Annotated in this window: 49 protein-coding genes, 2 tRNA genes and 4 pseudogenes; 14 read left to right on the plus strand and 41 right to left on the minus strand. The window is 39.0% G+C overall.

The features are described 5' to 3' along the window. Positions 1-36: 36 nt before the first annotated feature. From DXB39_RS13510 to DXB39_RS13585, 16 genes are all read right to left on the minus strand, one after another. Positions 37-327: a hypothetical protein gene (locus DXB39_RS13510; protein ID WP_012744351.1), complete on the minus strand. Its 291-nt coding sequence runs from the start codon at positions 325-327 to the stop codon at positions 37-39. 79 nt (positions 328-406) lie between these two features. Further along, the gene (locus DXB39_RS13515) at positions 407-1240 is read right to left on the minus strand and encodes a hypothetical protein (RefSeq protein ID WP_015517474.1); all 834 of its coding nucleotides are present in this window, start codon (positions 1238-1240) and stop codon (positions 407-409) included. A 168-nt stretch (positions 1241-1408) separates the two neighbouring features. Beyond that, positions 1409-1915 (minus strand): hypothetical protein, encoded by a 507-nt coding sequence (locus DXB39_RS13520; RefSeq protein WP_117485423.1) that lies wholly within the window; start codon positions 1913-1915, stop codon positions 1409-1411. Between the two features lie 63 nt (positions 1916-1978). Continuing rightward, complete coding sequence (locus DXB39_RS13525; protein WP_117465418.1) at positions 1979-2647, minus strand: DUF3879 family protein; 669 nt, start codon at positions 2645-2647, stop codon at positions 1979-1981. Between the two features lie 42 nt (positions 2648-2689). After that, a complete protein-coding gene (locus tag DXB39_RS13530; RefSeq protein ID WP_117465419.1) occupies positions 2690-3358 on the minus strand; it encodes a hypothetical protein in 669 nt (222 codons plus the stop codon). Positions 3359-3549: 191 nt separating this feature from the next. Then, on the minus strand, positions 3550-4284 hold the full coding sequence (locus tag DXB39_RS13535) for a sensor histidine kinase (protein ID WP_243006051.1): 735 nt from the start codon (positions 4282-4284) through the stop codon (positions 3550-3552). Positions 4285-4316: 32 nt separating this feature from the next. Continuing rightward, complete coding sequence (locus DXB39_RS13540; protein ID WP_242994368.1) at positions 4317-4937, minus strand: DUF6033 family protein; 621 nt, start codon at positions 4935-4937, stop codon at positions 4317-4319. Positions 4938-5019: 82 nt separating this feature from the next. After that, positions 5020-6057: a DUF4885 family protein gene (locus DXB39_RS13545; protein WP_117842308.1), complete on the minus strand. Its 1038-nt coding sequence runs from the start codon at positions 6055-6057 to the stop codon at positions 5020-5022. A 208-nt stretch (positions 6058-6265) separates the two neighbouring features. Continuing rightward, positions 6266-6811 carry a hypothetical protein gene (locus DXB39_RS13550; protein ID WP_117842307.1) on the minus strand — a complete coding sequence of 182 codons (546 nt, stop codon included), beginning with the start codon at positions 6809-6811 and terminating at the stop codon, positions 6266-6268. Positions 6812-7007: 196 nt separating this feature from the next. Beyond that, on the minus strand, positions 7008-7532 hold the full coding sequence (locus DXB39_RS13555; protein WP_117842306.1) for a hypothetical protein: 525 nt from the start codon (positions 7530-7532) through the stop codon (positions 7008-7010). A gap of 64 nt (positions 7533-7596) precedes the next feature. Then, entirely contained in the window at positions 7597-8370 is a 774-nt protein-coding gene (locus DXB39_RS13560; protein WP_117842305.1) for a DUF6033 family protein, read from the minus strand. A gap of 107 nt (positions 8371-8477) precedes the next feature. Then, positions 8478-9026, minus strand: a complete 549-nt coding sequence (locus tag DXB39_RS13565; RefSeq protein ID WP_117842304.1) for a hypothetical protein — start codon at positions 9024-9026, stop codon at positions 8478-8480. Between the two features lie 45 nt (positions 9027-9071). Next, positions 9072-9845: a hypothetical protein gene (locus tag DXB39_RS13570; RefSeq protein ID WP_117842303.1), complete on the minus strand. Its 774-nt coding sequence runs from the start codon at positions 9843-9845 to the stop codon at positions 9072-9074. A 95-nt stretch (positions 9846-9940) separates the two neighbouring features. Next, positions 9941-11197 (minus strand): sensor histidine kinase, encoded by a 1257-nt coding sequence (locus DXB39_RS13575; protein ID WP_117842302.1) that lies wholly within the window; start codon positions 11195-11197, stop codon positions 9941-9943. 1 nt (position 11198) lies between these two features. Next, positions 11199-11906, minus strand: coding sequence for a LytR/AlgR family response regulator transcription factor (locus tag DXB39_RS13580; protein ID WP_242994370.1), 708 nt, complete (start codon positions 11904-11906; stop codon positions 11199-11201). A gap of 394 nt (positions 11907-12300) precedes the next feature. Beyond that, positions 12301-12819: a nitroreductase family protein gene (locus tag DXB39_RS13585; RefSeq protein ID WP_069432379.1), complete on the minus strand. Its 519-nt coding sequence runs from the start codon at positions 12817-12819 to the stop codon at positions 12301-12303. A gap of 161 nt (positions 12820-12980) precedes the next feature. Between DXB39_RS13585 and DXB39_RS13590 the strand changes: the two are divergent. Then, a pseudogene (locus tag DXB39_RS13590) lies at positions 12981-13220 on the plus strand (winged helix-turn-helix transcriptional regulator); the annotation flags it as partial. 21 nt (positions 13221-13241) lie between these two features. Here the strand turns inward: DXB39_RS13590 and DXB39_RS15280 are convergent. From DXB39_RS15280 to DXB39_RS13675, 17 genes and pseudogenes are all read right to left on the minus strand, one after another. After that, on the minus strand, positions 13242-13484 hold the full coding sequence (locus tag DXB39_RS15280) for a transposon-encoded TnpW family protein (RefSeq protein WP_005928600.1): 243 nt from the start codon (positions 13482-13484) through the stop codon (positions 13242-13244). A gap of 80 nt (positions 13485-13564) precedes the next feature. Further along, positions 13565-15441, minus strand: a pseudogene (locus DXB39_RS13600) (AAA family ATPase). Positions 15442-15457: 16 nt separating this feature from the next. Beyond that, entirely contained in the window at positions 15458-16972 is a 1515-nt protein-coding gene (mobQ, locus tag DXB39_RS13605; RefSeq protein WP_117842312.1) for a MobQ family relaxase, read from the minus strand. A 231-nt stretch (positions 16973-17203) separates the two neighbouring features. Beyond that, a complete protein-coding gene (locus DXB39_RS13610; protein WP_117465423.1) occupies positions 17204-17500 on the minus strand; it encodes a DUF3847 domain-containing protein in 297 nt (98 codons plus the stop codon). An 82-nt stretch (positions 17501-17582) separates the two neighbouring features. Continuing rightward, complete coding sequence (locus DXB39_RS15120) at positions 17583-18413, minus strand: hypothetical protein (protein WP_227194785.1); 831 nt, start codon at positions 18411-18413, stop codon at positions 17583-17585. Positions 18414-18518: 105 nt separating this feature from the next. After that, on the minus strand, positions 18519-18815 hold the full coding sequence (locus tag DXB39_RS13620) for a hypothetical protein (RefSeq protein ID WP_117465424.1): 297 nt from the start codon (positions 18813-18815) through the stop codon (positions 18519-18521). A gap of 170 nt (positions 18816-18985) precedes the next feature. Continuing rightward, positions 18986-19312 carry a TnpV protein gene (locus tag DXB39_RS13625; RefSeq protein WP_117465425.1) on the minus strand — a complete coding sequence of 109 codons (327 nt, stop codon included), beginning with the start codon at positions 19310-19312 and terminating at the stop codon, positions 18986-18988. Next, the gene (locus tag DXB39_RS13630) at positions 19309-20025 is read right to left on the minus strand and encodes a DUF4368 domain-containing protein (protein WP_330414829.1); all 717 of its coding nucleotides are present in this window, start codon (positions 20023-20025) and stop codon (positions 19309-19311) included. Before DXB39_RS13630 ends, DXB39_RS13625 begins: the two co-directional genes overlap by 4 nt. Next, a pseudogene (locus DXB39_RS13635) lies at positions 20021-20335 on the minus strand (ParA family protein); the annotation flags it as partial. The pseudogene DXB39_RS13635 and the gene DXB39_RS13630, both read right to left, overlap by 5 nt. After that, positions 20335-20868 (minus strand): annotated as a pseudogene (locus tag DXB39_RS13640) (ParB/RepB/Spo0J family partition protein); the annotation flags it as partial. The pseudogenes DXB39_RS13635 and DXB39_RS13640, both read right to left, overlap by 1 nt. Positions 20869-21203: 335 nt before the next feature. Next, positions 21204-21275, minus strand: a tRNA-Arg gene (locus tag DXB39_RS13645). Positions 21276-21717: 442 nt separating this feature from the next. Beyond that, positions 21718-22590, minus strand: a complete 873-nt coding sequence (locus DXB39_RS13650; RefSeq protein ID WP_022242309.1) for a DUF3881 family protein — start codon at positions 22588-22590, stop codon at positions 21718-21720. Between the two features lie 114 nt (positions 22591-22704). Beyond that, positions 22705-23205 carry a DUF4446 family protein gene (locus DXB39_RS13655; protein ID WP_117699147.1) on the minus strand — a complete coding sequence of 167 codons (501 nt, stop codon included), beginning with the start codon at positions 23203-23205 and terminating at the stop codon, positions 22705-22707. A 39-nt stretch (positions 23206-23244) separates the two neighbouring features. Then, positions 23245-24132 carry a ParB/RepB/Spo0J family partition protein gene (locus DXB39_RS13660; protein ID WP_117699143.1) on the minus strand — a complete coding sequence of 296 codons (888 nt, stop codon included), beginning with the start codon at positions 24130-24132 and terminating at the stop codon, positions 23245-23247. Next, positions 24133-24900, minus strand: coding sequence for a ParA family protein (locus tag DXB39_RS13665; protein WP_117842299.1), 768 nt, complete (start codon positions 24898-24900; stop codon positions 24133-24135). Between the two features lie 492 nt (positions 24901-25392). Further along, positions 25393-26046, minus strand: a complete 654-nt coding sequence (locus DXB39_RS13670; RefSeq protein WP_117842298.1) for a response regulator — start codon at positions 26044-26046, stop codon at positions 25393-25395. Continuing rightward, the gene (locus DXB39_RS13675; protein WP_117842297.1) at positions 26039-27061 is read right to left on the minus strand and encodes a sensor histidine kinase; all 1023 of its coding nucleotides are present in this window, start codon (positions 27059-27061) and stop codon (positions 26039-26041) included. The genes DXB39_RS13670 and DXB39_RS13675 overlap by 8 nt, the downstream gene beginning before the upstream one ends. Before the next feature lie 152 nt (positions 27062-27213). On the opposite strand from DXB39_RS13675, the gene DXB39_RS13680 reads away from it, so the two are divergent. Continuing rightward, positions 27214-28158: an alpha/beta fold hydrolase gene (locus tag DXB39_RS13680; RefSeq protein ID WP_117842296.1), complete on the plus strand. Its 945-nt coding sequence runs from the start codon at positions 27214-27216 to the stop codon at positions 28156-28158. Positions 28159-28308: 150 nt separating this feature from the next. On the opposite strand, the gene rsmG is transcribed toward DXB39_RS13680, so the two are convergent. From rsmG to rpmH, 8 genes are all read right to left on the minus strand, one after another. Further along, positions 28309-29031 (minus strand): 16S rRNA (guanine(527)-N(7))-methyltransferase RsmG, encoded by a 723-nt coding sequence (gene rsmG, locus DXB39_RS13685; protein WP_117842295.1) that lies wholly within the window; start codon positions 29029-29031, stop codon positions 28309-28311. 30 nt (positions 29032-29061) lie between these two features. Further along, a complete protein-coding gene (gene mnmG / locus DXB39_RS13690) occupies positions 29062-30939 on the minus strand; it encodes a tRNA uridine-5-carboxymethylaminomethyl(34) synthesis enzyme MnmG (RefSeq protein ID WP_117842294.1) in 1878 nt (625 codons plus the stop codon). 30 nt (positions 30940-30969) lie between these two features. Further along, positions 30970-32355: a tRNA uridine-5-carboxymethylaminomethyl(34) synthesis GTPase MnmE gene (mnmE, locus tag DXB39_RS13695; RefSeq protein ID WP_117842293.1), complete on the minus strand. Its 1386-nt coding sequence runs from the start codon at positions 32353-32355 to the stop codon at positions 30970-30972. 119 nt (positions 32356-32474) lie between these two features. Next, positions 32475-33098: an RNA-binding cell elongation regulator Jag/EloR gene (jag, locus tag DXB39_RS13700; RefSeq protein ID WP_022242299.1), complete on the minus strand. Its 624-nt coding sequence runs from the start codon at positions 33096-33098 to the stop codon at positions 32475-32477. 15 nt (positions 33099-33113) lie between these two features. Next, positions 33114-34385, minus strand: a complete 1272-nt coding sequence (locus DXB39_RS13705; protein ID WP_199535143.1) for a YidC/Oxa1 family membrane protein insertase — start codon at positions 34383-34385, stop codon at positions 33114-33116. Between the two features lie 16 nt (positions 34386-34401). After that, entirely contained in the window at positions 34402-34617 is a 216-nt protein-coding gene (gene yidD / locus DXB39_RS13710) for a membrane protein insertion efficiency factor YidD (RefSeq protein WP_022242297.1), read from the minus strand. Between the two features lie 24 nt (positions 34618-34641). Beyond that, the gene (rnpA, locus tag DXB39_RS13715; protein ID WP_022242296.1) at positions 34642-34965 is read right to left on the minus strand and encodes a ribonuclease P protein component; all 324 of its coding nucleotides are present in this window, start codon (positions 34963-34965) and stop codon (positions 34642-34644) included. 57 nt (positions 34966-35022) lie between these two features. Then, the gene (gene rpmH, locus DXB39_RS13720; protein WP_022242295.1) at positions 35023-35166 is read right to left on the minus strand and encodes a 50S ribosomal protein L34; all 144 of its coding nucleotides are present in this window, start codon (positions 35164-35166) and stop codon (positions 35023-35025) included. A gap of 478 nt (positions 35167-35644) precedes the next feature. Between rpmH and dnaA the strand changes: the two genes are divergently transcribed. The 12 genes from dnaA to DXB39_RS13780 all read left to right on the plus strand — a co-directional run bounded on the left by dnaA (position 35645) and on the right by DXB39_RS13780 (position 47845). After that, positions 35645-36994: a chromosomal replication initiator protein DnaA gene (dnaA, locus tag DXB39_RS13725; protein WP_117842292.1), complete on the plus strand. Its 1350-nt coding sequence runs from the start codon at positions 35645-35647 to the stop codon at positions 36992-36994. A 272-nt stretch (positions 36995-37266) separates the two neighbouring features. Further along, positions 37267-38379, plus strand: coding sequence for a DNA polymerase III subunit beta (dnaN, locus tag DXB39_RS13730; RefSeq protein ID WP_117699187.1), 1113 nt, complete (start codon positions 37267-37269; stop codon positions 38377-38379). A gap of 29 nt (positions 38380-38408) precedes the next feature. Next, positions 38409-38618 carry an RNA-binding S4 domain-containing protein gene (locus DXB39_RS13735; protein ID WP_022242292.1) on the plus strand — a complete coding sequence of 70 codons (210 nt, stop codon included), beginning with the start codon at positions 38409-38411 and terminating at the stop codon, positions 38616-38618. After that, positions 38615-39706: a DNA replication/repair protein RecF gene (gene recF / locus DXB39_RS13740; RefSeq protein ID WP_117842291.1), complete on the plus strand. Its 1092-nt coding sequence runs from the start codon at positions 38615-38617 to the stop codon at positions 39704-39706. Before DXB39_RS13735 ends, recF begins: the two co-directional genes overlap by 4 nt. Before the next feature lie 27 nt (positions 39707-39733). Continuing rightward, positions 39734-41650 carry a DNA topoisomerase (ATP-hydrolyzing) subunit B gene (gene gyrB / locus DXB39_RS13745; protein ID WP_117842290.1) on the plus strand — a complete coding sequence of 639 codons (1917 nt, stop codon included), beginning with the start codon at positions 39734-39736 and terminating at the stop codon, positions 41648-41650. A gap of 12 nt (positions 41651-41662) precedes the next feature. Then, positions 41663-44257, plus strand: coding sequence for a DNA gyrase subunit A (gene gyrA, locus DXB39_RS13750; RefSeq protein ID WP_117842289.1), 2595 nt, complete (start codon positions 41663-41665; stop codon positions 44255-44257). Positions 44258-44331: 74 nt separating this feature from the next. After that, on the plus strand, positions 44332-45135 hold the full coding sequence (locus DXB39_RS13755) for a putative ABC transporter permease (protein WP_117842288.1): 804 nt from the start codon (positions 44332-44334) through the stop codon (positions 45133-45135). Positions 45136-45141: 6 nt separating this feature from the next. After that, entirely contained in the window at positions 45142-45642 is a 501-nt protein-coding gene (locus tag DXB39_RS13760) for a hypothetical protein (RefSeq protein ID WP_117842287.1), read from the plus strand. A gap of 11 nt (positions 45643-45653) precedes the next feature. Next, a complete protein-coding gene (locus DXB39_RS13765; protein ID WP_117842286.1) occupies positions 45654-46499 on the plus strand; it encodes a fumarate hydratase in 846 nt (281 codons plus the stop codon). A gap of 1 nt (position 46500) precedes the next feature. Beyond that, the gene (locus DXB39_RS13770) at positions 46501-47013 is read left to right on the plus strand and encodes a GNAT family N-acetyltransferase (RefSeq protein ID WP_117842285.1); all 513 of its coding nucleotides are present in this window, start codon (positions 46501-46503) and stop codon (positions 47011-47013) included. Between the two features lie 60 nt (positions 47014-47073). Further along, positions 47074-47631: a Fe-S-containing hydro-lyase gene (locus tag DXB39_RS13775; protein ID WP_117842284.1), complete on the plus strand. Its 558-nt coding sequence runs from the start codon at positions 47074-47076 to the stop codon at positions 47629-47631. A gap of 126 nt (positions 47632-47757) precedes the next feature. Next, positions 47758-47845, plus strand: a tRNA-Ser gene (locus DXB39_RS13780). The last annotated feature ends 160 nt before the right edge of the window (positions 47846-48005 follow it).

Below are 48005 nucleotides of genomic sequence, written 5' to 3' on the forward strand. Positions count from 1 at the left end.
GGTGGATTGGCTAAAAGCCTGTCAATATCATTTTCCTCAACACCAGCCATTTTTGCTATGCGCCGTAACCGTAAGCACATGACCTCCATTAACACGAATACTTTGTCCTTCTGCAATATTAACAGAATTATTCTGTCTGCTAATTGAAGCACCCTTCGCCAATTTTATTGGTGTTTTTAACGCTTGTGCCAGATCCTCTACCGGATTTAGTAAGTGCTGCAACATCGCCCCATTATATGCTTCCTTATCTTTAATAACTGTATTTTTATAATTAGATGTAAGTGCTCTTGTATTGGGATTAATATAACTTGATATTGATTGCATCATCTCAACCTCCAATTATTTTCATTCCTCTGTCATTCGGAATCTATTCACTCTCCATAACGGTCCAAGTGATCTATTACTTTTATGACCATCTATACCAAGTTCCGCTATTCAAAAGCTGTGACATACTTTCTTCATATCTTTTCACTGCTTTCTGCTGAATGGAACTAGGCACCACATAATCGTTACCAACTTCACTTATTTTCCCATTTACCAGTTCGCAATGTGTCCCGTTTATCACAAATTCTCTGCTTGTATCCACTCCCTGTGACGCAAGAAAATCTAAAATATAATCGGTGTATGTATCTGTCATACTTGAAAAATACTGCTGATCCGCAAAATGTATCAGGGAGTTCAGACCACCTATCATCATATTGCATCTTTCATCATCTGCCTTGCTTCCGTTTCCATAGCCCTCGCCCCAGACAAAATCTTCCTGTACCGTCATGCTGTATCCATTTCCAAGATTAAATCTGCTTCCAACCCCAATCGTGATACTGTTTGTACTGGGATCATATGGTTTGTACCCTCTGGTTTTAAATGGCTGCTGTACGGTTCCAAAGGTTTGAATCTCGGATGGGAGATATGACATACCCGTAATTGCCGTAAACGCTTTCTGCCCATTCACATAAAAGGAAGTATGGGTTGCACTGTCTATATCCGCTGTAATCTCGACTTTCTCATCATTGGCAAAAGGATTCTGTCCGGTCATTCCGGTTCCATATGCAAACAGCATTCTTGTAAACTGATATCTTGTATGCTCATCAAAATGATTCAGTGTCTCTGTATCTTCTCCCTTTACATCTCCATTGCAAAAATCAACAAATTCATTTTTACTGCCATCCTTTGTAGATAGCTTACCTGTTTTTGTGTTATAAACAAAATTATAAGAACTTCCTACGCCTGTTATACCCATTGCATTTCCTCCATTGCATTTTTTCGTTGATATTCCTCTGTCATTCGGAATTTGCAATCACTTTCCTTATATGGTCCAAGTGATTTATAAATATATAAGTAACCATATTATCTCCTACCTTATATAAGTCTCATAACAACTGCCAACATTCTCTTATAACATTATAACTCAGTATCTTTGCTCCTCTTGCTGCCACATAAGCTCTTGACTTCCCAATTTGTTTAAATCTTCTATGCTTTTTTTGAACATTGCGATAAAATCTCTTCTGTCGTTAAGTCCCATATTACCAGCTTCAAGCGGCAGAGACGTGAAACCTCCCTGCTTCTCCACTTTGTAATGTGCCTCCAATGCACGCATTTCGACTACTGTAGCATTTGATGGATTAACATCATTGATATAAATTCTTTGCTCAAACTCTTTCCCGTTTTCATCCACACCTTTCGCTAACACCACTGGATTTTCATCCGTCGAATCATCCGCATATTTAAGGCAATAAGAAAGACCTGTACCATTACCTCCTGTCCACAACATATTATCTGTTGTGAATATCTGGTATACCTTTGGTGTTTCAGCCGTATAAAATGTCTTTTCCGCAGATGCAGGTGCTTTCATATAATTACTTTTTTGTTGACCGTACAATGAAGATACGGTATTCAGACCAGAACTAATGTTCATATTTTTGTTCCTCCAATCAGCTCAAAATTTTCTCTTTTTAATTATTCAAATATACCTGATATGTTAAATTTTAGTATCAAGCGTTGCCTGTGCAGGAGATTTCCCCGACTCTGCCAATTCTCTTGTAACACTATCTAATGCACCATCTTTAATTGGCTTACCAATTTCCCAGTTAGGATCAGCCTTTTTTGCGGCATCATAAAATGCCTGTCTGTAAATTCTCTCATATTTTTCAAGGGTGTACCCGGCAGCCAATCTGTCCTTTTTCTGCATTTTGCGGTACAAATTGTTATATACCTCGGAACGTTTTGTTGTATCTCCATTGTGGACACCGTTTTCACGCAGGAACTCTTTTTTTGTCAGTTCATACATTTCTTCTTTGCTACTATCCGGAATTGATATGATCCTTTTTCTCGAACTTTCATTTTCATCTGTCACTAAAAGTCCTGCCAGTCCATTTACAGGGTTGATATAATCTCCATCCTTGTCATAATGACTCATCAGATTTTTTATTCCCTGAATATTGCCATACATTGCACCATTTCCAGCAGACATCATTTGTTTTACTGCGGCTTTATATTGTTTGCTGTTTGTGTTAATCCCGGCAGCTTTTAACTTGGACTGAACAGAACTGCTGTTCAACTGGGACAACTGAAAACTGCCTATTGCATTTACTCCTGATGTCCCAAATGATTTTTGAAACAAAAAAGCATAATCCGTTATTTTTGACATAAAACATCCTCCCATATTAAACCTGTTATCTTACCTATATCCTTACGCTTTCCTATCAAAAGACGTTTTCTCTTCCAAATAGTTCGGCAGTTCTTTCAATTCTGAGCTTTGGGCATTCTTTTGCGTATGGTATTCATTGAAGTAAATTCCGTAAAATTCTCTTTCCTTTTCCCGCTCAGCCGGAGTTCTTTCGCATCCCCATCCATAACTATCTCCCAGATAGGTCAACACTTTTGTTCCTTGATAAGAAATGTCGGCACCATATCCTTCGCCTGTCAGAATCGGACATTCCAGTGTGCCTCCTCCCGCCAGAGCAAACTTCTTTTGCGCAAGGTTGTTATTTTTCCCCTCTGCCCTCTCCAGAAAATCGAGCAATGATAATTCTCCGATTCCTTTGCATTTCGGATTACCATTTTGACTTTTTACCGCATTTTTAGCCTGCTGATATAATGCCTTTCTGTCAGGGGATACATCGGATATGTATTCTGCACATAACCTTGTTCTCTGCCTGTGAATAGATTCTAATTCCGTTTTACTCGTAGTGTTGGCAGCTCTCTGAGCCAGTTCCTTAATCTCAGAGACAAACTCTGCCTGTGACTTATTGCTTTTCCCTGCACTTGGAATCATAGACCAATCAGGTTCTCCACTTCTCAGCGATACACTATATTTTGTAATAGCAGAACTCGTTGCATTTGAAATCGATATTCCCATGAATTCACCTCATATTTTCTACCTTCTCTGCATATATTTTAACCTCTATATATACTTATCCATTTATCATATTCATTCTTTAAAATTCTCATAACATACTTATTTCCTCTATTTTTTTATCGGATAAAATAACCTGTTCTCCTAGTCCCATATCATCAAACGACCATATTACGCACACAAAGACCATCTCTTTACAAGATAACCACAGCCTTAAATTCATTTTCATCGCAGGAAAGCACCATATCACCGCCATATTTATCCACAACTGCTTTTACATTTAACAGCCCAATGCCGTGATGATCCCCTCTTTTGCTCTTTATCGTGTCATTTTCAATTTCCACCTTTTCTGTCACCGGATTTCTCACCGCAAATATCAGTTTATGATCTTCGCACTCTAATTTCAGATGAATGACCGCTTTTCCGGTATTTTTCAGTACCTTTTCACTCTCCCGGATTGCATTATCCAATAAATTAGAGAGCAGAATCACAATCTCTTCCTCCTCCAGACAGATCTCCTGCAAATCCCCTACTTTTAGGATCACTGCTATGTGTTTTTCCTGCATACTGCGGTATTTCTGGTTTAAAATAGCATTCACCACTGGATGATTTGTGTTGATTGCCGACATCTCGACAGCTATGCTCTCTGTCAGCTTCTGCGTAAAGGAAAGTGCCTCATCTGTGTGTCCATTCTTTATCAATGTCTGGATCGTGGAAAGCTGATTTTTATAATCGTGCATTTTTCTTCGCTGACGCTCATAGATTTCTTCCCGGTCCTGATAATCTGCAATACGATTTTTCTGATTTTGTTCCGTAAGTACCGCAATTTTTATTCTCTCTTCTTTTTCAATGGTATTCTGCATGAACTCCATAAGGATAAGGTTAATCGCAACCAGTCCCACTGAAAGAAATAAAAATACATTCTGCATGTCAATACATCCCGGCATACTCATATCAGTTTCTATGCCAGCACATCAAATGTCGAAACTCCATTTTCTGTCACTCCTGTAGAAGTTGAAGTACCTAGCAGTTCCACCAGTTTTCCTGTTAGGTCTGCCACATCTTTTCCATCAATTTTCAGATTATATTGCCGTTCTTCCTGCTCCTGTTTTTCGGCACGCTGTTTTTCCAGCCGTTCCTCTGTCTCTTTCTTTTCTGCTTTCCTTTTCTCGAGTCTTTCTTCAAGTTCTTTCCTTGCTTTTTCTGTTCCCGGATCAACCTCATCTGTTACCAGTACTTCTTCTGTTATGCTATCATATCCATTTATTGTATCCGTTACACTCAGTACCTTACAGCCACGAGCACTTTGAGCAGCTTTCAATTTTTCGATACTTTCCGGTATTAAAGATAGATTATACTCCAACCATTGTTTTGTCTTTTCATCTCCCATAGCCTTTGACAAAAGAGAACTGTTTATATTTACGGAATAATCCCTGCTTCGTAAACAATCGTATTTTTGTGTTAAATAGTTCTTATATTCATGAGCATTCTTATATGTCCTGCCCGTTTTGTTTCCAGCATTTTGTGTATTGCCATAACTATTCGTATATGACGCATATGTTCCTATTCCTGTAACTGCCATATTAACATATCTCCTTTCATTATTCGGAGTCCTTCCAACTATGCCACCTGTTGGATTTCTCTCAGAATCAATATAATATTGATCACACGCTAGCTTCAAATATACTTTGACTAATACCTTTCATCCACATATTCTGCGTTGCTCCATATCCTCTTTCCTGCCCTATATCATACAATCCACTGCTGTCAAATCCTATTTTTAATACCAAATCATTTTCTTTCTTCCAGCCATTTTTAGCATATTGCAGCCATCTCTTAGAATAAAGTTCATACCCTGCACCATTTTTAGATTTTTCCTTAAACAATGCCAGTAAATCTGTACCATCCTCTGCAATAAAAGTACCATTTTTATATGTCGCATTGCGTGCATCATATCCAGTTGTCTCATACACTTCATGCCATAAAGAATATTGGTTTGCCTTTGTCATATTTGCCTGCGAATTAACAATTTCATTATCTGCATCATGCATACAAATCCACGCATGCGTCCAAATATTTTTTGCATTATCTCCTTCATTCAGCAATTTTTCTATCTGCGATAATGTATCTCTATCTGCATTTCCCGACACCGTTAGTTGATATGTATATGGGTCAATAGAAAATACCAAATCTGCCTGTTTTGATATTGATATCCCATTCTTTGAAAGTAGATTTGAAATTTGCTGATTTACAACACTTCTGGCATGCTGTTTTTCCCTGTCAGTATTGCGTACATAACCAACACTTCTTGAACCACCTGTATATACATCCTTGTAATTCCTTAATGCATAATCATACCGGGCAAATCCAGCCGAATATTTTCCTCCTGTTTGTAACATTCTTTTCTCATTGCGGTAAGCTATGGAACGCTGATCTTCTGTCATATATGAGCAAAAATTAGGTGAGGTCACATCACAATATTTTGATTCGATATATGCCATTGGATCAGAATGAGACAAATTTTCTTTGTACACTTTATCATAATGCTCCTGCAAAACTTTTTGTACGAAACGATCCTCCTCTGTAAGTCCATCATATTGATATCCTACAGTTGTACCAGTGCTGGAAGTATTGGGCAGGTTGTTTAAATCCCTGCCCGCTGGAATGTTATTATAATAGTCAGAATTATTTACAGTAACCATATTATCCCCCTGCCTTATATAAGTCTTATAATCTGTATCATGTAAATCATACTGGAACCTTATCGATAAACTTTTTTCATTTTATTTTCCACATTTTTTCTTCATTATTCGGAGTTCTTCCGACTATGTCACCTATTAGATTTCTCTCAGCCTCAATATGATATGTAATCCAAGTTCTCTTTTTTTCCTATGTTCAAATGACTAAGCACTATTTATACTTACTATTTGCATTTGGCAAATTAAGATATGTATCCATACTTTTCGTCCAAAGCAACGATAAGTCAAACCTTCCCAATTTGTTTAAATCTTCTATGCTTTTTTTGAACATTGCGATAAAATCTCTTCTGTCGTTAAGTCCCATATTACCAGCTTCAAGCGGCAGAGACGTGAAACCTCCCTGCTTCTCCACTTTGTAATGTGCCTCCAATGCACGCATTTCGACTACTGTAGCATTTGATGGATTAACGTCATTTATATATATTCTTTGTTCAAACTCTTTTCCATTTTCATCCACACCTTTCGCTAACACCACTGGATTTTCATCCGTCGAATCATCCGCATATTTAAGGCAATAAGAAAGACCTGTACCATTACCTCCTGTCCACAACATATTATCTGTTGTAAATATCTGATATACCTTTGGTGTTTCTGCCGTATAAAATGTCTTTTCCCCAGATGCAGGAGTTTTCATTTGATTACCTTTTTGTTGACCGTACAATGAAGATACGGTATTCATACCAGAACCAATGTTCATATTTCTGTTCCTCCAATCAGCTCAAAATTTTCTCTATATGCCAGTCCAGTTTCTGCCTCAACTTTTTTGGATAAAAGTGTTTTCAACACCTAATCCCATATTAACTTTCCACGGTTCTTCTGTCAGTCGGAACCGCACCTGCTCTCTCCTATGGAGTCCAAGCTTACTTTTTCTACTATATTCAAATAACTAAGCCCTATTTATGCTTACTGCTTGCATTTAGATAAGTATTCATATTTCGCATATAAAACATCTGCAAATCATACCTTCCTAATTTATTCATATCCTGTATAACCTTTTCAAAGCTGGATATAAGGTCGCATCTGTCATTTAATCCCATACACCCAGTTTCTTGCGGAAAAGAACTGAGACTATTCCCCTTGTCGACGTTATAATATGCCTCCAAAGCACTCATTTCAACATAAGAAGCATTTCTCAAATTAATATCATTAATGTTAATCTTTTCTTCAAATTCTTTTCCATTTTCGTCAACGCCTTTGGCTATCACTACAGGATTATCCTCTGTTGACTCTTCTGCGTATTTAATATAAAACGAAAGACCTGTTCCATTTCCACCTGAAAACAACATATCATCCGTCTTTAAATACACCTTCACTGATGTCTGAGAAAATGCCTCATTTTCGGCAACATATGTTTTGCTATTATTTTTCTGCTTTCCAAATACTTCCGATGCACTTTGCACTCCCGAACCAATACGCATTTAATTACCTCCTAGTATAATATTATATATCGATTATTATAAGTTGATATAGTCAGTAAAGTCCTCAATTATCAATTGTACTTTTTATTATGTTTTCATTAAAAGTATTGGCAATATTTTCATAAGCAGCTATGGCAACCGCCCTATCTACTTCCGATAATACATTAACAGCCGATATATTATCATCAAAAGCCGCATCTTTTTTACTCTTTTGCATATTAATCTCTTCTATCTGTCTGCGCTTTTCTGCCGCCTCCTCACTGCGCTCTAAATATTGTCTACGCCGTTTAGCCTTCTCTTCATCTTCAGCTTTCATTTGCGCCTCTATCTTTGCTTTTTTTTCTGGTGAAACATCTCCACAAACATAATAGTGTGCAGTTCCATCCGGGTGAATAACCATACCATAAGATTGAATCTCAAACCCCCCGACTGCCATCTGCGCCTTCACAGTTGACTGCGAAGCAAAAAAATCCTGTATCATCTTTTCGTAATAAGCTGCTTTTTGGGGATCATTTGCCATTGTTTCCAAAACATTGGGTGCAATCACAATATTATTCATCCCATATGTCCCCGTCCCCAATGAATCCATACTCTTTTGATCACTTCCAACATTTTGGATCATTATATTCCCATATTTAGCCTTTAAATATTCAGTGTAGGTATCTACTTTTGAAACACTATTTTCATTTGGCTTCTGTACTTTCTCTGTATTATCACCCTCTTTAGCAGATAAAATCTTATTGAAATCTAAATGATTGGCTTGCCCTGTCGTCTTATTCTGTTGATACCTATAATTCTGATTATAAGCATTAACTGAATTTTCAACGCCTAATCCCATATTAACTCCTTTCCACGGTTCTTCTGTCAGTCAGAACCGTACCTGCTCTCTCCATCCGAAGACCAAGTAGTAACCTTTAATTGATTTATTGGATATAGAAATTGATACTATGCATATGTATCAAAACCTACCTTATTTTTAGTTGTCGCTTCTATAGCAATCATATTTTCTGTTTTTTTATCTTCTTTTTCTTTATCCTCTTTCATTCTCTCCAGCCATTTGTCAATTTCTGAATCCGTACCAGTCTCTCCAAAAATGCCACAGGTTGTCATTTCGGTTCCATTATTCGTAAACTTAAACTCCACTGATATCAGTTTACTACCATGACTTATTGCCGCCTTCTGTGCATTTCGTATAACATCTGGCATAATTGCTAAATTTTCCTCAAGCCATTTCGCAGTTTTTTCATCTCCACATGCCTTTCGCATTACACTTCTGTCAATCAATACAGAAGCATTTTTGCATGGAGTCAAACATTTATACTTGTTAGTCAAATACTTTGAATAGTCTGATACATTTTTAAACTTATTGGCTGAATTCATAGTGTATCCCGCATAATAATTCTTTTCACTATTCTTTGATGGCTTTACATTTTCATTTTTTACATTTCCGTATGTGTATGTATTGGCATACGATGATACTCCATTAATTCCCATACTGCATCTCTCCTTTCTATTTAGCCTTGATTTTTTATTTGCAGGCTATTGGGTTTTGTTCGATACGCTTACTGCCATTGTAAAATTTGCCTCATAAGAAGCTACTGCCTGACTTATTGTGACAGTCTTAGCAAACGAACTACTCTCAGCCACCAATCGAGTTCTGGCATCCTGAGCGGATAACCTTTTATTTTGCGCATATTCTTCATAAGCTGTTCTTTCCGCTTGTTTTTTCTGAATCCGCTTTTTTTCCTGTTGTTTCTTTACCTGATTTTCTATTCTCTTTTTATTTTCTATTCTGCGCTCCCAAAAACTATTTTTTGACTTATCATTAAAAATCTTCCCACCATTCCCATTGTTATAACCAGCACTCCACATCTCAGCATGACATTCTTCTTTTGATGCTCCATAATATATTGTAGAAAACGCTCCTCCGCATATACCGGACCATTTATCTGGTTGTGACCAACCCACTTGCAAATCATTTAATACCCATGCTTCATACTCTGGATCATTCTTCATTGCTTCAAAACCTGCCTCTGAAATTGTAACAGATATTGACTCGCCTGCTCTTGTGGGGTGCATTGGAATTTGAGATATTTTATTGTAAATGTACTGCTTGTATTCCACCATCGTCATATCTTTAGCAGACACAGAACCTATTTTTGAATTGCCCACTATACTTCCACTAGCTTCGCTCTTTTCTCTTACACTATCCGCAAACCTTGTATCTTCCTTCTCCTGATCTTTAGCCGCATTTTTCTGTTGGTACTGATTGTAAGCCCGTGTCATATAGTTCACATTAATTGTATTACTCATAGTAACCTCCTTTGCTTTCTTTATCGGATAAAATAACCTGTTCTCCTAGTCCCATATCATCAAACGACCATATTACGCATACAAAGACCATCTCTTTACAAGATGACCACTGCCTTAAATTCATTTTCATCGCAGGAAAGCACCATATCACCGCCATATTTATCCACAACTGCTTTTACATTTAACAATCCAATGCCGTGATGATCCCCTCTTTTGCTCTTTATTGTGTCATTTTCAATTTCCACCTTTTCTGTCACCGGATTTCTCACCGCAAATATCAGTTTATGATCTTCGCACTCTAATTTCAGATGAATGACCGCTTTTCCGGTATTTTTCAGTACCTTTTCACTCTCCCGGATTGCATTATCCAGTAAATTGGAGAGCAGGATCACGATCTCTTCCTCCTCCAGACAGATCTCCTGCAGATCCCCTACTTTTAGGATCACTGCTATGTGTTTCTCCTGCATGCTGCGGTACTTCTGGTTTAAAACAGCATTGACCACCGGATGGTTCGTGTTGATTGCCGACATCTCGACAGCTATGCTCTCTGTCAGCTTCTGCGTAAATGAAAGTGCCTCATCTGTGTGTCCATTCTTTATCAATGTCTGGATCGTGGAAAGCTGATTTTTATAATCGTGCATTTTTCTTCGCTGACGCTCATAGATTTCTTCCCGGTCCTGATAATCTGCAATACGATTTTTCTGATTTTGTTCCGTAAGTACCGCAATTTTTATTCTCTCTTCTTTTTCAATGGTATTCTGCATGAACTCCATAAGGATAAGGTTAATCGCAACCAGTCCCACCGAAAGAAATAAAAATACATTCTGCATATCATCGTTTTCTGAATAAAACATAAGAATGAAACCGACCACCGTAAATACAGGAACACAGAAAAACTGTAACCATTCTTTTCCTGTAATCAGACCGCAGCTTTTTCTTGTCTTGCTAAATCTTCTGATAAACAACATCAGAATGATAAAAACCGTCTTTGATATCAGTGCCTGTAAAAACCATTTTTCTTGGATTGAACCTCTTCTTCCCAGCAAAACAGTCACATAATCAATCAATACAAGCATTGTATAGTTGATGATTGAAAACAAAAAACTCTGCCGGAAGGAAACTTCATAATAAGCCAGATTCAGGAAAGACATAACCAGTATAATCGGGATACATTTTAACATTCCGATCCATGCCCCTGTGACTGCTACCAGATAAAGCACTCCGCAATAAACAAAAAATCTATATCTGTTCCTATATCCGCCATCTCTTTTTTCCATAAAAGTATCAAAAAAGTATAGCGTTCCTTTTACTTCCAGCATTTCCGCAATAAATGTCAATACCCAGAATGTCATGTTATTCTTCTCCCTTATACAGCATATATTCCCTCTTTACCTGTGCATATCGTGCCTTGGGAACCGGAATCTTTTTTCCCGTGGTAAGTGTCATCACATAACCGCTGATTTTTGTGATGTACCTCATATTTACAAGAAAACTTAGATGTGCCCGCACGAATCCCATATCCTTGAATTCATTTTCCAGTTCATCCAGTTTTTTATAAATCTGAAATGTCCCTTTTTCTGTATAAAATACATTTTTGTGAAGCTCTGTTTCTATATAAATGATGTCATCTGCATAAAGTTTTATCGTTCCTTCCACAAAACGAAATTCGAGAATCCTACGGTTTTTATTAATTTCTGCTATCAAATCATCCATACATTCTTCTATAGTATCTGCAAGGTTATCTTTCAGCAGAAAACGGCTTGCTTTCACCTTATATCCATCCAGTGCGTAATTCATGTATGCCGTCACCAGCACAACCGGAAGTTTTGGATATTTTTCTTTAATCCTCATAGCTGTTTTCAGCCCATCCATCCCCTGCATATTGATGTCCAGAAATAATAGCTGACACGCTTCCAAAGCCGATTGATCTTCGCATAACTGTTCTCCGGATTCATATTCTGTAATAGCAAACTCATAATTCTTTTTTTCACCATAGTCTGACAGCAAATCTGACAAATTTTTTCTGTCATCTATCCTGTCATCACAAATAATAATGTTCATATTTTTCATTCCTGTCTTTGATTGCTCTCATACCTGTAAACCATACAAGTCTCACCTAGCACTCTTTATTATATCAAACAAATCTTTCACTCGATCATTCTCTGCATCAAATGACTATTTTGCGCATAGAACGACTATCTCCTATAGAAACGCAGAAGCACTGTATCTCAAACTCTTTGAAATACAATGCTTCCCTGCATTTTCTATATCGTCATGTTGATATTATTATTTTACTATCCTGCACACTCTCTGGGAGTGACTATATCTATCAAAAAAGAAGCCAGCAGTTTATTCACGCACTACTGACTTCCTATATTATTCATTTTATTTACTTCGCTGCGTCTCAGACAAGTTTTCCATCTTTAAACACAATCTCTTTTATTTCTTAATATGCTTAAAAAGTTTCGTAACAAACAAGGCTTTCAAGCGCTTTTCTATCCTTTGAATGTCTGTCTGGTGATGCCTTTTCTGTGTCAGCATATCCCACCGCAATAATTGCTATTGGTTCAAGGTTACTTGGAATATTAAACTCATTTCTGATAATCTCAGGATCAAAATATGTAAGCCAACAAGAACTAAGTCCTAAATCCTCTGCTTCTAATACTATATGATCCGCAACTATTGTTGCATCAACACTTACCATATCCTTTTTATCAAACGGACGCACAAAAACATCTGAATGATCCCCACATACAATGATAGCCAACGGGGCGCCATGATAATTTACTCCTTTAGACAATTTTTCTTTTGCTTCTTGGCTACTAATTACTAACAGTCTCTGCGACTGAGCATTTGCTGCTGTTGGAGCAATTCTAGCAGCCTCCAGAATTTTGTCCAATTTTTCCTTTTCAATCTCATCAGTTTTATACTTTCTTACAGAACATCTCTGTTTTGCTAAAGATAAAAACTCCATAAAAATATTCCTCACTTTCATTTTTAATACATTTTTGTTGTGCCTGCTCAACAAGTACGCTATAATGCTATCACAGTATTTCTTTTTTACAAGTACGCACTTTTAAGTGCCATACTACCCAAAATGATACTATGGATTCAAATTTCAGGAGGTCGTATATAATGAAACCATGTCAATCTTTCCAATGTCCAGTAGAAGCAACCCTTCAGCTTATAGGTGGTAAATATAAGTCACTTATCCTATGGCATCTCATTGGAAAAACACTTAGATTTAATGAATTAGGAAAGCTCATTAAATCTGCAACTCCCAAAATGCTTACCCAGCAACTTAGAGAATTAGAAAATGACGGATTAATCAACAGGGTCGTTTATCCTGTAGTTCCTCCCAAAACCGAATACTCTGATACGTTTTGTCAAGGGTGTTTAAGAACTTTTTTCGCTGTCATTCAAAATCAGACGCTTGATTTTGTCGCTCATGGTTTCTTTGCTCGTTTCACTGAAATGGATTTTGACGCGGTAGGTGGTCTTTCCGATTTTCTTTATCATTACAGGTGGCGCGGCTTCCTTTACGGTCAGAGGGGAAGCGGTTGCGGGGGTGCTGCGGTTGCTGGTGTCGTTGTTCATAGGCTCTCCTTTCCATGAGAAAAGCCCCATGCGGTCATACATGGGGCGGTGGTTTTGAGGTTGAAGTGGCGAAGTGGCAAAGTGGCAAGGTATCTGGGTTTTGCCACTTGGATTTTGCCGTTTCACTTTTTAAGAGCGTGATACCATGCCGCGCCAATGCGCTTTGAGGTAATGCGCCCGTCAAGGTTTCTCTTTGCCGCCCGGACGGTACGGGCGGATATGCCCGCTTCTGTAGCGGCTTTCTCTATGTCCTCGCTGGCAAGCTCTTTCCCGTCTGCCAGTAAATCCAGTATCAGCCGTTCCGCCTGTTCGGTTTTGGTGGCGGTGTTGCCGCCCGCGCCGGACAGCAGCTCGTCGGCGGTGATGTCGTATTCGCCTATCCATGAAAAGCCCGTTTCCGGGTCAAGGCAAAAGGCAACGGGCTTGCCCTCCGGCGCAAGGGAAGATTTGTCATGGACGATAACGCGCACATTCGGTTCTCGCTTCACGCGCCCGATCAGCAGGACGCTCCTTGCTGCGGCGCGGAAGTCGATAGAACCTAAGCCCCGGTATGCGCTCTGCCCTCCGGCAGCTTTGTTGAGATGTCCGATAAGGATAACGGCGCACCCGGTACGCTCGGCAACATCGGCAAGGCGGCGGAACATGGGGCGCACTTCGTTTGCCCGGTTCATGTCGGTTTTTTCGCCCATGTACGCCTGTATGGGGTCAAGGATAATCAGCCGCGCCCCGTTCTGCGTGATTGCCTTTTCTATGCGCTCATCGGACAGGGTAAGCTCCCGCTTGGCTTCATCAATCACAAGCACCCGGTCAAGGTCTGCGGCGGCTTCTATCAAGCGTGGCTTGACGGTATCGCCCAGCCCGTCCTCGGCGGTCTGGTAAATTACTTGGAATGGCGGCAAGGGCTTCATTCCCGGCAGCGTTCCCCCGGTGGTGCAGGCGGCGGCAAGGCGTAGGGCAAAAGTGGTCTTGCCCTCGCCGGGATTGCCCTGCACAATGGTTACTTTCCCAAAGGGAATATACGGCTCCCATAGCCATTCAACGGTCTGTGTGTCAACCTCGCTCATGCGGATAATCTCAACGGTTTCTTCCTGCGGCGGCTCTTTCAAGCCGTAGATTGCTTCCCGCAAATACTTCCCGTCTGTGATTTCTGCCCGGTGCTGCAATACCTCGTTCCAGTCCTTGAAAAGAGGGATAAGCCGATGGACGGTCAAGCCCTCCGGCACAAGCTCCGCAAGGCGGCTGCAAGCGTCGCTTCCGGCTTGGTCGCTGTCAAGGCAGAGAAAAACGGTCTTGATGTTCGGACGGTCAGAGAGAAAGCGCAACAGGGCTTTTTCTCCCACGCCGCCCAACGCCAGATAGCTTTGCTTCTGCCAGTCCTTTTTGAACAGGCAGAGGAAAGATAAGAGGTCTATCGGGGCTTCAAAGACAAACAACCTTTCGCCCTCGCCACGGTAGCAGAAGTTAAAGGCTTTGTCGCTGCCTTTCACATCAAGCCGAAAACTCCCGGCTGTGCCGCGCTGATGGGCGTATCGCGGTATGCCGCTTTCATCTCTGCCGACGAATACGGCGTTATGGTGGGCGGCTTCCTCGTAAATATCCCCGGTGGAAAAGAAAAAGCCCGTCACATCTTCATCAATGCGGCGGGCTGCTGTGAGGTAGTTCCTCGCTATGCGGTTGTCGGTGCTGCGGGGTGGTAGCCGGAAGTCGGATAGGGGCGCGGGGCTTGGTCTGTCCAGCGGCGGGGCGGCTCCTTTTTCGCCTGTCAGCAGTTCAACGGCTTCGGTGAAGCTCTTGCCGAAAAACTCCATGACAAAATCAATGGGTGCACCGCCCTTGCTCTGGCTGTGCCTGTACCATTTGTTTCCCCGGACGGTCAGGCTGTCGTGCCGCTTCCAGCGGTATTCCTGTCCGGCGCGGGTAAGCTGCTGCCCTGTGATTGCAGGAAAGAAACAAGGTCGGCTTGGTTGGCGCGGTCTATCTGTTCTTGGGTGTAATACATAAAAGTTCAACTCCTTTCAGCGGTCTATATCATGCCGTTTGGTGCGGCTCTGCGTCTGCTCCGCTTGGTCGGCGCGGAGTGCAATATCCACGCATTTGCGGATTTTTTGAAGCTCTGAAACATTGGTGCGGGTATCTTTCAGTTTGGTATAATCGCTGTCCCTCTGTGTTTTGAGGTCAGCATATTCCTGTTCCCATTCCGCAATAGGCAAGGTCTTTGTTCCTTTCTGCAGATTTGCATGGAGATAGCGACTTGCTGCGTTCCATAGGGTCAGCTCGGCGCGGTGGGCTTCCTCGTACTTGTCGCGCTTGTTTGTCCAGCCGTTTTGCAGCTTTTTCAGTTCATCGTGAATGGGCTTGTACTCTGTGTAGTTCTTCCCGTATTCAATTAGCTTTTGTAGCTTCTTCATGCGTTCCTCGGCGGTTTTCATTCCTGCCCGGATTGAATAGGCTCTATCACTGACAGAGGAAAGGGAAGCGTCAAGCTCATCAAGATTAGAGATACCATGCTCGGAGAGATAGTTGACCGCTGCCGCTATGGTTTTCAGTTCATCGGCTGTGTGCTGTTGTTGCCAACGCTGCGAATACTTCCGGCTCTTTTCTCTCTGAACGCTCAAATACTTCATCAACAGATTTGCAAGGTTGGGAGATTGCGGCGGCGGCTTCGGGGCGGTTTCCCACACTTTGAACAGGTCGGCAATCCATTCTTTGAGCTTGCTAACCTGCGCCCGGATTTCCCGTATAAGGCGGTTTGCTTTTTGGATATTTCGGTTCAGTTCGCCTTTCTCGGTGGCTACACCTTTCTTCTCCATTTGACAGGCGGCTACGCCCATATGGACGGTCGGTATTTCGTCAATGCCGCGCTCGGCGTTGCTGCGGTGGTCGATACGCTCCGGGCTTCCGTTTCTCTCCAAAAAGTCGTTGGTATAGTCAGCCCATGCCTTGCGCCACAAGAGGGTGTTGTCCTTGTCGTTCCAGCCTGTAAGGTCAATTTTGTGCGTCTTGTATCTGCCACTTGGCAAGCGGATACGCTCGCCGTTTTCGTCAAGGTCATATTCCTTTTTGGATTTCGCCGCCCATGCTCCGCGCTCGTCAAGGGGGCGCATGGTAAGCATAATATGACAATGGGGGTTGCCGCTGTTGGTGTCGTGGATAACAAAATCCACACACATTCCTCTGGAAACAAATTGAGAGGAACAGTATTCCCGGACAAGCCGGATCTGTTCCTCTCTGGATAATTCTATGGGGAGTGCTGCGTCAATCTCACGCGCAAGCTGGGCGTTCCCGGCTTTCTCGTAAAGCTCCACGCTGTTCCACAAGGTTGAACGGTCAGAAAATGAGGGCGGTGCGTGGGGCGGCAACATGATTTCTGTATGGACAACGCCGCCTTTGCGAGTGTAGTCATGAGTCATTCCGTCCCATTCGTTTGTCAGCTTTTCGCCGCTTCGGTAGGCGGCTGCGGCAACGGCTGATTTGCCTTTTCCTCGGCTCACAATGCCGATGTTCCAATGGTAAATGGCTATGGGTATCACCTCCCGGATAGGATAATAAAACCCGCAAAAATGGTACAGACGCCAACGGCGGGTGTACTGTTTTTGTGGGTGTGCAGGGATAGCCGCGAAGCGGCGCAAGGGGTGCAGCCCCTTGTTGCGGCAAAGCCGCCATATCGGAGCGCGGGGAAATCTCCCTGTGCGAAGATAAGCCCTCGGCAGAGCGCACACGCCCGTAAGGGTGTATAAGTGCGCCCTTAGTTCCTAAGGGATTTATTCGGCGTTCCTGCTTTCGGCTCGTTTTTTCAGATATTCCCGCGCTGGTTCACTCGTCAAGGCAAGCCTAAGAAGTGCTGCGGCTTCCTCGTCGGTCATGTTCTTTGCTTCCGGCACAATGCTTTCAAAGACCGCGCCCCGGACAATAAGGCGGTGGCTGCGTGTTCTGCGTTCCTCTTTGGATAGCTTCTGACGCAGCATCTTTTCCCGATTTTCAAACTGCCGGATTTTCTTCTTCCCGTCCTCAATCTCGGCAGTCAATTCCTCGCGGGTTTTCTCTCTTGGCTTTGTCATGGGTGGTCGCTCCTTTCTGCCTGTCGGCATAGAAAAAGGACAGTCGATTTTCTCGGCTGCCCTTGTGGGTGGCTATTCAATTTTAGTCTGCTGTTTTCAAATATATAAAATAGCTTGCTGTTCCGCCATAGCCATTTTCAGTATTCCATTCAGCTGTTACTTCATAAATATATCCGCCCAGTTTAAGAGTGAGTACGTTTCCAACAATAGTTACATCTTCGCTGTTTGTAGCAGGCTCTCCCCAATGTTCGTCACTCCAGCACTGCACACTTAAAATTGTATCTGGGTCTTCTGTAAATCTTAATGTAGCTGTTGTTTCTGTTGTTTCAAATGGCGGGGACAACAGATCCTTGCACTCTAACGGGTGTGGGCTATCAGCTATTGTGCTTTCAGCAGTTCCGTCAATATTTGTTTTTTGCCACGAATAAGTTCCTAATACTGCACCGATAGCGGTTTCGTCACTCACAACGCTTAATGTGGGCGGTTCTTCCAAAATTATATTGGCAGTCCCAGAGTTTAGTAATTCATTTGCATAGCTGTTGAGTGCTTCACATGGCTCATATTTTGTCTTATAACCGATACCGTCAATGACAATAAATGGGTTATACGCCATAATATCTGTTTGTGTACCGTCTACCATAGTCAAGGTAAAAACAACGCCTTGTCCATCATACTCTGTGTAAGAATTATCCTCATTATAGACAACAACATCATTCAAATATTCAACTAATTCTTGGATATTTTCAATCTCAATCGTTTTGTCTGGCGGTGTTAATAACACTTTAGCGGAAACAATCTGCGCTGCGTCCAAATCCTTATACGGTTTTTTCCCCTGTTGTGAAAAAAATACGATTACCGCGATACCTACTAAAATGATACAAGCTATTGCAATCATCAATCTCTTTTTTCTCATGGAACAAGCCTCCTGTTCTTCTCTGTTACTTGTATAGACGAAAAAATTGAAAGGAAGTTTCACTATCTATAAATATCATAGCACATGGTTATGAATAAATCCACCTCATTTCAGCCTGTCAGTGGCCTTGTTTTCTCTGGCAGACCGCCGCGCAGCTTCCCGCCGTTCCTCGTTGTATGGGGCGGTCAGACGGAAAGAGAAGCGCCCCTTTGCAATCTCAAACTCCATGCAGCCCGTTTCGGGGTCTGCGTCGGTCTGGCGGCACTGGTCGGGGTACTGTCCGGAGTAGGCGGCAAGCCGCTTCTTTAAGTCGGTGTTGTGGGTGCGGATATGGATAATCGGGTTTTTCTCGTCAAACCAAATATCGGTGGTCTTTTCCTGCTTCGTAAGCCCTGTTCTCATAAACTCTCCTTTCTGCGCCCCTGTTACGCAATAGGGGCATTTTTCGGGTGTTTTTCCCGGCTCTTGACTTGGGGAAAATGAGGATTTTCAAATAGAAACCGCCCCGATGAACCATTCCTCGTCCGGGCAGCTCCTATCGCGTGATTTCCGTTTTTTCCGGCTCTTGACCGTCAAACATAGACTAGCTCAAACTTGGCAATTTCCTCCGCTTGCGCCCTGCAAGCGTTCATCAGTCCCACCCATTTCATGGGGTCGGTAGCTTTGAGTGCTTCGGTAGCTCCCGCGCTCCTTGCAAGCTGCGGCATGATAAGGTCAATCCGGCTCCGGGCGGCTTCGTCAATCTCGGCGCAATGCTCATGCAGCTTCTCATTTGCGACAAGGGCGGTGTAGAGGTCGGGGCGGTACTGTTCAAGGTAGGCTTTCCGCAACCGCCCGTAATGCCCGATATACGGGCGCGGGGCGGCGGGGGTGTTGCCATTGTCAATGAGTATTCTCATGCTATGCGTTCTCCTTTCTCGGTGGAAGCAGCAGGTAATTCAAGAGCTTCCTGCTGTTCTTTCTCCCGTTCCTGTTGCTCTTTCCATTGTCTGCGCTTCTTCTCCATATAGCGGCGGTTATACTCGGCTTTCTTCGCCCTGCGTCGTTCCTGTTCCGCTAATGCTGCCTTTTCTTCCTCTGTTAGTTCAATTTCTTTGCGCGGGATTTCTACCTTGCCGATAAAGTTAAAGAAAATCTCGACTTCCTGTGTACGGCTTGCGCCTTTGCCCTCGGCTTGATGAACAAGGATTTTTTCAACAAACTCATTTATCATTGCGGGGGTGAGTTCGGAAAAATCCGTATATTTTTTGACAAGGGCAAGAAACTTCTCGGCATTGACGGTTTCCCTGCTTATGCGGTCAAGCTCCTGCTGGTCTTGTGTGATACTATCGGTCAAGCCCTCTAACTCGGCTTCAAAATCATGCAACATTTGTTCAAAGAGCTTGTCTGAAAGCCGCCCATTTACATTGTCCTCGTAGAGCTTGCGAATTAAGCGGCTCAATTCGTCGGTGCGCTTTTCGCTGCGCTGTTTCCTCTGTCGGATAGCTTTAGCCGCTTTTGCCTGTCTGTCCTCGGAAGCGGAACAGACTTGCGCCATAAACTCGGCTTCGTTGTTCTGTGCATAGTCGCAAACTTCCTTTATCGCTTCAAGCAGTAATTCATTAACAATCATAAAATTCTCTCAGCCTGTCTACCATAGATCTCAGAATCAGTTCCCTGCTCATGGCATTTACCAAAGACACCTCTATCGCTGATAATTCAATGTTGGCTGGGATAAGGTCCACTCCTTCCTTATGGTGTAAGATAGTCTTTTCTATATTCAGTTTTTCATCATTCACAATGTTCATCATCAGTGTTGCCAGAGAATACTCCATTTCATCCGGCTCCTCATAACCTAAGCTGATTGTAAGACTTCCTTGTGGATCAGCGTCTATCATAAGCACTTTCTTTCCTTCCTGTGCCAATCCTATTCCTAGATTCACACCTTTTCAAGCATTTCTGGAATAAGTTCTGTTATTTTGATATATCTTTGAACCTGCTTGGGGCTGTCTCCACATTCTTCTCCAATGAGCTCAATGCTTTTCTTTCCCAAATTATGGTCTACCTGACCACATTTTCTTCTTCCTGCCTTCCTTTTGATTGCTTCATACTTCATTTTGTAAGCAAATGCTTTTTCGCTTGGACTAATCATTTCCCGTTGTAAATTTGAATCAACCATAGATACAACCGCTTCGTCATCTTTTAATACACGAATGATCACAGGTACCTTACGATAACCTATCTTTTCAGCTGCAAATTTTCTTCTGTGACCCGATATGATCTCATAAGTTCCATCCTGCCTCGGTCTGACTATCAGAGGATTTAATATTCCATACTTCTTAATACTCTCCTGCAATTCAATCATCTGACTGTCCGCCTGAACCTTGAATGGATGGTTTACAAATCCCCGAAGTCTTTCCAGCTCAATCTCTACAACTCTTTCATCCTGATTCTGCAATTCCTTCTTTTCTTCCATAGGCAATTTCCTTTCCCTGAACGCAAAAAAGCCCGTCCAGAATAGATTGTATTTCTCTAATCTGAACGGACTCTTCCGACAGGCCTGATATCACAGACAAGAATATCGTGTTTTGTTTCACTGCTTTTCCTAATTTTACACCCCAAAGTTCATCCTACACTGTAGTTAATCCGTCCGGGTGACAGACTAGAAAATGTGAATCAGTGACAAGCATCCATCCCCGCTGACAAAATCAGTATATTTAACCCTGTTTCGCTGACAAATTTGTCACTGAAATTGCAATTCTGCATGAAAAAAGCGGCAATGAAACTATCTTCATTACCGCTAAAAATGAGCGTCTCCTATAGGAATCGAACCTACAATAGAGTCTTAGGAGGACCCCGTTATATCCATTTAACTAAGGAGACAAATGCCGTATTTTCAAGCTTTTTCAGCCTTTTGGCTACGGTAGCCATATCTATGAATCCAATCACTAAGTGATGAATTTCTATTATAACTTACTTTGACATCCAGATCAATCCTTACTGGAATCGAACTCTGACTTACCACTTCTCAACTTCCGTAGGTGTCAACCATGATTGAACCTTAGGAGGACCCCGTTATATCCATTTAACTAAGGAGACAAATGCCGTATTTTCGGGCTTTTCAGCTCTTTTGGCTCCGGCTGCCATATCTATGAATTCAATCACCCTTGTGATGAATTTCCATTGTATCTTATTTTGACATTCAGGTCAATCCCTGTTGGAATCGAACTCTGACTTATCACTTCGCAACTTCCATAAGTCTCAACCATGATTGAACCTTAGGAGGCACTTGTTATATCCATTTAACTATGAGAACTAATATTACCTAATAATTTACTTTTCCCTGCATCCAGATGACTCCTTTAAATCTTCTGCCAATTGCAGGTTCCCCCAGAAGGTCTTTTTCATTGATGCAGACATCATATATCAAATCGTTACAGTCCAGTGTAAGCAAACAGATTTTATCACCTGTCATCTTATTATTCTCCATCCTGTAATCTACAATTTCACCTAAAATGGAATACTGGTCACTTTCGATTCCGTATGGCATAAAATAGGAATCTACAATACTTAAGATATCCTCGTTAGCTATCCGTCTTGACAACATGGAATAAGTATCAATATCTTCCAGTGTAAGATTTTCAATGGCATCCTCGTCTCCCTCTCTTGCAGCTGCAATGAGGTAATTACGGTCCTGACTGTTTTTCTTTGTATTCTGGATCTGCTTTTCATTTTTGCTGATTGGCATAATGATTTTTCCATTTAATGACAATGCACTTAATGTAGCGGACATTGGACGCATCTTCGGATTTCTGTGATGCTCGGATAAATATTCTGCAACATTCTGTAAATAGAAAATCAATGTAACGCCCAGCTTCATTTCGTCACAGACACCGGCATAAGATTCTTTTTCGGAATGCTTCTCTATCTCTATCTGCTCCTGGGTCGTGATTCCGTCACCCTCTACATACGGGTAATAGTATTCGGTATGAAAGGTTCCATCTTCTGCATATTCTCCGCAAACACGGATTCCAGCTCCCGGTGCAATCTCTTTCGTCATTTCTACAAATTCATTTCCCATGGAATCTTCTGAGACTTCAATTCTATCCGGGGATGAAACGATTTTATCCGTGAGTTTCTCTATATCAGATTTTTTCATATTGTTCTGAAATCCAATTGCTCTTAAATAGCTATGCACGAATCTGTTCTTCCTTCCTTGAAATACCATCTGAAAACCTAAAACAGGCATACCCTATTATATAGTATGCCTGTCATTTTTACAATCTGCTTTCTGCAAATTTATTCATTAAATTTATTCATCTTTTGATTTCATTGCCATTTCTAAAGCTTCTTTTTCTTCTTCGGAAAGTGCAATAATAGAATTTCCATCAATAATTTCCTTAATATACGTATAGCAGCCTTCTCTGCTATGCATTGCATTGATGATATATCCGTCATTGCGCTCATTCAACATTGCAAGGGAAAAGCTCAGCTTTCCACCCATCTCATTAAAGGCATCATATTTTACAAGTCCAAGTTTCTGGAATGTAAAACGTAAAGTAGCAAATATATCTTCGATATTTTTCTTATTTGCCTTGTTAGATGCAACCAGATCATCTATTTCATCTAAACGCTCTTTCAATACATCTTCCAGCGTCCTGGCATCTTTTCCGGACATGAACTTTTTATATTTCTTTTTTAACTTACTCATCTGGACGATATTTACAATGGTAACTATAAAAAGTATCAATACCAGTGCTGCCAGTCCTACTATTACATAATCGGAATCAATTCCTAAATATTCTGAAAAAATCATGTTGTTATCCTCTTCTCTTAATTACAAACAAATGTTCTATTTTTTAATACTTTCGATTAATTCATATATTCTTGTTAATTCATCCGGGGAATAATATTCGATTTCAATTTTTCCCTTCATAGAATCCTTCTGATTAATGATAACCTTTGTTCCAAGTATTGTTTTCATTTTTTCTTCTGCTTCCTGGTAAACAGCATCCAGTTTTTTCTTTTCCGGATTCACCTCTTTTGCAGGTGCATTCTTCTGTTTCTGCATTTTCTTTACCAGCTTTTCAGTATCTCTTACACTGATTTTCTCATCGAAGATTTTCTGTGCAAGTGTATACTGTTTTTCTTCATCAGTGATTCCAAGTAAAGCTCTCGCATGCCCGGTAGAAATCATATCGTCAATTACCATCTGCTGCACTTTATCACAAAGTTTTAAAAGCCGCATGGAATTAGTAACTGCAGTTCTGCTCTTTGATACTCTCTCCGCAACTTCATCCTGTTTCAGATTGAATTCATTTAAAAGGCGTTTATATGCAATTGCCTCTTCAATTGGATTTAAGTTTTCCCGCTGGATATTCTCAATCAGGGAAATCTCTACGATTTCCTGTTCAGTTAAATCTTTGATGATTACAGGAACTTTCTTTAATCCTGCCATCTTTGCTGCTCTCCATCTTCGCTCACCGGCAATGATTTCGTAATAGTCTTTCCGGTCTACTACCAGAAGCGGCTGCAAGACACCAAACTGTTTGATAGACTCTGATAATTCTAATAATGCATCTTCATCAAAATTCTTTCTCGGCTGTTCTTTATTTGGTTCTACTTTATTGATATTTACCATGACTTCATTTTTTGCATCTGTCTTCTCATTGGATGTTCCAACTTTATCTGCAATCAATGAATCCAAACCTTTTCCCAATCCACCTTTTCTTGTTGCCATTTAGATATCCTCCCTGTCAATTACTTCTTTTGCAAGAAGTCTGTAGCTTTCTGCTCCCGCTGACTTGCTGTCGTATAGATTAATTGGAAGACCGTGACTTGGTGCTTCTGCTAATCTTACATTTCTTGGAATGATTGTTTTATAAATTGTTGTATGTAAATTATTTTTTACATTATCTACTACTTCATTAGAAAGATTTGTCCTGGAATCATACATAGTAAATACAACTCCTTCCATCTTCAAATCTGGATTCAGTCTTTCCTGTACCAGGTCAATGGTATGAATCAACTGGCTGATTCCTTCCAATGCATAATACTCACACTGAATTGGAACCAATACGGTATCTGCTGTTGTCATAGCATTTACTGTCAGCATATTCAAAGATGGCGGACAATCAATAATAATAAAATCATAATCGTCCCGGATATAATCTACTGCATTTTTTAAAATATACTCTTTATCATTGATTCCCAAAAGTTCAATCTCTGCTCCGGACAAGTTTACATTAGATGGAATCAAAGTCAGATTTTCAATTTCTGTTTTATGAATACTTTCACGAATTGTACATTCATCCAGCATTAATTCGTAAACAGTATTTTCTAAATCATCTTTATCAACTCCCAATCCACTGGTAGTATTTCCCTGCGGATCCAAATCTATTGCCAATATTTTTTTTCCGGCTTCTGCCAGACATGATGACAAATTAATAGACGTTGTGGTTTTACCAACTCCGCCTTTCTGATTTGCTATTGCTATTATTCTTCCCATATTATTTTCCTTTCTGTCTCTTTCATCATTGAAACATAAATTTCAGTTTTCTATTATTTTATCTGTACCGAACTTGTTTTATTATAACACTATAACACTTTCATTTCCAGTAAATCCACGTAGAAATGAAAGTAATTTTTTCTATTATTTTCTCTGTTTTTACTTTTGTTTTTTACATAAATTTGAACAAAGAATGTACCTTGGCACATTCTCGTGCCTGCGTTGGTCGCTTGCAATATCTGCCTTATACACCGCAGTATTCATTCTCGCAGAGAGTTTTTTTGCTTTATAGGAAAGCAATTTTCTGTAAAGCAAAAAAATGTTTCACGTGAAACATGAAACATTTTCTTTCATAATATAGTAGACTAATTTTTTTATTCATACTAAATATTGTATCTATTTTATGTTTCACGGACGTTCTTTTACTAATGTTTCACGTGAAACATTTTATCAAAATACCTCTATTATGTTGTATATCAATTACTATTTATTCTAACTTATCTTATTTCGAATAGCGAATACTGCAGCCTGTGTTCTATCTTCCACATCTATTTTTCTAAATATATGGGAAATATGATTTTTTACTGTTCGTTCACTGATTGTCAACTCATCAGATATTTTCTTATTGCTACATCCTTCTGAAATCAATCGAAGTACATCTAGTTCTCTCTTAGTCAGACATTCTATTTTTTCTTTATCTAAAGCATAATCTTCCATACTTTCATTTAGTGCAGGAAGAAGACTTGGCTGAATATAAGTATTTCCAGAAATAACCACATCAATTGCTTCTTTTAATTCATCATAACTGGAATCCTTTAATAAATATCCATCAATGCCGATATCAACAGCTTTCAATAAATATTCGACTTCATTATGTACTGTTAATATCAATACCTTTACTGGAATTTTATTCTGTTTTATATATTCTAATACTTCAATGCCATTTTTCTTAGGCATATTTATATCTAATAAAAGTATATCTGGATGAATCTTCTTATTTAATAAATTCAGACATTCTTCACCATCATTTGCCTCTGCAATTACTTTCATCGTACCATCCAGTTCCAGTAATTGTTTCAAGCCTTCCCGAATCATCATATGATCATCTGCTATGATTATTTCTATTTTATCTTTCACTTTACTCATTTTCTTCCTCCTCAACAAAGTTTGGTACACGAATACTTATTGTAGTACCCTTTCCTTCTTCACTTTTTATCTGAATCTCACCTGATAAAAGATGAACTCTTTCTTTCATAATAGATAAACCAAAACCGGAATTTTTTGTTTTTGCAACTTTCTTTTTTGTATTAAATCCAATACCATCATCTTCAATTACAAGTGAAATATCATTTTCAGTATATTCTAATACAACACATATTTCTTTTGCATCAGCGTATTTCAATGCATTCGTGCATGCCTCCTGCATAATTCTTAATAAAGACAATGCAACAACAGGTTTCACGTGAAACGGTTTTCCTATTATAATATATTCTATCTTCCGGTTCCACTCCTGCTCTATTTTTGCAATAGCATGTTTCAGTGTTACATCTATTCCTATATCATCTACTGACATTGGTCTGAGGTTATATATCATTTTTCTTGTATTGCTTATCACATTGCGAATATTATCAAGTACATTTGATAATTCCATTTTACAACGCTGCGAATCCATATCCATTACACGCATAGAAAGTTCTATCTTATGAAGCATACTGGTAAGATCCTGTACTGTAGAATCATGTAAATCTCTTGCAATGCGCTGTCGCTCCATTTCCTGTGCTTCTAATAACTGAATCTTATATTCTGCATTATCTTCTTCCTGATATTGTTGGGCAATTGTCTCCTTTTCCCTCTCACATTGAATAATAGATTGACACTCTTCCAAACGACGTTGTACATCATATAACTTGTTCTGTAAGTCAGACTTTTCTTTGATAATATTTTTCTGCTGTACTTTCAGCTCATTAATTTTTTCCTTATTACGGGCATTCACTGTTCTTGGAGTAAACGCTTCATAATTTGGATCATTTATTTCATCCAGAAGTTCAATAAATTTTATATTTTCTTTTTCTGTATTTTCTAAAGAAATAATTTTCTTTTCTGTCTCTCTCTTTTGATCTATCAGTTCCTTCTGAATTTTCTCCAGATATTCTCTAATCATAGCCCCTCCTAGAACATATGTTCTTATGTGGTATACATAATAATTGTAAACTATTTTTTTCTATCTGAAAAGTCTTATTCTATGATTTTAATTGTAAAGCAGCATATTTTTGTTTATAATAAAAGTATCATAAACTTTAGGGAGGAATTACGATGAACAGGAATCTGAAAAAAGTAATCGGTATCACTACTACTGCTGTTGCCGGCATGTATATTATAAATAGAATTGTAGATTATACTGCAGGAAAAAAAAATCTTTTAACTACCGAAGAAGGAAATATGTATCACTGGAAAAATGGTGACGTCTTCTATACTGTTTCCGGTAAAGGAACTCCGGTTGTTCTGATTCATGAACTGAATCCTGCTTCTTCTGCCAAAGAATGGAGTAAGATTGTACACCGCCTGGAAAAGAAACATACCGTCTACACTATCGACCTGCTTGGCTGCGGCCGTTCTGAAAAACCGGGTATTACCTATACCAACTTCCTATATGTACAGCTAATTAATAATTTTATCCACGACATTGTAAAAGAAGCGGCAAATATAGTCGTAACTGGTATTTCTTCTTCTTTCGTCATTATGGCACAGGCAATGGAGTCGGATAACTTTAAAAAAATTATTCTGGTTAATCCATCTGACATCAATATCATCAAGAAAATGCCTACGAAAGAGACAAAGGCTGCCAAAACTATTTTAGAGATTCCAATTCTTGGTACCTTTATCTATAACCTGATTATGCATCACAAGAGAATCCGCAATTACATTGAAAGTAAGTATATCTTCAAGAAAACATTCCTTTCATCCAAATTAGAAGATACTTACTTTGAATCTGCACACAAAGGAAACAGTGCCGGAAAATATCTGCTTGCCAGCACCAAAGGAAATTATGTCAATATTGATATCACCAATGCTGTGAAAAAAGCAGACAATCTCTACATCATTTCCAGTAGAGAAAGAAATAATGCCGTAGCTATTACAGAAAAATATCTTCACTTAAATAAGAATATTGAAGCAACCTACATTTCCAATTCCAGATATCTTCCCCAGCTTGAAACGCCGGATAAATTTAAAGATATTGTTTTAATGTTCTTACAATAATAAAACCAGTCATTGAAAACAACGTATAAATCTTTAAAGGATAACAAACGAAAATTTGTTATCCTTTTTATTTACTCAACTATCGAGAAAAATTATAATAGAAAAGAAGGAACCAAACATGTTTCCCGTAGTTTAATCTAATTTTAATTTTTACTTTAAAGGGCTTTTTGATGGAGTTCCAGCCTTACGTGGATATGCTTTTGGTGTCGCATGAACCTTATTAATTACCACAAAAGAACGTTTAATGTCACTATCCGGCAGTGTAAAGTGAATTACATCCTCTATCTCGCCGCCCAGCACGAAAACTGCCTTCTTTGCATCCTTCAGCTCATCTTCCACCTCTCCAGACTTATAAGAGATAAATTTGCCGCTTATGTGGATAAATGGTAGGCAATATTCACTTAATGTGGATAAATTAGCAACTGCTCTGGAAACACATAAATCAAAGGATTCCCGATAATCTTTTCTTTTAGAAAGCTCCTCTGCTCTTCCATGAACCGTTTCAATATCCTTCAGATTAAGTGCTTCCATAACTTCATTTAAGAATAATAACCTTTTATTCAAGGAATCCGCCAGAGTAATCTTAAGCTCCGGAAACATAATCTTAAGTGGGATTCCAGGAAAACCGGCTCCGGTTCCCAAATCCAATAAAGTAAGCGGCTTCTTTAAGTCCATCACCTGGCAAAGAGAAATACTGTCTAAAAAATGTTTCTCCACAACATCCTCAAATTCTGTGATTGCAGTAAGATTCATTACTTTATTCTTTTCTACCACCATTTCATAAAAAGTCAGGAACTGCTGCTCTTTCTCTGCAGTAAGTTCTAAATTCCACTCCGATAGAATATTTCTCATTTTTGTAAAATCATATGCCATAAAATATCCTCATTCTTCTCATTATTCTTCCTATTTTTTTATCTGTTCCATATAGACTAACAACATCGTAATATCTGCAGGTGATACACCGGAAATTCTTGAAGCCTGTCCAATGGAAACCGGACGATAAAGCTTTAACTTCTGTCTTGCTTCGATACGAAGGCTGTCTACTGCATCATAATCGAAATCATCCGGAATTTTCTTATTCTCTAATTTTTTAAAATGCTCCACCTGTTTAATCTGACGTTTGATATATCCATCATACTTAATATTAATATTAACCTGTTCCTGTACTTCTTCCGGAAGTTTTGGTCTGTCTTCATCAATTGGAGCAAGTTTTTCATAATCCAGTTCCGGTCTGCGAATCAGTTCGGTAAGACGGGTTCCGGTATTCAAAGGAGTACTTCCATATTCCTCTAAAAGTTTCTGCACATTCTCTTTAGCACCGATTGTTACTGACTCTACCCGGTTTATTTCATCCTGAATTAATTTTTCTTTTTTTACTACCCAGTCATATCTTTCCTGAGAAATGAGTCCGACCTGATAACCATATTTACTAAGACGAAGGTCTGCATTATCCTGACGCAGTAACAGACGATACTCGGCACGGGATGTCATCATCCGATATGGTTCATGATTCTCCTTTGTAACCAGATCATCGATTAACACTCCGATATAGGACTCGGAACGATGCAATACAAGCTGCTCCTTCTCTTTTACATATAAAGCTGCATTGATTCCGGCAACAATACCCTGGGCTGCAGCTTCTTCATAGCCGGAACTTCCGTTAAACTGGCCGCCGCTGAACAATCCCTTGATATTCTTAAACTCCAGAGTAGGTAACAACTGGTTTGGATTGATACAGTCGTACTCAATAGCATATGCATTTCTTACAATCTTCGCATGCTCCAGTCCCGGAACCGTATGATACATTTCATATTGAACATCCTCTGGCAGGGAACTGCTCATTCCACCGACATACATTTCATTGGTATTTAAGCCTTCCGGCTCCAAAAATACCTGATGTCTTTCCTTATCGGCGAATTTTACCACTTTATCCTCAATGGAGGGGCAATATCTAGGACCCGTTCCTTCAATAACACCAGCATAGATTGGTGAACGGTCGAGATTTGCACGGATAATCTCATGAGTTTTCGGATTTGTATAGGTAAGCCAGCAGGATGCCTGCTCTATCTGAACACTTTCCGGGTCTGTAGTAAAGGAAAATGGTACTACTCTCTCATCGCCGGTCTGCTCGGTCATTTTACTGAAATCAATACTATTTTTATCCATTCTTGCCGGAGTTCCTGTCTTAAAGCGGAACATTTCTACTCCATGGGCTTTTAAGGAATCTGTAAGATGATTAGCAGGTTGCAAACCATTCGGTCCCGTGTAATTAATCACATCTCCGTAGAGACATCTTGCCCGAAGATAAGTTCCGGTACACAATACAACAGCCTTACTGTGATAAATTGCTCCGGAAAATGTCTTAACACCGGCAATCTTATTATCTTCTGTGATAATTTCAGATACTTCCGCTTGTCTTATGGTAAGATGTTCAGTAGACTGCAGCGTTTTCCGCATTTCCATGCTATAAGCTGCCTTATCTGCCTGAGCACGAAGAGAATGTACTGCAGGACCTTTTGATTTATTTAACATCTTTGACTGAATAAATGTTTTATCAATATTAATTCCCATTTGTCCACCCAGAGCATCAATTTCACGAACCAGATGTCCCTTGGAGCTTCCACCAATGTTAGGATTACAAGGCATCATCGCAATACTGTCTACACTTACTGTAAATATAATGGTTTCAAGCCCCATTCTGGCACAGGCAAGTGCTGCTTCACAACCTGCATGACCTGCTCCAACCACACACACATCATATGTCTCTTCGATTACCGACATTTCATTATCCTTCTTTCTATCTAAATATAATTATTTACCCATACAGAATTTACTGAAAATCTCATTAACCAGATCATCTTCTACTGCTTCTCCGATAATAGTACCCAGTTCTTCATAAGCATTCATAAGGTCAATAGAATAAAAATCTTCCGGCATTCCATTTTTTACACTCTGTTTTACTAACTTTAAGCTCTCTACTGCCTGAATCAATGCGTTTTTATGTCTAATGTTAGTAATATATACTTCATCGTTAAATGAAATCGTTCCATGGAAAAACATTTCCGTAATGGTTTCTTCTAATACATCAATTCCAAGATTTTCTTTTGCAGAAATAGCTATCATCTTATGATCTGCACCGGATAATTTTTCTTTGATTTCATCTTCTCCGGTTACCTGGATTAAATCAGATTTGTTCAATAAAATGATGGCTTTCTTCTCCCGGATGGCATCTATAATCTTTTCGTCATTTTCATCCAATGCAGTAGAAGTATCCACTACATAGATAATAAAATCAGCTTTATCCACAAGGGATAGTGCTTTATCCACACCAATCTTCTCTACCACATCCTCAGTACTTCTGATTCCAGCGGTATCCATGATATTAAGCGTAATGCCATTTAAATTAATCTGCTCTTCCAATACATCACGGGTAGTTCCGGCAATATCCGTAACAATTGCCCGCTCTCTTCCCACCAGCGCATTTAATAAAGAAGATTTTCCGGCATTCGGCTTTCCGACGATTACTGTATTAATACCTTCCTTTAAAAGGCTGCCATTTTCCGAAGATGCAATCATCTGATTCATCTTCTGCATCAGTTCATCTATTATAATAAGAAGATTCTCTCCATACCCATCAATACTGATATGCTCCGGATCATCTAAAGCAGACTCAATAAATGCAATCTCATGTATGATTTTACCACGAATTTCTTTGATTTTTCCTGTAAGAGCTCCGTTTAACTGCTGCATGGAACTTTTCAATGCAAAATCATTTTTTGAAGAAATGACATCCATGACAGATTCTGCCTGGCTTAAATCAATACGCCCATTCAAAAATGCACGCTTGGTAAACTCTCCCGGTTCTGCCGGTCTTGCTCCATTCTTCAGCACAACTTCTAAAATACGGCGCATAACAAGTGTTCCACCATGGCAGTCAATTTCTACCGTATCTTCTCTGGTATAACTGTTCGGTGCCCTCATCAGAAGAACCATTACTTCATCTATTATTTCATCTTCATCATAAATATGGCCATAATGAATCGTATGACTCTTGCACTGTGATAAAAGCTTGTTTCCTTTTTTTGGCCGGTATATCTTATCAATTACATCAAAAGCATCTTCTCCACTAATACGGATGATTCCAATTCCTGAATTCGTCATGGCGGAAGCAATTGCTGCAATAGTCTCTGTTTTCATAGAAATCTCCTTAATAAAAGAATTCTTATATTATCTGTGTAATATATAAGAGTTATAAAACGGTATAATTATATCATTTTATAACTCTTATGAAATCATTTTCTTATAAAATTTTTAAATTATTTTTTTAATGTAACAACTACATGACGGAAAGGTTCTTCTCCCTCGCTGTGAGTTTCTACATATCTGTCTCCCTGCAATGCAGAATGAATCACTCTTCTTTCAAATGGATTCATTGGCTCTAAAGATACCGGACGTTTTGTTCTCTTAACCTTATATGCAATATTCTTTGCAAGATTTTCCAAAGTATCTTTTCTTCTCTGGCGGTAATCTTCGGTATCAAGCTTAACTTTGATATATCCATCCGAATGTTTATTAACAGCAAGATTTGTAAGATACTGAAGAGAATCTAAAGTCTGACCTCTCTTGCCAATCAGCAGTCCCATTTCTTTACCGCTTAATTCTACTTCATAGACCTTATCATCTTCTGCTTTCTTAATGTCAATGGTAACTTCCATATTCATAGCAGAAAATACATTTTCCAAAAACTCACGGATATTATCTACCGTATCATTCTTCTTCCGTGCCTTGATGATTGCAGGTTTACTCTTGATACCAAGAAATCCGGTAGAGCCCTTCTCAATAACTTCTACCTCAATCTTATCACTGGTAGTTCCAAGCTTAATCGAAGCCTCTGTAATTGCATCATCCACTGTTTTTGCTGAAACTTCAATAAATTCCATTGTATATTACCCCCTCTATTTATTGTTTCTTTCATTGAATTCACGTACTCTGTTAGCTTTTGAGGCAAGGCTTCCTGCTTTTGCATTGCTTCTTACCTCTGCTGCATGCTCTAAAGCTTCTTCCTTTTGTTCTTTTGTCATAGTACCTGATTCAATAACATTTGCTTTTGTACTCATCTTAGCAGCATTAGCAATCTGATTTTCAATCAGACCCATTTTCTTTTCACGCTTTGCTTTTGCTTTTTCCTGATTAGCTTTCATAACAGCATCCCAGTCCATCTTATCAAGACGTTTGTTAATACCCCACTGCTGGATACTACGAACCAAAGCACTGGCAATCCAGTAAATACCAAGACCAACCGGTACAGTGAAACACATTACAAATGAGAATAATGGCATCATAAGATTCATGGTTTTCATCTGCTGTGCCATTGCATCATTTTCACCGGTAGAAGCGGTAGGCATTAATTTAATATTTAATCTCTGTGTCAGAAAAGAAATAACCGGAATCAGTAATGCACCGATTGCAAGTAAATAAGCTCCTGACTTAAAGCCTGTTGTCATAATATTCCATGGGCTGTTTGAAATGTTAAGACCAAGGAAATAGTTTAACTTCTCTAAGGATTTCTCAGTTGCATCCAGATTAGTAAGATTACCAAATACGTTTTTTAACTCACTCCATCCGGAAGTATTCATCTTATATAAAACATCAACAATATAATTATGAAGAACATTTGTATCCGTTGCAGTAAAATCAACAGATAATCCTGCAATTTTAATTTTATCAACAAAGCTTGTCATCTTATCTGCAAAGCCGTCGATAGACATAATCTCTGTAACAAGAACAGAAAACTTCTCTTTTACAGCCGGTACATATGCCGGTACATTTAAGAATACACGATATAAAGCAAACAGAATCGGCATCTGGATTAACATCTGGATACAGCTTCCGGTCGGTGAAACACCATATTTCTGGTAAACCATCTGTGTCTCTTCCTGCATCTTTTGCATAGATACCTGATCTCTCTTGTTTTTATATTTTTTCTGGATAGCTTGAAGTTCTGGATTCATTTTCTGTGAAAGCTTTGAAAACTTCTGCTGTTTATAGGTTAATGGAAAAAGACATGCATAAATAATCAAAGTTAAGATAATGATGCAAAGTCCGATATTTTCTATTCCAAACAAACTGTTCAGCACATAATAGATTCCATTCATAATCCATCCTAAGACCTTCGCAATCGGTCCGAGAATCTTACCATTGTACTGAGTTAAAATGATTTCTGACACTTAACGTACCTCCTAATCATGGAACCGGGTCATATCCGCCTTTTGAAAAAGGATTACATCTTAATATCCTCCAGAGAGCCAGTGCTCCCCCCTTTACTGCACCATACTTTTCCACGGCAATCAAACCATAAGTAGAACAGGTCGGGCAATAAGGGCACTTTGTTGTTTTCATTGGTGAAAGATATTTTCTATAAAATTTAATGATTGCAATTAAAATTTTTTTCAAAATCATTCCATCTTCTTTTCGATATTATCTTTAAATAATTCCATGAAGATTCGAAAGATGCAGCAATGAACTCTTTAACTTGTGATAACCTTCATTTTTTGCTGACACCCTTACGATGACTACAATGTCCCAACCACTATGAAACATCTCTTCGTGCAGTCTGTAACTTTCCCTTAATAATCTCGTCAGATGATGTCTTACTACACTATTTCCTACTTTTTTACTGACGGAGATTCCAATTCGATTCGATTCCAAACCATTTTCCAGAACATACATCACCAGATACTTGTCCGCATAAGACTTACCATTGCGATATACATTCTGGAAATCTTTGTTTTTCTTCAATGAGTCCATTTTTCAATCCTTAAAAAAGTCTTGTAATAAGAAGAAAAAGACCACAAAAGTTGTGGCCTATGCTGATAATTTCTTTCTTCCTTTTAATCTTCTTGCAGCCAATACTTTTCTTCCGCCTGCTGTACTCATTCTTTTACGAAAACCATGAACTTTATTTCTCTGTCTGTTTTTTGGCTGAAATGTCATCTTACCTTTATGCATAATAATCCACCTCCTCTATGCTAGAAAACATCAGTACAATTATAACAAAAAAACCTGTCAAGTCAAGTAAAACCTGCATTTTTCGGTAATTAATTTTTACACTACTATATATATAAGGAAGAAACTATTTTTAATCTATATCTAGTATCCATTTTCTTCCTTCCATACCATAAAATTTATATATCAAAATTTTATGCACAGGTTATCCACAATTGTTCATAACCTGTGCATAACCTGTAGATAATTTAAGGATAACTTGTTGTTAAAATGACCTTGCCTTAATTTTGAATAGCTTTTTCCGCTAAAATAAAGGCTTTTTTATCCACTTTATTCACATTAGGCTTATCACCTATACCTTTAAAAGTTCTCATTGATAATTTGCCCCATTTAGTTTATTATTAAAAGAGTAGGATTCTATATAATGCTATAAATATGAGAAGCTTTAAAAAGCTTAAATAATAGAAACATGGAGATTTTTATGGAACAGATCATTGAAAAATGGGAAGAAATTTTAAGAACTGTCAAGGAAGAGCATGAACTTACTGACATTTCTTTTAAAACCTGGTTAGAACCACTTAAGGTATTTGATGTCAAAGACAATACTTTATACATACTGGTACCGGACGAACAGATGGGGCTTAACTACATTACCAAGAAATACACTCTTCCTATTAAAGTAGCAGTCGCTGAAATTATTGGAAAGGATTACGAAATCGAATTTGTACTGCCGGAGCAGGCAAAATCCATGCGCACACCGAAACCGATGGCTTTCGTAAATACAGAAAGTATTGACAAATCCAGTTTGAATCCAAACTATACCTTCGATACTTTTGTTGTTGGAAATAATAACAAACTGGCTCATGCAGCTTCACTGGCTGTTGCAGAATCTCCGGGAGAAGTCTATAACCCACTCTTTTTATATGGAGGCGTAGGACTTGGTAAAACGCATTTGATGCATTCCATCGCACATTTTATCCAGTTCAATAATCCAGATGTGAAGATTTTATACGTTTCTTCGGAAACTTTTACCAATGAACTGATTGAAGCCATCCGAAATGGCAATAATACAGCTATGACAAAATTCCGTGAGAAATATCGTAATATCGATGTACTTTTAATCGACGATATCCAGTTTATTATAGGAAAAGAAAGTACACAGGAAGAATTTTTCCATACCTTTAATGAGCTTTATCTTGCTAAGAAGCAGATTGTTATTTCTTCTGATAAGCCTCCAAAGGATATGGAAACATTAGAAGAACGTATCCGCTCCCGTTTTGAATGCGGTCTGACTGCTGACATCGGTTCTCCGGATTATGAAACCAGAATGGCAATTCTGCGAAGAAAAGAAGAAATGGATAATTTCCATTTAGATGATGAAATTTTAAAATACATTGCTACTAATATTAAGTCTAACATCAGGGAACTGGAAGGTGCTTTAAATAAACTGCTTGCCTACTCCAATCTTGAACAGACTGAGATTACCATGGAAGTAGCCATGAAAGAGCTTCAGAATATTATTTCTCCGGACAAGCCGAGGGAGATTACTCCACAGCTTATTATTGATGTGGTATGCGAACATTTCCATATTACAAAAGAGCAGATGATTTCTAAAAGCCGCAGCAACGATATTGCAAAGCCGAGACAGATTGCCATGTATCTTTGCAAAAATATGACTGGGATTTCCTTAGAAAATATTGGAGAACTCTTAGGAGGAAGAGATCATTCTACCGTAATTCATGGTATTAATAAGGTAGAAGCTGAATTACAGACTAATGAAGCAACCGTAAATCTCTTAAATACCATTAAGAAAAAAATTAACCCAAATTAATTTATGCACAGGGTTCTGTTTATAATTTGTGAACTAGCTGTGGAATGGCTTTGGATAACTAATTATGTTAACTTTACATAAAAATTTATTCACTTTTTATTAAGACACAATCCGCAGTCATTTAAACAGGTTATACAGTAACAAAATTTTTTTAAATGCTTATGAATTAAGGGTTGCAGAGGTTATTCACTTATTAACATCCCCTAAGAATAAGACGTTTAATTTCTTTTTAAATATTATATTTATATATGTCGAAAGGAGTTATGAACAACATGAAAATCATCTGTTCAAAATCAAATTTACTTTATGGTGTAAACATTGTTTCCAAAGCCGTACCAACCAGAACGACCATGGCTATCTTAGAATGTATCTTAATAGATGCTTCTGCCGGTGAGATTAAATTAACTGCCAATGATATGGAACTTGGAATCGAAACAAAAATAGAAGGAGAGATTGAAGAAAGAGGAATTATCGCATTAGATGCAAAAGTTTTTTCTGATATCGTAAGAAAGCTTCCTGACAATGAAGTTGTAATCGAAACAGACTCTTCCTTTAAGACAACCATTACCTGTGAAAAAGCAAAATTCAATATCATTGGAAAATCCGGTGAAGATTTTTCTTATATTCCATATATTGAAAGAAATGAAGAAATCAGCATTTCACAGTTTACTTTAAAAGAAGTAATCCGCCAGACAATCTTTTCTATTGCAGATAATGATAATAATAAGCTGATGACAGGAGAATTATTTGAAATCAATGAGAACAGCTTAAAGGTTGTATCACTGGATGGCCACCGTATTTCAATCCGTAATATAGAACTGAAAAATAATTATGAGCATAAGAAAGTGGTTGTTCCTGGAAAGACTTTACAGGAAATCAGCAAGATTCTCCCGGGAAATGCTGACGAAGATGTCAGCATGTATTTATCAGACAATCATATTGTATTTGAATTTGGCAATACCACCGTTGTTTCCCGTCTGATTGAAGGCGAGTATTTTAAGATTGAACAGATGCTTTCTTCTGATTATGAGACAAAGGTTAAGATTAACAAACGTGAATTATTAGACTGTATCGACCGTGCTACCCTTTTAGTAAAAGAGGGAGATAAGAAGCCGATTATCATGAATATAACAGATGATAAGATGGAATTAAAAATCAATTCTTTCATTGGTTCCATGAATGAAGAAATTGATATTACCAAAGATGGAAAAGATATTTTAATTGGATTTAATCCGAAATTTTTTATCGATGCCCTTCGTGTCATTGATGAAGAAGAAGTAACCCTTTATATGGTAAATCCAAAGGCACCATGTTTTATCCGGGATGAAAATGAGACCTTTATCTATCTGATTCTTCCGGTAAACTTTAATGCAGCTGCAAACTAGAATTTGCAGAGGCAGGAAGAGAGGCAATCATGCAGGAAATTAAGCTGCGGGATGAATATATTAAGCTGGGACAGGCGTTAAAAGCCGCCGGAGTCGTAGACTCCGGAGTCACTGCCAAGCTCGTAATATTAGATGAAAAAGTTAAGGTAAATGGCGAAGTTGAAGTACAGCGTGGCAAGAAATTATATGATGGAGATGTAGTGGAAGCTTTGGGCGAAACCATAAAGATTGTAAAATGATAATAAAGTCCATTGAACTTAAGAATTTCCGTAATTATGAAGAGTTAAATCTGAATCTTGACGGTGGAACCAATATTTTATATGGGGACAATGCCCAGGGAAAGACCAATATATTAGAATCCATTTATGTCAGCGGAACAACGAAATCCCATAAGGGAAGCCGCGACAAAGAAATGATTCGTTTTGGTGAAGATGAGGCACATATCCGTACTATGGTAGAAAAAAATCAGATGAGTTATCAGATTGATATGCATCTGAAGAAGAACCGTTCCAAGGGAATTGCCATTAATGGTGTGCCAATCCGCAAGGCAAGTGAGCTTTTCGGTGTGCTGAATATGGTATTTTTCTCACCGGAGGATTTAAATATTATCAAAAATGGTCCTTCCGAGCGCAGAAGATTTTTAGATTCGGAAATCTGCCAGCTGGATAAAATTTATCTTTCTGATTTAACCAAGTATAATAAAGTTTTAAATCAGCGCAATAAGCTGTTAAAAGATATGGTATTTCATCCGGATTTGGAAAATACGTTATCCGTGTGGGATATGCAGCTCATTTCTTACGGCAGGCGGATTATCAGCCGGCGCCGGAGATTTGTAGAAGAATTAAATGAAATTGTCCGGGGCATCCATGAAAGCATTTCCGGTGGCAGGGAGCAGCTGACGCTGACGTATGAACCGGATATCGAAGAAGCTTTTTTTGAAGATGAATTAAACCGGGCAAAGGAAAAGGACAGAAAATACTGCAGTACCTCCGTGGGACCCCACAGAGATGATATTTCCTTTTTTATCGGAGATATAGATATCCGTAAATTCGGTTCCCAGGGACAGCAGAGAACTTCTGCTTTATCACTGAAATTATCAGAGATAGAGCTGGTGAAAAGATGTATCCATGATACACCGGTACTTCTTTTAGATGATGTGCTTTCCGAACTGGACAGTAACAGGCAGAATTATCTGCTTAACAGTATACATGATATTCAGACGGTCATTACCTGTACCGGTCTGGATGAATTTGTAAGAAACCGCTTCCAGATTGATAAAATATTTGAAGTCATAAGCGGAAAAGTAAGTGAAAAAAATGAAATGTAAAATAATCCGTGAATAGGAGGAATACAGATGAGTACGGAATACGGAGCAGACCAAATTCAGATTTTGGAAGGTTTGGAAGCAGTAAGAAAGAGACCTGGAATGTATATTGGAAGTACCTCTGTGAGAGGACTTCACCATCTGGTATATGAAATTGTGGATAACTCTGTCGACGAAGCACTGGCAGGTTATTGTACCCATATTATCGTTACGATTAATAAAGACAATTCCATTACTGTAGAAGATGATGGACGTGGAATTCCGGTAGGAATTAACCACAAAGCAGGTATTCCTGCGGTAGAAGTAGTATTTACTGTATTGCATGCCGGCGGAAAATTCGGCGGTGGAGGATATAAGGTATCCGGTGGGTTACATGGTGTAGGAGCATCCGTTGTAAATGCACTTTCTAACTGGCTGGAAGTACAAATTTTCCACGATGGAAAGATTTATAAACAACGTTATGAACGTGGACATACCATGTATCCACTGAAGGAAGTCGGAAAATGTGATATAAATAAAACCGGTACTACTGTAACCTTTTCTCCGGACGGAAGCATTTTCGAAGAAACCGTATATGATTTTGATACATTAAAGCAGCGTTTAAGAGAGACTGCATTCCTGACAAAGAATCTTAGGATTACACTTCGTGATGACAGGGAAGAGCCTGTAAAAGAACGGGTATTCCATTATGAAGGCGGTATTAAGGAATTTGTAACTTACTTAAATAAGAGCAAGGAAGCATTGTATCCGGAGGTTATTTATTGTGAAGGTGAGAAAAACGGGGTTCTTGTTGAAGTTGCTATGCAGCATAACGATGCATATAACGAAGCTACGTACAGCTTTGTCAATAACATCATCACGCCGGAGGGTGGAACACATCTGGCAGGTTTCCGTAATGCACTTACCAAAACTTTTAATGAATATGCGCGGGCGAATAAGATTTTAAAGGATTCTGAGCTGGCACTTTCCGGTGATGATATCCGTGAAGGTTTAACCGCTATTGTAAGTATTAAGATTGAAGAGCCTCAGTTTGAGGGACAGACCAAGCAGAAGCTTGGTAACAGTGAAGCAAGAGGAGCCGTAGACAGCGTAGTAAGTGAGCAGCTTACATACTTTTTAGAGCAGAATCCTCAGGTTGCAAAGACCATTTGTGAAAAATCACTTCTGGCACAGCGTGCAAGAGAGGCAGCGAGAAAAGCAAGAGATTTAACCAGAAGAAAGACTGCATTAGAAGGAACTTCACTTCCTGGAAAATTAGCAGACTGTTCTGATAAAGACCCGAAAAACTGCGAAATTTTCATCGTCGAGGGAGATTCCGCCGGTGGTTCCGCAAAGACTGCAAGAAGCCGTGCAACCCAGGCAATTCTTCCACTTCGTGGAAAGATTCTGAATGTAGAGAAAGCAAGACTTGATAAAATTTACGGAAATGCTGAGATTAAAGCTATGATTACAGCATTTGGTACCGGTATTCATGAGGATTTTGATATCAGCAAATTAAGATATCATAAGATTATCATCATGACCGATGCCGATGTGGATGGTGCCCATATCAGTACCCTGATGCTTACTTTCATTTATCGTTTCATGCCGGAATTAATCAAACAGGGCTATGTATATCTGGCACAGCCGCCACTTTATAAGATTGAGAAAAATAAAAATGTCTGGTATGCCTACAGCGATGAACAGCTCAACAATATCTTAAAAGAGATTGGACGAGACGGTAATAATAAGATTCAGCGATACAAAGGATTAGGAGAAATGGATGCCGAGCAGCTTTGGGAGACAACCATGGATCCTGAGAAGAGAATCTTACGCCGTGTTGTAATGGATGAAGAAGAAGCATCTGAAATTGATGTAACATTCAACACCTTAATGGGTGATAAAGTAGAACCAAGACGTGATTTTATTGAAGCAAATGCGAAGTATGTCCAGAACCTGGATATCTAGGAGGAAGAATAGATGGATGACAAGATATTTGACCAGATACATGACGTAGACTTAAAGAAAACGATGGAAACATCCTATATAGACTATGCCATGAGTGTAATTGCAGCCAGGGCTTTGCCGGATGTAAGGGATGGTCTGAAACCGGTACAGAGACGTGTACTGTTTTCCATGATAGAGTTGAACAACGGTCCGGATAAGCCACATAGAAAATGCGCCCGTATTGTCGGAGATACCATGGGTAAATATCACCCACACGGAGACAGCTCAATCTATGGAGCATTGGTAAATATGGCACAGGACTGGTCTACCAGATATCCATTGGTAGATGGTCATGGTAACTTCGGTTCCGTAGACGGTGACGGAGCTGCAGCAATGCGATATACGGAAGCAAGACTTTCTAAGATTTCCATGGAAATGCTTGCTGATATTAATAAAGATACCGTTGATTTCATGCCAAACTTTGATGAGACCGAGAAAGAGCCTGTTGTACTGCCATCAAGATTTCCAAATCTTTTAGTAAATGGTACAACTGGTATTGCGGTAGGTATGGCAACCAATATTCCGCCACATAACTTAAGAGAAGTTATCAATGCAGTAGTAAAAATCATTGATAATGAAGTAGAGCAGGATCGTGGAACCGATATTGAAGAGTTATTAGATATTGTAAAAGGACCTGATTTTCCAACCGGTGGAATGATTCTTGGTACAACCGGAATCAACGAAGCATACCGTACCGGCCGTGGAAAGATTCGTGTCCGTGCAGTTACCAATATTGAGCCGATGAACAATGGAAAGAACCGTATTATTGTGACGGAGCTTCCATATATGGTAAATAAAGCCAGACTCATCGAAAAGATTGCAGAGCTGGTAAGAGATAAGAAAATTGACGGAATCACAGATTTACGTGATGAATCAGACCGTCAGGGTATGAGAATCTGTATTGAGCTGCGTCGTGATGTAAATCCAAACGTAGTATTAAATCTGTTATATAAACATACCCAGTTACAGGACACCTTTGGTGTTATTATGCTGGCACTGGTAAATAATCAGCCGAAAGTCTTAAATCTTCTTGATATGTTAAACTACTATCTGATGCATCAGAAGGAAGTTGTAACAAGAAGAACGAAATATGATTTAAACAAGGCAGAAGAAAGAGCTCATCTGTTAGAGGGTTTACTGATTGCCTTAGACCATATTGATGAAGTAATTTCCATTATCCGTGGAAGTAAGACAACACCGGAAGCAAAAGAAAAATTAATGAACCGCTTCGGACTCAGCGATGCACAGGCACAGGCTATTGTAGATATGCGTCTGCGTGCACTGACAGGTCTGGAACGCGAGAAAATTGAAAATGAATATAAGGAATTAGTAGCAAGAATCGCAGAATTAAAAGCAATCCTTGCAGATGAGAAGAAGCTTCTTGGTGTTATCAGAGAAGAAATTCTTCTGATTGCAGATAAGTATGGAGACGAAAGAAGAACATCTATCGGATTTGACGAATATGACATTTCCATGGAAGATCTGATTCCGGTAACCAATACGGTAATCACCATGACAAAATTAGGATATATCAAGCGCATGAGCGTAGATAATTTCCGCAGCCAGCATCGTGGTGGTAAAGGAATTAAGGGAATGGAGACCATTGAGAACGATTATATCGAAGAACTTCTCATGACAACTTCCCATCATTATCTGATGTTCTTTACCAACAGTGGAAAAGTATATCGTATGAAAGCATACGAAATTCCGGAGGCAGGAAGAACAGCCAGAGGAACCGCAATTATCAATCTGCTTCAGCTTCAGCCGGGTGAGAAAATTACCGCAGTTATTCCGATTAAGGAATACAAAGAAGGTGAATACCTCTTTATGGCAACTAAGAATGGTATTGTGAAGAAGACACCAATCTGCGAATATGCAAATGTCCGTAAGACAGGTCTTGCAGCAATTAACCTTCGTGATGATGATGAACTGATTGAAGTAAAGAAGACAGATAACAATAAAGATATCATCTTAGTAACCAAATATGGCCAGTGTATCCGTTTCCATGAAACAGATGTAAGAAGCACCGGTCGTGTATCCATGGGTGTTATCGGTATGAATTTAGCAGACAGCGACAAAGTCGTAGGAATGCAGTTAAATACCCAGGGTGATGCACTGATGATTGTATCTGAAAAAGGTCTTGGAAAATGTACCCTGATGTCTGAATTCTCACCACAGAACCGTGGCGGTAAAGGCGTGAAGTGCTACAAGATTACCGAGAAGACCGGTAATATCATCGGTGTCAAAGCCGTAAATCAGGATAACGAAATAATGCTGATTACCACAGAAGGAATCATCATTCGGATTCCGGTAAATGGAACAGCACTTTTGGGCAGAGTAACATCCGGAGTAAAACTGATTAATGTAAATGACGGAGTAACTGTAGCCAGCATGGCTAAGGTAAAAGAAGATAAATCCATTATGGAAAATGATATTCCGGAGCCGGAGCAGCCAGAGGGTGTTATTGTAGAAGAAGATGAAGATGCATTAGCATCGGAAGAAGAGCTGATATCCAAGGAGCTTGGTGAATTAATTAACCGCGCAGAGCAGGATAGCGAAGAAGAATAAAAAACTTTATAAAAAAGAGGGCGGAATCACTGTATCATGATTTCGCCCTTTCAAAAAATAATGGGGGATTAAAGATGCCACAGACATTTTATGAAGTACTATGGATTTTTATTATTTATGCATTTATCGGATGGTGCAGCGAAGTATCATATGCAGCATTGGATAGGGGAATCTTTGTAAACAGGGGATTTTTGAACGGACCGTACTGTCCAATTTACGGATGTGGAGTATTAATCGTGGTTGTGTTACTGACACCATTAAAGAAAAATTTGCTGATATTATATTTAGGTTCCTTCCTATTGACATCAGTTCTGGAATTTATAACAGGATTCGTAATGGAAAAAGTATTTCATAATAAATGGTGGGATTACTCGGATAAACCCTTTAATATAATGGGATATGTATGTCTGAAATTTTCAATTTTCTGGGGATTGGCTTGTACCTTTATTATGCTGATTATTCATCCGATTATTTACGGATTCATTCATCTGATACCGCATATTGTGGGGGTGGTATTACTTATAATTATAATGACCGGATTTGCCATTGACGTAGTAGTAACGGTATCTACTATTGTGAAGTTCAACCGCAGGTTAAAGGTAATGGATGATATTGCAGCAAAAATTAAAGTATTGTCCAACCAGATTGGTGAAAATATTTATGAAAATGTAGAAGAAGCACTGGAAAAATCTGCAGAATTTAAAGAAGGGCATGCAGAAAAGATAGAAAAACTCGAAAATCTGCATCATAAATATGATGAACTTTTATCCAAAAAGAATGCAGTATCCAGCCGTCTGATGAAAGCATTCCCGGATATGAAATCAAAACATCATAACGAGATTTTGCAGAAATTAAAGAAAATCAATATAAGAAAGTAGGAAAATATGAAACCGAAAATAAAAACAGGGATAAGCGCAATCATGATAATAGGATGGATATTTGCAGGGCTGGGTTCTGTCTTTTTAATAATGGGAATCCTTTTTCTGACACAGTCCGGTAAAGAGGAAGCCTTTAAAATGTTAGGACTCATCTTTGGCGGAACCGGACTTTTCTTTTTTCTGATTGGTGTCATTTTTTTGATATTGCATTACAATAATAAAAGCAGCTTAAAGAAAATTGTAGATAACGGCTACTACATTATGGCAGAAATTTCAAATATAGATATGAATTATAATGTAAACGTAAATGGCAGATGCCCTTATGTGATATATGCCAGATATCAGGATATAAATGGTTGCATCCATACATTTCACAGCCGCAACATTTTCTTTTATCCGGCGGGAATGATGAAAAATAATATGGTAAAAATTTATACAAGACCGGATAATTTTAAAAAATACTATATGGATATCGATGAGATTTTACCGGAAGTACAGATGCATTAAAGGAGGCAGAAATGATAAGAACAGTAAAAACAAGTGAAATAACAGAAAATATCAAAGAAATGTGCATTGAAGCAAATTATTATTTATCCAGGGATATGGATGCAGCAATGAAAAATGCGGCTGCAACGGAAGAATCTGAACTAGGACAGAAAATATTAAATCAGTTACAGGATAATCTTAAGATTGCAGATGAGGAACAGATTCCAATCTGTCAGGATACCGGAATGGCAGTAGTATTTATAGAAGTAGGACAGGATGTTCATTTCGAAGGTGATGCTATAGAAGATGCCATTAATGAAGGAGTGCGTCAGGGATATGTGGAAGGATATCTTCGGAAATCCGTCGTAAAAGACCCACTGATTCGTGAAAATACCAAAGATAATACTCCGGCAGTTATACATTATTCCATTGTGCCAGGCGATAAAGTGAAAATGACTGTTGCACCAAAGGGATTCGGCAGTGAAAATATGAGCCGCGTCTTCATGTTGAAGCCTGCAGAAGGAATCGAAGGTGTTAAAAATGCCATCATGACTGCAGTAGCTGATGCAGGTCCAAATGCCTGCCCGCCAATGGTAGTAGGCGTTGGAATCGGAGGCACCTTTGAAAAATGTGCGATTCTTGCAAAAAAAGCATTAACCAGAAGCGTAGATTCCTATTCTGAAATACCTTATGTAAAAAATCTGGAAATAGAAATGTTAGATAAAATTAATAAGTTAGGCATCGGACCGGGCGGATTAGGCGGAACAACTACAGCTTTAAAGGTAAACATCAATACATACCCGACACATATCGCAGGACTTCCGGTGGCAGTGAACATCTGCTGTCATGTAAACAGACATGTGGTAAGGGAGATTTAAAATGAACACAATTGTAATAGAAGGAAAAGAATATTATTTTAAAATGGCACATCCGGAAAATACAGAAGAAATATTGTCTTTATACCAGAGTGCCATGGGAACAGAAGGCTGCACCTGGGATGAAACATATCCAAGCCGGGAGACCATTGCAAAAGATTTTGCAAATCAGGCATTATTTATAATAGAAGATAATGCCCATAAAATAGCCGGAGCAATTTCAATTGATGAAGATACGGAAGTAAATGCATTAACCTGCTGGTCGAAGCAGTTAGAGCCATCCGCGGAGCTGGCTCGTCTTGTCATAAGAGAGACAGAACAGAATCATGGAATGGCACGCGTTATGATTCAAAAGACCATGGAAGAATTAAAAAAAAGTGGCATGAAAGGTGTGCATTTTCTGGTAAGTAAGACAAATGAAAGGGCAATGCGTTCCTATCAGAAATTGAATTTTACAAAATGTGGTGAATCGGATCTTTATGGAGAAGACTGGTGGTGCTACGAAAAGGCATTATAATAGATTTATTATAAAAGCTGGTAAATATCATTATTTATTATAGAAAGAACAGGTGATAGAATGGATAAATATATTACAACACCGATAACAGAAGAAAAGACAGCAGAGCTTCATGCAGGAGATTATGTATACATAACAGGAACGATTTATGTGGCAAGAGATGCAGCCCACAAGAGAATGATGGAAGTCTTAGAAAGAGGAGAAGAACTTCCGATAGACATTTTAGATTCCACAATCTATTATATGGGACCATCACCGGCAAGAGAGGGAAGACCAATCGGTTCCGCAGGTCCGACCACTGCAACCCGTATGGATAAGTATGCACCAACCCTATTGGATTTGGGTGAAAAGGCAATGATTGGAAAAGGAAAACGTTCCAAAGAAGTCATAGATGCCATCATCCGTAATAAAGCAGTATACTTTGCAGCAATCGGCGGGGCAGGCGCACTTCTTTCTAAATGTATTACCAAATCAGAAATTGTCTGTTATGAAGATTTGGGAGCGGAAGCCATCCGCAAGCTGGAAGTAAAAGACTTCCCGGTAATAGTTGTGATAGACAGAGATGGCAACAACCTCTATGAAACAGCAATAGAAAAATATAAGAAAATCCAGCTTTAAAATGCTCTAAAAAAATAAGTGAAAAATAATTTGAATTTGTGATTGACAAAGTGAAATAGTTTTAGTATTATTATCTATGCGTCATGTACGCAGACAACATCATATTTATTTGGAAAGTTCAGATATGGAGAAATACTCAAGAGGCTGAAGAGGCGCCCCTGCTAAGGGTGTAGGTCGGGCAACCGGCGCGAGGGTTCAAATCCCTCTTTCTCCGCTTTTTCCAAAGATAAAGAAATTTATTTTTTTTTGGAAAAAGTTGTTGACAGATAAGAAATAAGATGTTATACTAAATGAGTTGTGTCTGAGAGATACAATAAAGAACCTTGATAACTGAACAGTGAAATAACCTTGAAAGATTTTGAGAAAAACGTAAT

Origin of the sequence: Roseburia sp. OM03-7AC (genome assembly GCF_003462625.1) — a bacterium.
Taxonomy (GTDB): domain Bacteria; phylum Bacillota; class Clostridia; order Lachnospirales; family Lachnospiraceae; genus Roseburia_C; species Roseburia_C amylophila.

Bases quoted from the DNA above. Each gene is read 5' to 3' on its own strand.
- DXB39_RS13510 (WP_012744351.1), bottom strand. From the start codon at position 327: ATGATGCAATCAATATCAAGTTATATTAATCCCAATACAAGAGCACTT.
- DXB39_RS13575 (WP_117842302.1), bottom strand. From the start codon at position 11,197: ATGACATTCTGGGTATTGACATTTATTGCGGAAATGCTGGAAGTAAAA.
- DXB39_RS13560 (WP_117842305.1), bottom strand. From the start codon at position 8,370: ATGGGATTAGGCGTTGAAAATTCAGTTAATGCTTATAATCAGAATTAT.
- DXB39_RS13525 (WP_117465418.1), bottom strand. From the start codon at position 2,647: ATGTCAAAAATAACGGATTATGCTTTTTTGTTTCAAAAATCATTTGGG.
- DXB39_RS13540 (WP_242994368.1), bottom strand. From the start codon at position 4,937: ATGGCAGTTACAGGAATAGGAACATATGCGTCATATACGAATAGTTAT.
- DXB39_RS13570 (WP_117842303.1), bottom strand. From the start codon at position 9,845: ATGAGTAATACAATTAATGTGAACTATATGACACGGGCTTACAATCAG.
- DXB39_RS13580 (WP_242994370.1), bottom strand. From the start codon at position 11,906: ATGAACATTATTATTTGTGATGACAGGATAGATGACAGAAAAAATTTG.
- DXB39_RS15120 (WP_227194785.1), bottom strand. From the start codon at position 18,413: ATGAGAAAAAAGAGATTGATGATTGCAATAGCTTGTATCATTTTAGTA.
- DXB39_RS13760 (WP_117842287.1), top strand. From the start codon at position 45,142: ATGAAACCGAAAATAAAAACAGGGATAAGCGCAATCATGATAATAGGA.
- recF (WP_117842291.1), top strand. From the start codon at position 38,615: ATGATAATAAAGTCCATTGAACTTAAGAATTTCCGTAATTATGAAGAG.
- DXB39_RS13620 (WP_117465424.1), bottom strand. From the start codon at position 18,815: ATGAGAACAGGGCTTACGAAGCAGGAAAAGACCACCGATATTTGGTTT.
- rpmH (WP_022242295.1), bottom strand. From the start codon at position 35,166: ATGCATAAAGGTAAGATGACATTTCAGCCAAAAAACAGACAGAGAAAT.
- DXB39_RS13770 (WP_117842285.1), top strand. From the start codon at position 46,501: ATGAACACAATTGTAATAGAAGGAAAAGAATATTATTTTAAAATGGCA.
- DXB39_RS13530 (WP_117465419.1), bottom strand. From the start codon at position 3,358: ATGGGAATATCGATTTCAAATGCAACGAGTTCTGCTATTACAAAATAT.
- mnmE (WP_117842293.1), bottom strand. From the start codon at position 32,355: ATGAAAACAGAGACTATTGCAGCAATTGCTTCCGCCATGACGAATTCA.
- yidD (WP_022242297.1), bottom strand. From the start codon at position 34,617: ATGATTTTGAAAAAAATTTTAATTGCAATCATTAAATTTTATAGAAAA.
- rnpA (WP_022242296.1), bottom strand. From the start codon at position 34,965: ATGGACTCATTGAAGAAAAACAAAGATTTCCAGAATGTATATCGCAAT.
- DXB39_RS13610 (WP_117465423.1), bottom strand. From the start codon at position 17,500: ATGACAAAGCCAAGAGAGAAAACCCGCGAGGAATTGACTGCCGAGATT.
- DXB39_RS13775 (WP_117842284.1), top strand. From the start codon at position 47,074: ATGGATAAATATATTACAACACCGATAACAGAAGAAAAGACAGCAGAG.
- DXB39_RS13765 (WP_117842286.1), top strand. From the start codon at position 45,654: ATGATAAGAACAGTAAAAACAAGTGAAATAACAGAAAATATCAAAGAA.
- DXB39_RS15280 (WP_005928600.1), bottom strand. From the start codon at position 13,484: ATGTATGACCGCATGGGGCTTTTCTCATGGAAAGGAGAGCCTATGAAC.
- DXB39_RS13555 (WP_117842306.1), bottom strand. From the start codon at position 7,532: ATGCGTATTGGTTCGGGAGTGCAAAGTGCATCGGAAGTATTTGGAAAG.
- mnmG (WP_117842294.1), bottom strand. From the start codon at position 30,939: ATGTCGGTAATCGAAGAGACATATGATGTGTGTGTGGTTGGAGCAGGT.
- DXB39_RS13735 (WP_022242292.1), top strand. From the start codon at position 38,409: ATGCAGGAAATTAAGCTGCGGGATGAATATATTAAGCTGGGACAGGCG.
- DXB39_RS13535 (WP_243006051.1), bottom strand. From the start codon at position 4,284: ATGCAGAATGTATTTTTATTTCTTTCAGTGGGACTGGTTGCGATTAAC.
- DXB39_RS13680 (WP_117842296.1), top strand. From the start codon at position 27,214: ATGAACAGGAATCTGAAAAAAGTAATCGGTATCACTACTACTGCTGTT.
- jag (WP_022242299.1), bottom strand. From the start codon at position 33,098: ATGGAATTTATTGAAGTTTCAGCAAAAACAGTGGATGATGCAATTACA.
- DXB39_RS13675 (WP_117842297.1), bottom strand. From the start codon at position 27,061: ATGATTAGAGAATATCTGGAGAAAATTCAGAAGGAACTGATAGATCAA.
- DXB39_RS13670 (WP_117842298.1), bottom strand. From the start codon at position 26,046: ATGAGTAAAGTGAAAGATAAAATAGAAATAATCATAGCAGATGATCAT.
- gyrA (WP_117842289.1), top strand. From the start codon at position 41,663: ATGGATGACAAGATATTTGACCAGATACATGACGTAGACTTAAAGAAA.
- dnaA (WP_117842292.1), top strand. From the start codon at position 35,645: ATGGAACAGATCATTGAAAAATGGGAAGAAATTTTAAGAACTGTCAAG.
- dnaN (WP_117699187.1), top strand. From the start codon at position 37,267: ATGAAAATCATCTGTTCAAAATCAAATTTACTTTATGGTGTAAACATT.
- DXB39_RS13660 (WP_117699143.1), bottom strand. From the start codon at position 24,132: ATGGCAACAAGAAAAGGTGGATTGGGAAAAGGTTTGGATTCATTGATT.
- DXB39_RS13565 (WP_117842304.1), bottom strand. From the start codon at position 9,026: ATGGGAATTAATGGAGTATCATCGTATGCCAATACATACACATACGGA.
- DXB39_RS13665 (WP_117842299.1), bottom strand. From the start codon at position 24,900: ATGGGAAGAATAATAGCAATAGCAAATCAGAAAGGCGGAGTTGGTAAA.
- DXB39_RS13585 (WP_069432379.1), bottom strand. From the start codon at position 12,819: ATGGAGTTTTTATCTTTAGCAAAACAGAGATGTTCTGTAAGAAAGTAT.
- DXB39_RS13755 (WP_117842288.1), top strand. From the start codon at position 44,332: ATGCCACAGACATTTTATGAAGTACTATGGATTTTTATTATTTATGCA.
- DXB39_RS13520 (WP_117485423.1), bottom strand. From the start codon at position 1,915: ATGAACATTAGTTCTGGTCTGAATACCGTATCTTCATTGTACGGTCAA.
- rsmG (WP_117842295.1), bottom strand. From the start codon at position 29,031: ATGGCATATGATTTTACAAAAATGAGAAATATTCTATCGGAGTGGAAT.
- DXB39_RS13625 (WP_117465425.1), bottom strand. From the start codon at position 19,312: ATGAGAATACTCATTGACAATGGCAACACCCCCGCCGCCCCGCGCCCG.
- DXB39_RS13630 (WP_330414829.1), bottom strand. From the start codon at position 20,025: ATGATTGTTAATGAATTACTGCTTGAAGCGATAAAGGAAGTTTGCGAC.
- gyrB (WP_117842290.1), top strand. From the start codon at position 39,734: ATGAGTACGGAATACGGAGCAGACCAAATTCAGATTTTGGAAGGTTTG.
- DXB39_RS13515 (WP_015517474.1), bottom strand. From the start codon at position 1,240: ATGGGTATAACAGGCGTAGGAAGTTCTTATAATTTTGTTTATAACACA.
- DXB39_RS13545 (WP_117842308.1), bottom strand. From the start codon at position 6,057: ATGGTTACTGTAAATAATTCTGACTATTATAATAACATTCCAGCGGGC.
- DXB39_RS13550 (WP_117842307.1), bottom strand. From the start codon at position 6,811: ATGAACATTGGTTCTGGTATGAATACCGTATCTTCATTGTACGGTCAA.